Source organism: Cognatiluteimonas telluris, from assembly GCF_011320095.1.
GTDB lineage: Bacteria > Pseudomonadota > Gammaproteobacteria > Xanthomonadales > Xanthomonadaceae > Cognatiluteimonas > Cognatiluteimonas telluris.
The window spans coordinates 1-55,386 of record NZ_JAANOY010000012.1; the positions used below are offsets into that span (position 1 = coordinate 1).

Annotated in this window: 53 protein-coding genes, 9 tRNA genes and 1 other RNA gene (1 of these 63 only partly in view); 44 read left to right on the forward strand and 19 right to left on the reverse strand. The window is 68.0% G+C overall.

Annotated elements, in window-relative coordinates:
• Positions 1 to 209: 209 nt before the first annotated feature.
• Entirely contained in the window at positions 210 to 650 is a 441-nt protein-coding gene (locus G7B67_RS07825) for a hypothetical protein (RefSeq protein ID WP_166210488.1), read from the reverse strand.
• A 258-nt stretch (positions 651 to 908) separates the two neighbouring features.
• Here G7B67_RS07825 and G7B67_RS07830 point away from each other — a divergent pair, with 258 nt between their 5' ends.
• Positions 909 to 1,961, forward strand: coding sequence for an integron integrase (locus G7B67_RS07830; RefSeq protein WP_279303974.1), 1,053 nt, complete (start codon positions 909 to 911; stop codon positions 1,959 to 1,961).
• A gap of 150 nt (positions 1,962 to 2,111) precedes the next feature.
• Here G7B67_RS07830 and G7B67_RS07835 read toward each other — a convergent pair whose 3' ends face one another.
• The 3 genes from G7B67_RS07835 to G7B67_RS07845 form a co-directional block, all read right to left on the reverse strand.
• Positions 2,112 to 2,438: a hypothetical protein gene (locus tag G7B67_RS07835; RefSeq protein WP_166210494.1), complete on the reverse strand. Its 327-nt coding sequence runs from the start codon at positions 2,436 to 2,438 to the stop codon at positions 2,112 to 2,114.
• 122 nt (positions 2,439 to 2,560) lie between these two features.
• A complete protein-coding gene (gene mfd / locus G7B67_RS07840; protein ID WP_166210497.1) occupies positions 2,561 to 6,106 on the reverse strand; it encodes a transcription-repair coupling factor in 3,546 nt (1,181 codons plus the stop codon).
• A gap of 182 nt (positions 6,107 to 6,288) precedes the next feature.
• Positions 6,289 to 6,837: a GNAT family N-acetyltransferase gene (locus tag G7B67_RS07845; protein WP_166210500.1), complete on the reverse strand. Its 549-nt coding sequence runs from the start codon at positions 6,835 to 6,837 to the stop codon at positions 6,289 to 6,291.
• 153 nt (positions 6,838 to 6,990) lie between these two features.
• Between G7B67_RS07845 and G7B67_RS07850 the strand changes: the two genes are divergently transcribed.
• Entirely contained in the window at positions 6,991 to 7,905 is a 915-nt protein-coding gene (locus tag G7B67_RS07850) for a cation diffusion facilitator family transporter (protein ID WP_166210502.1), read from the forward strand.
• A gap of 45 nt (positions 7,906 to 7,950) precedes the next feature.
• Here G7B67_RS07850 and G7B67_RS07855 read toward each other — a convergent pair whose 3' ends face one another.
• Positions 7,951 to 8,808, reverse strand: a complete 858-nt coding sequence (locus G7B67_RS07855; protein ID WP_166210505.1) for a 23S rRNA (adenine(2030)-N(6))-methyltransferase RlmJ — start codon at positions 8,806 to 8,808, stop codon at positions 7,951 to 7,953.
• Positions 8,809 to 8,928: 120 nt separating this feature from the next.
• Between G7B67_RS07855 and creB the strand changes: the two genes are divergently transcribed.
• From creB to creD, 3 genes are all read left to right on the forward strand, one after another.
• Positions 8,929 to 9,633 (forward strand): two-component system response regulator CreB, encoded by a 705-nt coding sequence (gene creB, locus G7B67_RS07860; protein ID WP_166210508.1) that lies wholly within the window; start codon positions 8,929 to 8,931, stop codon positions 9,631 to 9,633.
• A complete protein-coding gene (gene creC / locus G7B67_RS07865; RefSeq protein WP_166210511.1) occupies positions 9,634 to 11,073 on the forward strand; it encodes a two-component system sensor histidine kinase CreC in 1,440 nt (479 codons plus the stop codon).
• 84 nt (positions 11,074 to 11,157) lie between these two features.
• A complete protein-coding gene (gene creD, locus G7B67_RS07870; protein WP_166210514.1) occupies positions 11,158 to 12,528 on the forward strand; it encodes a cell envelope integrity protein CreD in 1,371 nt (456 codons plus the stop codon).
• Positions 12,529 to 12,659: 131 nt separating this feature from the next.
• Here creD and ppx read toward each other — a convergent pair whose 3' ends face one another.
• The 5 genes from ppx to G7B67_RS07895 all read right to left on the reverse strand — a co-directional run bounded on the left by ppx (position 12,660) and on the right by G7B67_RS07895 (position 20,326).
• The gene (gene ppx / locus G7B67_RS07875; RefSeq protein ID WP_166210517.1) at positions 12,660 to 14,204 is read right to left on the reverse strand and encodes an exopolyphosphatase; all 1,545 of its coding nucleotides are present in this window, start codon (positions 14,202 to 14,204) and stop codon (positions 12,660 to 12,662) included.
• Positions 14,201 to 16,330: a polyphosphate kinase 1 gene (gene ppk1, locus G7B67_RS07880; RefSeq protein WP_166210519.1), complete on the reverse strand. Its 2,130-nt coding sequence runs from the start codon at positions 16,328 to 16,330 to the stop codon at positions 14,201 to 14,203. Before ppk1 ends, ppx begins: the two co-directional genes overlap by 4 nt.
• A gap of 242 nt (positions 16,331 to 16,572) precedes the next feature.
• Positions 16,573 to 17,889, reverse strand: a complete 1,317-nt coding sequence (gene phoR, locus G7B67_RS07885; RefSeq protein ID WP_166210522.1) for a phosphate regulon sensor histidine kinase PhoR — start codon at positions 17,887 to 17,889, stop codon at positions 16,573 to 16,575.
• A 3-nt stretch (positions 17,890 to 17,892) separates the two neighbouring features.
• Entirely contained in the window at positions 17,893 to 18,624 is a 732-nt protein-coding gene (gene phoB, locus G7B67_RS07890; protein WP_166210525.1) for a phosphate regulon transcriptional regulator PhoB, read from the reverse strand.
• Positions 18,625 to 18,736: 112 nt separating this feature from the next.
• Positions 18,737 to 20,326, reverse strand: a complete 1,590-nt coding sequence (locus G7B67_RS07895; protein ID WP_166210528.1) for a M48 family metalloprotease — start codon at positions 20,324 to 20,326, stop codon at positions 18,737 to 18,739.
• Between the two features lie 243 nt (positions 20,327 to 20,569).
• Here G7B67_RS07895 and grxC point away from each other — a divergent pair, with 243 nt between their 5' ends.
• The 3 genes from grxC (at position 20,570) to G7B67_RS07910 (ending at position 22,447) form a co-directional block, all read left to right on the forward strand.
• Complete coding sequence (gene grxC / locus G7B67_RS07900) at positions 20,570 to 20,863, forward strand: glutaredoxin 3 (RefSeq protein WP_166210646.1); 294 nt, start codon at positions 20,570 to 20,572, stop codon at positions 20,861 to 20,863.
• Positions 20,860 to 21,258: a carboxymuconolactone decarboxylase family protein gene (locus G7B67_RS07905; RefSeq protein ID WP_166210531.1), complete on the forward strand. Its 399-nt coding sequence runs from the start codon at positions 20,860 to 20,862 to the stop codon at positions 21,256 to 21,258. The genes grxC and G7B67_RS07905 overlap by 4 nt, the downstream gene beginning before the upstream one ends.
• A 181-nt stretch (positions 21,259 to 21,439) precedes the next feature.
• Positions 21,440 to 22,447 (forward strand): isocitrate dehydrogenase, encoded by a 1,008-nt coding sequence (locus G7B67_RS07910; RefSeq protein ID WP_166210534.1) that lies wholly within the window; start codon positions 21,440 to 21,442, stop codon positions 22,445 to 22,447.
• 63 nt (positions 22,448 to 22,510) lie between these two features.
• Here G7B67_RS07910 and G7B67_RS07915 read toward each other — a convergent pair whose 3' ends face one another.
• A complete protein-coding gene (locus tag G7B67_RS07915; protein ID WP_166210537.1) occupies positions 22,511 to 23,266 on the reverse strand; it encodes a Bax inhibitor-1/YccA family protein in 756 nt (251 codons plus the stop codon).
• A 268-nt stretch (positions 23,267 to 23,534) separates the two neighbouring features.
• Here G7B67_RS07915 and G7B67_RS07920 point away from each other — a divergent pair.
• The 13 genes from G7B67_RS07920 to G7B67_RS07980 all read left to right on the forward strand — a co-directional run bounded on the left by G7B67_RS07920 (position 23,535) and on the right by G7B67_RS07980 (position 34,132).
• A tRNA-Pro gene (locus G7B67_RS07920) sits at positions 23,535 to 23,611 on the forward strand.
• Between the two features lie 64 nt (positions 23,612 to 23,675).
• Positions 23,676 to 23,749 (forward strand) — tRNA-Arg (locus G7B67_RS07925).
• 120 nt (positions 23,750 to 23,869) lie between these two features.
• Positions 23,870 to 23,946 (forward strand) — tRNA-His (locus tag G7B67_RS07930).
• 34 nt (positions 23,947 to 23,980) lie between these two features.
• Positions 23,981 to 24,056, forward strand: a tRNA-Lys gene (locus G7B67_RS07935).
• Between the two features lie 186 nt (positions 24,057 to 24,242).
• Positions 24,243 to 24,327, forward strand: a tRNA-Leu gene (locus tag G7B67_RS07940).
• A gap of 230 nt (positions 24,328 to 24,557) precedes the next feature.
• Positions 24,558 to 25,880, forward strand: coding sequence for a trigger factor (tig, locus tag G7B67_RS07945; protein WP_166210540.1), 1,323 nt, complete (start codon positions 24,558 to 24,560; stop codon positions 25,878 to 25,880).
• Between the two features lie 26 nt (positions 25,881 to 25,906).
• A complete protein-coding gene (clpP, locus tag G7B67_RS07950; protein WP_166210543.1) occupies positions 25,907 to 26,533 on the forward strand; it encodes an ATP-dependent Clp endopeptidase proteolytic subunit ClpP in 627 nt (208 codons plus the stop codon).
• Between the two features lie 139 nt (positions 26,534 to 26,672).
• Positions 26,673 to 27,956 (forward strand): ATP-dependent Clp protease ATP-binding subunit ClpX, encoded by a 1,284-nt coding sequence (gene clpX, locus G7B67_RS07955; RefSeq protein ID WP_166210546.1) that lies wholly within the window; start codon positions 26,673 to 26,675, stop codon positions 27,954 to 27,956.
• Between the two features lie 383 nt (positions 27,957 to 28,339).
• Positions 28,340 to 30,772 carry an endopeptidase La gene (lon, locus tag G7B67_RS07960; protein WP_166210549.1) on the forward strand — a complete coding sequence of 811 codons (2,433 nt, stop codon included), beginning with the start codon at positions 28,340 to 28,342 and terminating at the stop codon, positions 30,770 to 30,772.
• Between the two features lie 344 nt (positions 30,773 to 31,116).
• Positions 31,117 to 31,389: an HU family DNA-binding protein gene (locus G7B67_RS07965; RefSeq protein ID WP_166210552.1), complete on the forward strand. Its 273-nt coding sequence runs from the start codon at positions 31,117 to 31,119 to the stop codon at positions 31,387 to 31,389.
• A gap of 285 nt (positions 31,390 to 31,674) precedes the next feature.
• Positions 31,675 to 31,749 (forward strand) — tRNA-Val (locus tag G7B67_RS07970).
• Between the two features lie 202 nt (positions 31,750 to 31,951).
• Positions 31,952 to 32,028, forward strand: a tRNA-Asp gene (locus tag G7B67_RS07975).
• Positions 32,029 to 32,155: 127 nt separating this feature from the next.
• The gene (locus G7B67_RS07980; RefSeq protein ID WP_166210555.1) at positions 32,156 to 34,132 is read left to right on the forward strand and encodes a SurA N-terminal domain-containing protein; all 1,977 of its coding nucleotides are present in this window, start codon (positions 32,156 to 32,158) and stop codon (positions 34,130 to 34,132) included.
• A gap of 85 nt (positions 34,133 to 34,217) precedes the next feature.
• Here the strand turns inward: G7B67_RS07980 and G7B67_RS07985 are convergent, their stop codons facing one another.
• From G7B67_RS07985 to gloB, 3 genes are read right to left on the reverse strand one after another with little or no spacing between them, the layout of a single operon-like run.
• Positions 34,218 to 35,027, reverse strand: coding sequence for an enoyl-ACP reductase FabI (locus G7B67_RS07985; protein WP_166210558.1), 810 nt, complete (start codon positions 35,025 to 35,027; stop codon positions 34,218 to 34,220).
• Between the two features lie 55 nt (positions 35,028 to 35,082).
• A complete protein-coding gene (locus G7B67_RS07990; RefSeq protein ID WP_425482423.1) occupies positions 35,083 to 36,405 on the reverse strand; it encodes a lytic transglycosylase domain-containing protein in 1,323 nt (440 codons plus the stop codon).
• Complete coding sequence (gloB, locus tag G7B67_RS07995; protein WP_166210561.1) at positions 36,381 to 37,145, reverse strand: hydroxyacylglutathione hydrolase; 765 nt, start codon at positions 37,143 to 37,145, stop codon at positions 36,381 to 36,383. Before gloB ends, G7B67_RS07990 begins: the two co-directional genes overlap by 25 nt.
• 45 nt (positions 37,146 to 37,190) lie before the next feature.
• On the opposite strand from gloB, the gene G7B67_RS08000 reads away from it, so the two are divergent.
• Genes G7B67_RS08000 through dnaQ form a run of 3 tightly spaced genes read left to right on the forward strand, consistent with a single transcriptional unit; the run spans position 37,191 to position 39,027 of the window.
• Positions 37,191 to 37,856, forward strand: a complete 666-nt coding sequence (locus G7B67_RS08000; protein ID WP_166210564.1) for a class I SAM-dependent methyltransferase — start codon at positions 37,191 to 37,193, stop codon at positions 37,854 to 37,856.
• Positions 37,857 to 37,861: 5 nt separating this feature from the next.
• Positions 37,862 to 38,323 carry a ribonuclease HI gene (gene rnhA, locus G7B67_RS08005; protein WP_166210652.1) on the forward strand — a complete coding sequence of 154 codons (462 nt, stop codon included), beginning with the start codon at positions 37,862 to 37,864 and terminating at the stop codon, positions 38,321 to 38,323.
• Positions 38,323 to 39,027, forward strand: a complete 705-nt coding sequence (dnaQ, locus tag G7B67_RS08010) for a DNA polymerase III subunit epsilon (RefSeq protein WP_166210567.1) — start codon at positions 38,323 to 38,325, stop codon at positions 39,025 to 39,027. The genes rnhA and dnaQ overlap by 1 nt, the downstream gene beginning before the upstream one ends.
• A 174-nt stretch (positions 39,028 to 39,201) precedes the next feature.
• Here the strand turns inward: dnaQ and G7B67_RS08015 are convergent, their stop codons facing one another.
• Entirely contained in the window at positions 39,202 to 39,906 is a 705-nt protein-coding gene (locus G7B67_RS08015) for a PP2C family protein-serine/threonine phosphatase (RefSeq protein ID WP_166210570.1), read from the reverse strand.
• 240 nt (positions 39,907 to 40,146) lie between these two features.
• On the opposite strand from G7B67_RS08015, the gene G7B67_RS08020 reads away from it, so the two are divergent.
• Both G7B67_RS08020 and G7B67_RS08025 read left to right on the forward strand, forming a co-directional pair.
• Positions 40,147 to 40,236 (forward strand) — tRNA-Ser (locus tag G7B67_RS08020).
• Between the two features lie 175 nt (positions 40,237 to 40,411).
• Positions 40,412 to 40,825, forward strand: a complete 414-nt coding sequence (locus G7B67_RS08025) for a DUF6165 family protein (protein WP_166210573.1) — start codon at positions 40,412 to 40,414, stop codon at positions 40,823 to 40,825.
• Positions 40,826 to 40,901: 76 nt separating this feature from the next.
• On the opposite strand, the gene G7B67_RS08030 is transcribed toward G7B67_RS08025, so the two are convergent.
• Together G7B67_RS08030 and G7B67_RS08035 are read right to left on the reverse strand one after the other, a co-directional pair.
• Positions 40,902 to 41,339: a pyrimidine dimer DNA glycosylase/endonuclease V gene (locus G7B67_RS08030; protein WP_166210576.1), complete on the reverse strand. Its 438-nt coding sequence runs from the start codon at positions 41,337 to 41,339 to the stop codon at positions 40,902 to 40,904.
• 2 nt (positions 41,340 to 41,341) lie between these two features.
• Entirely contained in the window at positions 41,342 to 42,415 is a 1,074-nt protein-coding gene (locus G7B67_RS08035) for a glycosyltransferase family 9 protein (protein WP_166210579.1), read from the reverse strand.
• A 20-nt stretch (positions 42,416 to 42,435) separates the two neighbouring features.
• Between G7B67_RS08035 and G7B67_RS08040 the strand changes: the two genes are divergently transcribed.
• The 11 genes from G7B67_RS08040 (at position 42,436) to G7B67_RS08090 (ending at position 49,857) form a co-directional block, all read left to right on the forward strand.
• Positions 42,436 to 43,200: a 3-deoxy-D-manno-octulosonic acid kinase gene (locus G7B67_RS08040; RefSeq protein WP_166210582.1), complete on the forward strand. Its 765-nt coding sequence runs from the start codon at positions 42,436 to 42,438 to the stop codon at positions 43,198 to 43,200.
• A 1-nt stretch (position 43,201) separates the two neighbouring features.
• A complete protein-coding gene (locus G7B67_RS08045; RefSeq protein WP_166210585.1) occupies positions 43,202 to 43,960 on the forward strand; it encodes an MBL fold metallo-hydrolase in 759 nt (252 codons plus the stop codon).
• A 37-nt stretch (positions 43,961 to 43,997) separates the two neighbouring features.
• Complete coding sequence (gene moaA / locus G7B67_RS08050) at positions 43,998 to 45,041, forward strand: GTP 3',8-cyclase MoaA (RefSeq protein ID WP_166210588.1); 1,044 nt, start codon at positions 43,998 to 44,000, stop codon at positions 45,039 to 45,041.
• A complete protein-coding gene (gene moaC, locus G7B67_RS08055; RefSeq protein ID WP_166210591.1) occupies positions 45,042 to 45,563 on the forward strand; it encodes a cyclic pyranopterin monophosphate synthase MoaC in 522 nt (173 codons plus the stop codon).
• Positions 45,560 to 45,802, forward strand: a complete 243-nt coding sequence (gene moaD, locus G7B67_RS08060) for a molybdopterin converting factor subunit 1 (protein ID WP_166210593.1) — start codon at positions 45,560 to 45,562, stop codon at positions 45,800 to 45,802. Before moaC ends, moaD begins: the two co-directional genes overlap by 4 nt.
• Positions 45,803 to 45,804: 2 nt before the next feature.
• Complete coding sequence (locus G7B67_RS08065; protein WP_166210596.1) at positions 45,805 to 46,221, forward strand: molybdenum cofactor biosynthesis protein MoaE; 417 nt, start codon at positions 45,805 to 45,807, stop codon at positions 46,219 to 46,221.
• A 205-nt stretch (positions 46,222 to 46,426) separates the two neighbouring features.
• A complete protein-coding gene (locus G7B67_RS08070; RefSeq protein ID WP_166210599.1) occupies positions 46,427 to 46,594 on the forward strand; it encodes a hypothetical protein in 168 nt (55 codons plus the stop codon).
• 51 nt (positions 46,595 to 46,645) lie between these two features.
• A complete protein-coding gene (locus G7B67_RS08075) occupies positions 46,646 to 47,791 on the forward strand; it encodes a hypothetical protein (protein WP_166210602.1) in 1,146 nt (381 codons plus the stop codon).
• Entirely contained in the window at positions 47,781 to 48,476 is a 696-nt protein-coding gene (locus G7B67_RS08080) for a hypothetical protein (protein ID WP_166210605.1), read from the forward strand. The genes G7B67_RS08075 and G7B67_RS08080 overlap by 11 nt, the downstream gene beginning before the upstream one ends.
• A gap of 50 nt (positions 48,477 to 48,526) precedes the next feature.
• Positions 48,527 to 49,498: a lysophospholipid acyltransferase family protein gene (locus G7B67_RS08085; RefSeq protein ID WP_166210608.1), complete on the forward strand. Its 972-nt coding sequence runs from the start codon at positions 48,527 to 48,529 to the stop codon at positions 49,496 to 49,498.
• Positions 49,495 to 49,857, forward strand: a complete 363-nt coding sequence (locus G7B67_RS08090) for a PDZ domain-containing protein (protein ID WP_166210611.1) — start codon at positions 49,495 to 49,497, stop codon at positions 49,855 to 49,857. Before G7B67_RS08085 ends, G7B67_RS08090 begins: the two co-directional genes overlap by 4 nt.
• Before the next feature lie 66 nt (positions 49,858 to 49,923).
• On the opposite strand, the gene ffs is transcribed toward G7B67_RS08090, so the two are convergent.
• An RNA gene (gene ffs / locus G7B67_RS08095) (signal recognition particle sRNA small type) lies at positions 49,924 to 50,020 on the reverse strand.
• A 49-nt stretch (positions 50,021 to 50,069) separates the two neighbouring features.
• A tRNA-Ser gene (locus G7B67_RS08100) sits at positions 50,070 to 50,162 on the reverse strand.
• Between the two features lie 198 nt (positions 50,163 to 50,360).
• Here G7B67_RS08100 and dnaX point away from each other — a divergent pair.
• The 7 genes from dnaX to G7B67_RS08135 form a co-directional block, all read left to right on the forward strand.
• The gene (gene dnaX, locus G7B67_RS08105) at positions 50,361 to 52,052 is read left to right on the forward strand and encodes a DNA polymerase III subunit gamma/tau (protein WP_166210614.1); all 1,692 of its coding nucleotides are present in this window, start codon (positions 50,361 to 50,363) and stop codon (positions 52,050 to 52,052) included.
• Positions 52,053 to 52,064: 12 nt separating this feature from the next.
• Positions 52,065 to 52,382 carry a YbaB/EbfC family nucleoid-associated protein gene (locus G7B67_RS08110; RefSeq protein ID WP_166210617.1) on the forward strand — a complete coding sequence of 106 codons (318 nt, stop codon included), beginning with the start codon at positions 52,065 to 52,067 and terminating at the stop codon, positions 52,380 to 52,382.
• A 154-nt stretch (positions 52,383 to 52,536) separates the two neighbouring features.
• Entirely contained in the window at positions 52,537 to 53,133 is a 597-nt protein-coding gene (gene recR, locus G7B67_RS08115) for a recombination mediator RecR (RefSeq protein ID WP_166210620.1), read from the forward strand.
• Between the two features lie 91 nt (positions 53,134 to 53,224).
• Positions 53,225 to 53,575: a histidine triad nucleotide-binding protein gene (locus G7B67_RS08120; protein WP_166210623.1), complete on the forward strand. Its 351-nt coding sequence runs from the start codon at positions 53,225 to 53,227 to the stop codon at positions 53,573 to 53,575.
• Positions 53,576 to 53,735: 160 nt separating this feature from the next.
• The gene (locus G7B67_RS08125) at positions 53,736 to 53,987 is read left to right on the forward strand and encodes a hypothetical protein (RefSeq protein ID WP_166210626.1); all 252 of its coding nucleotides are present in this window, start codon (positions 53,736 to 53,738) and stop codon (positions 53,985 to 53,987) included.
• Positions 53,988 to 54,361: 374 nt separating this feature from the next.
• Complete coding sequence (locus tag G7B67_RS08130; protein ID WP_166210629.1) at positions 54,362 to 55,294, forward strand: hypothetical protein; 933 nt, start codon at positions 54,362 to 54,364, stop codon at positions 55,292 to 55,294.
• Positions 55,291 to 55,386, forward strand: the start of a protein-coding gene (locus G7B67_RS08135) for an ATP-binding cassette domain-containing protein (protein WP_166210632.1). Its footprint extends 627 nt past the window's final position; 96 of the gene's 723 nt are visible here — the first part of the coding sequence; it begins with the start codon at positions 55,291 to 55,293; the stop codon falls past the right edge of the window. Before G7B67_RS08130 ends, G7B67_RS08135 begins: the two co-directional genes overlap by 4 nt.

Here is a 55,386-nt window from a genome sequence, read left to right on the forward strand (position 1 = left end):
CGCCAGCAGCGCTTTTCTAGCAGATTTCGCGCCACAGCGGCAGTCGGACGAATGCAGCGCGGCGCATAAGCTTTTCCTGAAGCGCCTGGATCGTTCTCGCGGGGTATAACACCTGAATTAAGCCGACTTGCGTAGTGGAAGCGAAAGCGTGGCAAGCTTTTTCTGCCACGCTTTTGCTGGAACGAAGCAAGTTCGGCTTGAATGAACTGTTAGGCCGCGGCCCGTGACAAAGAAGGCCATGCCTGCTGCGTGCCGACAAGATACAGCGTGCCGATGCCCAGGCAAATAACTGAACTCCATGACCAAAACGCTACGCCGTGCGTGCCTGGGGCGGCTGCGGCAAAGATCAGGCCGACTAGCCCGCGGGCAATGTAGATGCCCGCAATGAGGCAAAGCGCCAACCGAGTGAAAGGCAGCCGAGGAATGATGCCCGCACCCGAGAGCGCGAACAGCGACCAAAGAAACAAGACGCTGGCGATGCCGGCGGTGATGATGGCTGGCCCAATCTGCCCGGCCTCTGAAAGTCTGACCATGCGCTCGCCGGCGCCGAAAAACCTGTACCACGAAGCGCCAAAAACAATGCAACCGAGGTGAAGGAAGGCAGCGACTGCGCTACACGCAGCACCGAATGCCAAAAGCGGATTAGCCATAACCTTCCTTAGCGGCCTAACACCTAGTAGACCCCAGTACGGGGTAATTGCCGGAGTTTGTTCATTACTTGGTAGCTGGTCAATCCAGAAAAACCCCACGGCTGGACGGCCTGTCCGCCGACGGCCTTGCCTTTGCCAATCCTGCATTGTTGTTCCAATCGCAGGCGGCCGGGGTGTCCTATGCAAACAGATAAGTTGTATCGGGGTGGGGTCCGGAGCCCGCCAAGCGATGGGGCGGCGACAGGTGAGGAACCGCGGTTGTTGGAGCAGGTGCGCGGCAGGATACGGGCCAAGCACTACAGCATTCGTACCGAGCAAGCCTACCTGCAGTGGATACGCCGGTACATCCTCGCCAATGGCAAGCGTCATCCGCGCGAACTGGACGGGGCGGTGGTCGAGGCCTTCCTCAGCCGGCTTGCGACGAAGCAGCACGTGTCCGCCAGCACCCAGAACCAGGCCCTCTCGGCCCTGTTGTTCCTGTACCGGGAGGTGCTTGGGATCAACCTGCCGTGGATGGAGAACGTGGTTCGGGCGAAAGGGTCACGCCGGCTGCCGGTGGTGTTGTCGCGGGGCGAGGTGGCGCTGCTGTTGCGCAACCTGGCGGGGCGCAACTGGCTGATGGCGAGCCTGCTGTACGGAAGCGGCCTGCGGCTGATGGAATGCCTTCGTCTGCGCGTGAAGGACGTGGACATCGCCCGCAACGAGATCACCGTGCGGGAAGGCAAGGGAGCCAAGGACCGCCGTACGGTGTTGCCGGCTTCATTGCGCGAGGCGCTGCTGCGGCAGATGGAGGACGCGCGCGTGCTGCATGCGGCGGACCTGGAGGCGGGGTTTGGTGAGGTATCGCTGCCATTCGCGTTGGCGCGGAAGTACCCCAATGCGCCGAAGGAGCTGGGCTGGCAATTCATGTTTCCGGCCACCCGGCGCGCGGCCGATCCACGCGATGGCAGGCAGAAGCGGCACCACCTAGACGAAAAGGTACTCCAGCGTGCGGTGTCCATCGCCGCAAAGGCGGCGGGCATCAGGAAACCGGTCAGTCCGCACACGTTGAGGCATTCGTTCGCTACCCACTTGTTGGAAGCGGGAGCGGATATCCGCACCATCCAGGAGTTGATGGGGCACAAGGATGTTGCGACCACCCAGATCTATACCCACGTGCTCAATCGCGGTGCCGGCGGAGTCGTCAGTCCGCTGGATCGATGCGGCGAGTCGACGGCGCCTTACAACGCGCTGGTGCTCTCTGTCCCGACTGAAACCGGTCGTTGCGGGTCGCAGCCGGTACTGAAGCCCTCTTTGGCGAACGCGTCCTAGGGCCTGATCGCCAGATCGAATCTCCGGGCGCGCGGCCTCGCCAAAGAATTCGCCCGGGCGCCTTCATCTGCGCGGTCTTCAACCCCACGCTGTCAGGACGGGTGGGCAGACCGCAGGGCGCCTCCGCAAAGACGAAGGCGCCCCGATTGGTCACTGGCCGAATGGACCGGCTTTCAGCGGCTCCCCCTTGCGGCTGCAGACTGGTGGATTGGTCAGCCCCATGGACAGCCAGTTGCCGCCGTTGATCATGCAGGTGAATTCCTTGCCGTCCTTGGCCTTCAGGCTGGCGTAGGTGTTCAGGCCTTCAACGCGTCGGCTGGCGAGGGTCAGATCCTCCGCCGCGTAGCCGAGCGCAGCGGAGCTTTCGGACCGGATACGGTCGTCGGTGAGCATGGTGTGCGAACTGCCGGCGATGGAGGCGCAGCCGGAAAACAGCAGGGAGGCGGCGCCGAGCGCCGCGAACTTCAGTGATGACATTGAACCGTTCCTTGGTTGTGCCCGAAGACCGGGCGGTGGTCCGGCCATCCAGGCCGGCATGCAATGGTCCACGGGATAGGCCTGCATGGCAAGGGAAAATTCCGATGCCGCCGCGGATGCCGCTACACCTGCAACGCCGCCAGCAATCCGCGCGCGGCCTGCAGGCGCGCTGGGGCATCCGGAAGATCGAGCTTGATCCGGAGCTTGTCCGGCCCATCCATCGCGTAATGCTTCGGCTGTTTCTGGATCAGCTGGATCACGGTCATCGGATCGACATTGGGGCGGCTTTCGAATTGCAATCGGCCGCTGGCCGGTCCCAGGTCGAGCTTGCGGATGCCCAGCGCAGTCGCCTTCAGCTTGAGTTCCGCGATCGCGAACAGGTGCTTCGCCGGATCCGGCAGCAGGCCGAAGCGGTCGATCATCTCCACCTGCAACTCGCGCAGTTCGTCGGCGTCGCGCGCGGAACTGATGCGCTTGTAGAGCGTCAGCCGCGTGTGCACGTCGGGCAGGTAGTCGTCGGGAATGAGCGAGGGGATGTTCAGTTCGACTTCGGCGCCGCGCGCTGCGGTTGCATCCAGGTCCGGCAGCTTGCCCTGGCGGATGCTGCGCACGGCACGCTCTAGCAGTTCGGTATAGAGCGTGAAGCCGACTTCGGCCATCTGCCCGCTCTGGTCTTCGCCCAGCAGTTCGCCCGCGCCGCGGATCTCAAGGTCGTGGGTGGCGAGGGTGAAGCCGGCGCCGAGTTCATCCATCGAGGCGATGGCATCCAGGCGCTTGCGCGCATCGCTGGTGATCGTGCGCTGGTCGGGCACGACTAGGTAGGCGTAGGCGCGATGGTGCGAACGCCCGACCCGGCCGCGCAACTGGTGCAATTGCGCCAGGCCGAAGCGATCGGCGCGATTGATGATGATGGTGTTGGCGTTGGGGATGTCGATGCCCGATTCGATGATCGTCGTGCACAGCAGCACGTTGAAGCGCTGCTTGTTGAAGTCGAGCATCACCCGCTCGAGTTCGCGCTCGGGCATCTGGCCGTGGGCGATGCCGATGCGTGCGTCGGGGACGAGGTCCTGCAATTCGCGCTGCATGCGACCAATCGATTCCACGTCGTTGTGCAGGAAGTACACCTGGCCGCCGCGGGCCAGTTCGCGCTGGAAGGCTTCGCGCAGTTGGGCATCGTCCCAGGGGACGACGAAGGTCTGCACCGCCAGCCGGTGCGCGGGCGGGGTGGCGATGATCGCCAGGTCGCGCAGGCCGGCCATCGCCATGTTGAGCGTGCGCGGGATCGGCGTCGCGGTGAGCGTGAGCAGGTGCACGTTGGCGCGCAAGGCCTTCAGCGCTTCCTTCTGGCGCACGCCGAAACGCTGCTCCTCGTCGACGATCACCAGCCCCAGGTCCTTGAAGCGCACGTCCTTCTGCAGCAGGCGGTGGGTGCCGACGATGACGTCGATCGTGCCTTCGGCGATGCGGCCGATCTCGGCCTTGATCTCCTTGGGCGTCTTGAAGCGCGAGAGCACCTCGACCTTCAGCGGCCAGTCGGCGAAGCGGTCGCGGAAATTGCGGTAGTGCTGTTCGGCAAGCAGGGTGGTCGGCACCAGCACGGCGACCTGCTTTCCGGCGGCGGCGGCGACGAAGGCGGCGCGCACGGCGACCTCGGTCTTGCCGAAGCCGACGTCGCCGCAGACCACGCGATCCATCGGTTGCGAGGAGCCCATGTCGCGGATCACCGCTTCGATGGCAGCGAGCTGGTCCAGGGTTTCCTCGAACGGGAACGTCGCGGCGAACGGTTCGTAGAGCGACCGGTCGAGGTCGATCGCCAGTCCAGCGCGGGCATGGCGGCGGGCCTGGATTTCCAGCAGCTCAGCGGCGACATCGCGGACTTTCTCCGCCGCCTTGCGCTTGGCCTTGCTCCATTGCTCGCCGCCGAGCGAATGCAGCGGCGCGGTTTCCGGGGATGCGCCGGAATAGCGGTTGATCAGGTGCAGCTGCGCGACCGGCACGTAGAGCCGATCGCCCTTGGCGTATTCGATCTCGACGTACTCGCCGGGCGACCCGCCCGCTTCGAGCGTGATCAGTCCGCGATAGCGGCCGACGCCGTGATCCTCGTGCACGATCGGTGCGCCTTCGGTCAGCTCGCCGAGGTCGCGGATGATCGCTTCGGGTTCACGCCCGGTGCGCTTGCGACGGCGTGGCTGGCTGGCGCGCTCGGGAAAGAGCTGGCGCTCGGTCAGGACCGCGATCGCCGGGTCGGTCAGCGCGAAGCCATCGTCCAGCGGCGCCACCGCGATCGCGAACGCGGTGGTGCCAGCGGGCGCTTGCCCGGCGATGGTGGCCAATTCCGGTGCATCCACGCGCGGCGGCGGCAGGAACGCCGGCCAGTCGGGCAGCACCTGCGGTTGCAGGCCGGCGGCATGGAGGATTTCCAGCAGCGCCTCGCGCCTTCCGGCGGTTTCCGCCGCCACCAGCACCCGGCCTGGATAGCTGCCGAGGAAGGATTTCAGCGCATCGGCGCCGGCGTGGTCGCGCACCGCCAGCGGCAGCGGCGGCACCGGCTGGTCGCCCAGCGGTTGCGCGCGCTCGCGTTGCGGATGGCCTTCGCCGCAGACATCGATCCTCACGCCCTGGTTCAGCCGTTCGCGCAGCGATTCCGGCGACAGGTACAACTCCGCCGGCGGCAGCAGCGGACGCTCGACATCGTGGCGGCGCTGCTCGTAGCGCTCGCGGGTCTGCTCCCAGAAGCGTTCGGCCGCCTCCATCGCGCCTTCGCCCAGCACCGGCAGCATGTTGGGGCCGAGGTAGTCGAACAGCGTGGAGGTGTCCTTGAAGAACAGCGGCAGGTAGTACTCGATGCCGGCAGGCGCGGTGCCCGCCTTGAGATCCTGGTAGAGCGCGCTGCGGCGGGTGTCGATGTCGAAGCGCTCGCGCAGCGTGGCCAGCGCGTGTGCAACCGAGGCTTCATCCAGCGGCAATTCGCGCCCGGGGAGCAGGTGGATGGCATCGATTTTTTCCAGCGAGCGCTGCGACTCTGGATCGAAGATGCGGATGGTGTCGACTTCATCGTCCAGCAGTTCCAGCCGGAACGGCTGCTCGGCGCCCATCGGATAGACGTCGAGCAACCCGCCGCGCACGGCGAAGTCGCCTGGATCGAGCACCTGCGGCACGTTGCGGTAGCCGGCCGCCTCGAGCCGGCGCTTCTCCGCATCCAGGTCCAGGCGCGCGCGCAGGGTGATGTCGAAGCTGCCGCCGCTGACGTGGCGCACCGGCGCCAGGCGCTGCAGCAGCGTCTGCACCGGCACCACCACGATCCCGCGGGTGAGCGTCGGCATCCGGTGCAGCGCGGCCAGTCGCTGGCTGACGATGTCCGGGTGCGGACTGAAGCTGTCGTACGGTAGCGTTTCCCAATCGGGGAAATGCAGGATTGGCGGCCACGGCCGGCGCTGCAGCATCGGCACGCCGGCGCCGGCCGGCACGTCGCGCGCCAGCAGCGTGCGCAGGTCGCTCTCCAGTTGCTGCGCGGCGTGGTTGTCGCGCGCGATGACCAGCAACGGACCGTCGTGGGCGATCGCTGCGCGTCCGATGTGGAATGCAGTGGCCGACGACGTGACCGGCGCACGCCAGTACACCCGTTGCTGGCCGGGCTTGGGCAGGGGAGGCGCCGGGGAATTCGACATCGCGCGGATAGGGGGCTTGGCTGCGGCAGGAAGACACGTGCAGCGCCGGCAGCGGGGCTGCCAGCGCGGAGGGCGGCAAGTTTACGCGAGGGGCGGGCCCTGGCGACCAGGGCCCGCGCATGGATCGATGTGGCTTGGGCGATCGCGACGAAGCGTCGACGTGGCGCCCGGTGCGCCGGAGCTCAGACCCGCTGCGGTTGCAGTTCGAGCACGACGCGGACCATGCCCGCTTCGCTGGATTCGGCGCGCTCGAACCCCAGTGACTGCGCGAGCGTGAGCATCGGCTCGTTGTCCTCGAGCACGTCGCCGTAGATGCGGTCGACGTTCTTGCCGCGCGCCCAGCGCACCAGCCGGCGCATCAGGTGCCGGCCCACGCCCATGCCTGCGATGAAGCGGCTGACGAGGATGGAGAACTCCGCATCGCGCCCCCCGGGCATGATCGACGCACGCGCGACTGCGCCCACCATGGCTTCACCCGGCGGCAGCGGCTCGGCGACGACGATGGCGAATTCGCTGCGTGGATCGGGCCGCACCATTTTCTCGGCCTGTTCCGACGACAACTCACCGTCGGCGGGCAACATGCGCATGCGCACTTCGCCAGGTTCGAGCAAGGGGAATGCCGCGCGCAGCGGCATCGCATCGTCGGGGCGGATCGGGCGGATCAGCACGTCGCGCCCATTGGGCAGGTGCTGCATCTCGTGCCAGGGGGGAAGACGGTTTCTCGCGGCCATGTCCCGATGCTGGCACGAGGCAGGTGAAGCCGCGCTCACGTCGGGGCCGGCGCGCGCTTTGCTAGACTGGCCCGCGGTTTTCTGAATGGAAATCGGGCCCTGGACGCCCGGCCCGCACCCACCGGCATTCGCACAAACTTAACGGAACCCCCGATGGCCGGAAGCGGCGACTCGACCCGCGCGATCCTGTTCGCGCTGGGAGCCAACCTCGCGATCGCCTGCGCCAAGGGCATGGCAGCCTTCTTCACCGGCTCCAGCGCGATGCTGGCCGAGACCGTGCACTCGCTCGCCGATTGCGGCAACCAGCTGCTGTTGCTGTTCGGCATGCGCCAGGCGCGGCGGCCGGCATCACCGGAGTATCCGCTGGGGTACGGCAAGGCGATCTACTTCTGGTCGTTCCTGGTGGCAGTGATGCTGTTCACGGTGGGCGGCATGTTTTCGCTGTACGAGGGCGTGCACAAGCTGCAGCATCCCGAGCCGGTGACGCGCTGGTGGTGGGCCGCCGGCGTGCTGGTCTTCGGGATCGTCGCCGAGGGCATCTCGATGCGGGCGTGCCTGCAGGAGGTCGAGAAGCTGCGCGACGGTCGCTCGCTGTGGCAGTGGTTCCGGCAGAGCCGGCAGAGCGAACTGGTGGTGATCTTCGGCGAGGACTTCGCCGCCTTGCTCGGCCTGTGCTTCGCGCTGGTCGCGGTGCTGCTGACGGCGGCGACCGGCAATCCGCTGTGGGATGCGATCGGCACGGTGATGATCGGCGTGCTGCTGGTGGTGGTCGCGGTGCTGGTCGCGATCGAGATCAAGGCGATGCTGATCGGCCAGAGCGTGGACCCGGCGGTGCAGGCGCGCATGCGCCGCTTCCTGGACGATCGCCCCGAGATCGGCAACGTCATCAACCTGATCACGCTGCAACTGGGCAGCGACGTGCTGGTGTCGGTGCAGGCCGAGATGCACGAGGAGCAGAGCGCGCGATCGCTCGCATTGCAGATCAACGATGTCGAGCGCGCGCTGAAGCGGGAATTCCCGGACGTGCGCTGGAGCTTCTTCGAGCCGGACGTCAAGGCCGGTCTGTAGAATTCCGCGCGCACGGGGCTGCGCAGCGACCGCGACCACCCAGCGTCAGTCCGGTGCGCGCAACCACTCGATCCGTGGCGGTGGTGCCTGCGACGCCAGCGCATCGGACAGCGCCGCGAGCGTCTTCACCAGCCCCGTATCGAATCCGAAAGGCGGATTGAGCAGCAGCACACCGCTGCCGTTCATGCGCAGGGGCGAGTCGTCGGGGCGGACCAGCAGTTCCACCACCAGCACCGATCGCGCCGGAAGGCCGGCGGCGTCGCGCTGGAATGCGCGCAGGTCGCGCCGCTGCTTGATCGGATACCACAGGGCATAGGTCGCCTGCAGCCAGCGCCCGAGCGCCTCGCGCAGCGCCGCCAGCGCGATGTCGAATTCAGCCCGCTGTGCCTCGTACGGCGGGTCGATCAGCACCAGTCCGCGCGCCAGGCGCTGCCTGTTCACCACCGGCGGCAACAGCGCCTTGAGCGCGGCGTAACCATCGCGCCGGTGGATCGCCACGCGCGGATCGCCGTCGAGGTTGGACTTCAGCGCAGCCGCTTCGTCCGGCTGCAACTCGCAGCAGGCGATCCGGTCCTGCGCGCGCAGGGCATGCGCGAGCAGCCACGGTGACCCCGGGTAGGCGGCCTCGCCGTGGATGGCGCGGCAGGCGCGGACGGCATCGAGATAACGCGCGATCGCGGGATCGCCGGAGGGCCGGGTCAGCAGCCTGGCGATGCCCTCGTCGGCTTCGCCGGTGCGCCGCGCCGCGTCGGCGTCGAGCGCGTAGAGCCCGCGACCGGCGTGGGTGTCCAGCGCGAAAGCAGGCGCGGGCTTCGCCACCAGCCGCTCGCACAGCGCCAGCAGCAGTACGTGCTTGAGCACGTCGGCGGCATTGCCGGCATGGAAGGCGTGGCGGTAGTTCATGGGTCGGAGCAGGCCGGGTCGGGCAGGGAAGACACGCGATGGAGCGGACAATGAACCTGTGCATGGTAAGCCGCCGGTCCTGCCGTCGCGCTAGGATGCGGCGCAACCGCCGCCACGACCATGCCGATGCCCAGGGTCCTCATCGCCGAAGACGAGCAGGCCATCGCCGATGCGGTGCTCTACGCGCTGCGCAGCGAGGGCATGGACGTCGAACACTGCGTGCTGGGCGAGCAGGCCCTGCAACGGGTGCGGGCCGGCGGTATCGATGTGCTGGTGCTCGACGTCGGCCTGCCCGACCGCAATGGCTTCGAAGTCTGCCGCGCGCTGCGCGCCTTCAGCCAGGTGCCGGTGATCTTTCTCACCGCACGCGATGCCGAGTTCGATCGCGTGCTTGGGCTCGAGCTGGGCGCCGACGACTACGTGACCAAGCCGTTCTCGCCGCGCGAACTGGCGGCGCGCGTGCGCGCGCGCCTGCGACGTGCCGGCGACGGCGCGCCGCGCGCCGCCACGGCAAGTGCCGGCGATGGTTGGGTGGCGCGCGGCGATTTCGCCATCGATACCGACGGCCATCGCATCCGTTATCGCAATGCGCTGCTGGATCTCACCCGCTACGAGCATTCGCTGCTCGCCGCGCTGCTGCAGCGCCCGGGCGCGATCCTGACCCGCGCGCAGCTGCTCGATCGTGGCTGGGACCTGGGCAGCGACAGCGGCGATCGCACCGTCGACACCCACGTCAAGACCCTGCGCGCGAAGCTGCGCGCCGCCGGCGCCGATCCCGATCCGATCCGCACCCACCGCGGCCTCGGCTATTCGCTGGAGACCTGAATGCGCCTGGGGCTGCGATTGTTCTTCGGCGTGTTCCTGATCATCGGGCTGGCGGCGTTCTTCGTGATGCGGGTGTTCGTCGCCGAGGTCAAGCCGGGCGTGCGCCAGGCGATGGAAGCCACGCTGGTCGATACCGCGCACGTGCTCGCGGCGCTGGCGTCCGACGACCTCGCCAACGGAACGATCGCCGATGGCGCGTTTGCGCAGGCGGTCGCGCAGGCCCGGCGCACGCCGCCGCAGGCGACGATTTCCGCGCTGCGCAAGCACCAGTTCGACTACCGGATCTACGTGACCGACGCACGCGGCATCGTCCGCTACGACTCCAGCGGCGAAGCGCTCGGCCGCGACTACTCGCGCTGGAACGATGTGTACAGGACGTTGCGCGGGCAGTACGGGGCGCGTTCGAGTGCGTCTTCGCCCCAGGCCAGCGCCGACACCGTGATGTACGTCGCCGCGCCCGTGCTGCAGCACGGGCCACGGGGCGATCGCATCATCGGCGTGCTCACGGTGGCCAAGGCCAACCGCACGATGGCGCCCGTGATCCGCGCCAGCCAGATGGAGATCCTGCGCAAGGGCGGGCTGCTGCTGGTGTTGTCGGCGTTGATCGGGCTGGCGACCACCGCTTGGCTGGCGGCGGGCATCGCGCGGCTGACGCGCTATGCGCGCGCGGTCGCGGCCGGTGAAGTGGTGTCGCCGCCGGCGCCGCGCGGCGACGAGATCGGCACTCTTGGGCAGGCGCTGGAAACCATGCGCCGCAAGCTGGAGGGCAAGGATTACGTCGAACGCTACGTGCAGGCGCTCACCCATGAAATGAAGAGCCCGCTGGCGGCCATCCGCGGCGCCGCCGAACTGCTGCAGGAACCGTTGCCGGACGCCGAGCGACAGCGCTTTGCCGCCAACATCGTCGAGCAGGGCGAGCGATTGACGACGATGATCGACAAGCTGCTGGCGCTGGCGGCGGTGGAGCAGCGCGGCTGGTTGCAGCAGCGCGAACGGGTGGCGGTCGACGCCTGGTTGCAGGCCGTTGCGCGCGACCTGCAGCCGGTGCTGGCGGCAGGGGGCGTCACGTTCGAGCTCGCGGTGCCTGCGCCAGGGATGGCGGTGGAGGGCGACGGATTCCTGTTGCAGCAGGCGCTGCGCAACCTGCTGGACAACGCGATCGCGTTTTCCCCGCCAGGTGGGCTGGTGACGTTGGCGGCGCGACGTGACGGCGACGACCTGCGGGTGGAGGTGGCCGACCGCGGCGCGGGTGTCCCCGACTACGCACGCGAGAGTGTTTTCGAACGGTTCTATTCGTTGCCGCGTGCCGATGGCCGCCGCAGCTCCGGCCTGGGCCTGCCGTTCGTGCGCGAAGTCGCGCGCCTGCATGGAGGGGCGATCGCGCTGCAGCCGCGCGAAGGCGGCGGCTCGCTGGCGGTGCTTCGGCTGCCTGCGGCCTGACTTCATTCCCGCTTCACCCAGGGCACGCCGCGCGCTCACCGGCGGCGCCGACGCTTGCACCCAATTCCAACAGGAGCGGGCGCCATGCGGATCGGGTTGAAGATGTTGATGGTCGCGGTGCTGACGCTGGCGATCCTGCTGCCGCTGGCGATAATCCGCGGCACGATCACCGAGCGCCAGGCGTATCGGCGCGAGGCGGTGGCGGACATCGCCCGCAGCTATGCCGGCGCACAGACCTTTGCCGGGCCGGTGCTGGTCGTGCCCTACAGCGAGCGGGTCGAAGTCGAGGAGCGCGATGCGCAGGGGTTCTCGCGCAAGGCCTGGCGGCGGCAGGCGAAACAGTGGGTTTTTTTCCCGCGCACCCTCGACGTGCGCGGCCACCTGCAGCCGGGCACCCGCAAGCGCGGGTTGCACGAGGTGCGCGTCTATGAACTGCGCGACGCGGTTGCCAGTGCTGACTTCGATGCGCAGCTGCCCGTCGCCGATCCCGCGCGCGAACGCAGCATCGGCGCGGCCTGGATCAGCGTTTCCTTCGCCGATGTGCGCGGCCTGTTGGGCACGCCGCACCTGTCGATCGACGGCGTCGAACGCCCGATCGCGCAGGGCGCACACGATGGCGCCGGCATCCATGCGCTGCTCGCGGAACCCGCCGAAGGCGCGCGCCTGCGGCTGCGCACGCGGCTGGAATTCACCCTCGGCGGCACCGAATCGCTGGCCCTGGTGCCGCTGGGCGACCGCAATACCATGGCCATCGATTCGAGCTGGCCACATCCGCGCTTCGACGGCAGCTTCCTGCCGCGGACCCGGCGCGTGGATGCGAAAGGGTTCTCGGCACGGTGGGAGGTTTCGGCGCTCGCCACGCGAGCGCAGGCGCAGTTCCTGGCCGGGCAACGGTTGCCTGCGTCCGGCGACCTCGCCACCACGGCGTCGGCAGGCGGCGACGCCGGGCCGGAAGGCATCGATTCGGTGGGCGTGTCGCTGGTGGAGCCGGTGAACGTCTATTCCCAGGCCGATCGCGCCAGCAAATATGGCGTGCTGTTCGTGCTGCTGACCTTCGTCGGCTTCTTCATGTATGAACTGCTGCGGCAGCTGCCGATCCACCCGATCCAGTACGGCCTGGTCGGCCTGGCGCTGGCGATCTTCTTCCTGCTGCTGGTGAGCCTGAGCGAGCACATCCAGTTCGGCTGGGCGTATCTGGCGTCGAGCATCGCCTGCATCGGGCTGCTTGGCTTCTACCTGAGCGCGGTGCTGCGCAGCGCGGCGCGCGGGGCAGGTTTCGCGGCGATGCTCGCACTGCTGTATGGCGCGCTGTATGGGCTGCTGGTCTCGGAGGACAACGCCCTGGTGCTGGGCGCTGGCCTGCTGTTCGCGATCCTGGCCGCGATCATGGTGGTGACGCGCAAGGTGGACTGGTATGCGGTGGGGGAGCGCAGGGTCGGGCTGGCGCAGCGCTGATCAATGGTTCCCGGGTTGGTTGCAGGGCCTTGACTGGCCTCCGCTCGTCATCGCCGGGAACGCTGGATCCAGGACCTCTGCTCGGAGGACTGAAATTAGTACCCAAGCGTACCCCGGGGGCGTAACCCCGGTTACGACTCGATTTCCGTCACCTGCAAGCGCATCCCCAACCCGGCCATCTCCTGCATCTCGGTTTCCAGGTCGCTGCGCAGGAGCGGCCTGGCGTCCAGCCAGCGCGCGGGCAACGCGAGTGCAAGGCGATCGCCGTGTGCGACGAGTTGCAGCGACGGCGGCGCATCGGGCTCGTGCGATCGGTGCAGGACCACGGCGAGCCGCAGCAATGCCGCCGTGCGCCTGGCCGACGCGAGCAGGCGGTCGGGTAGCGCATCGAACGCCGACCTGGGCACCCGTCGCCGATGCGTGCGCACCAGCGCGGCGAGCATGCGCTGCTCGGTCTGTGAGAATCCGGCGATGTCCGAGTGTTCCAGCACGTATGCGCCATGCACCTGGTACTGGCTGTGCGCGATGGCCATGCCCAGCTCGTGCAGGCGCGCGGCCCAGGTCAGCAGCAGGCGATCGTCCGGTTGCAGTTGCCAGTCCTGCGCAACGCGGTCGAACAGGCGCAGCGCGGTCGCTTCCACCTGCGACGCCTGCCCGGTGTCGATGCCATAGCGCAGCATCAGCGCCTGCACCGAGGCGTCGCGCGGATCGGCGCCGCTGCCCCTGCCCAGCATGTCGTACAGCACGCCCTCGCGCAGCGCCGCCTTGCTCACCACCATGCGGTGCAGCTCCAGCGCGGCGAAGGCGGCTTCGAGCACCAGCACGCCACCGGCGATGATCGGGCGCCGCTCGTCCGACAGGCCAGGCAGGTTGATGCGATCGATGCGTCCGGCCGACAGCAGGCGTTCGCGCACCTGTGGCAGCGCTTCGGCCGTCACTGCGCCCTTGGTGAGCTTCAGCGTGGCGCAGATTCCGCCGATCGCCTTGTTGGTGCCCGACGAACCGATGGCCTCGTCCCAGCCCAGGTGGCGATAGACGCCGGCGAACTGCTGGAATTCGGCGGTGACTTCGGTGAGTGCTTCGGCCCAGCGCCTGCGGGTGAGCTTGCCGTCGGCAAAGAAGCGGCGCGTGCTCGCCACGCAGCCTGCCTGCAGGCTTTCGCGTTCGAGCGGTTCGAAGCCGCTGCCGATGATGCATTCGGTCGAACCGCCGCCGATGTCGATCACCAGCCGCAACTGCTCCGGACGCGGCGGCTGTGCATGCGCGACACCCAGGTACACCAGGCGCGCTTCCTCGCGACCGGACACCACTTCGATGGCGTGGCCGAGCGCGGCTTCGGCCGGCATCAGGAAGGCATCGGGCTGGGCCAGCTGGCGCACGGTGTTGGTGGCGATCGCACGCACGCGTTGGGGCGGGATGTCGCGCAGGCGTTGCCCGAAGCGGGCCAGGCAATCCAGCGCGCGCTGTCGTACCTCGGCCGTCAGTCCACGCTTCGCGTCCAGGCCTTCGGCCAGTCGCACCATCTCGCGCAGGCGGTCGACGGTGCGCAGTTGGCCGAGCACGTAGCGCGAGACCACCATGTGGAAACTGTTGGAGCCCAGGTCGATCGCCGCCAGCAGGTCTCCGTCCTGCAATGGCAGGGTCGCCGAGCGCGCGAACAGGTGGGTGTCGTTCATGCCGGCTTGCCCGGGGCCAGTTTTGCCAGCAGGCAGGCCTGTGCCGAATGCGGCTGTTCGCCAGGCTGCGGCGACGCGCGCAGGTAGCGGCCATCGCCCTGCAGCAGCCAGGCGTCGCAGTTGTCGGCCAGGTAGTTGTCCAGTGATTCGGCCTTTACCCGCTCGGCGAGCTCGGGCTCGAGGATCGGGAAACACGTTTCCACGCGCCGCATCAGGTTGCGTTCGAGCCAGTCGGCGCTGGCGCAGTACAGGTCCGGGTCGCCGTCGTTGCAGAACCAGTACACGCGGCTGTGTTCGAGGAAGCGGCCGACGATCGAACGCACGCGGATGTTGTCCGACACGCCGGGCACGCCCGGACGCAGGGTGCAGGCGCCACGCACGATCAGGTCGACCTGGACGCCGGCCTGCGAGGCGGCGTAGAGCGCGCGCACCACCTGCGGTTCGTTCAATGCATTCATCTTGGCGACGATGCGCGCCGGCCGTCCGTTGCGCGCGTGCTGCGCCTCGCGTTCGATCCGCGCCAGCACGCCGGTGTGCAGTGTGAATGGCGATTGCAACAGGCGCTTGAGTTCGACCGCGGGCGCCAGGCCGGACAGCTGCTGGAAGATCTGGTGCACGTCGCTGCCGATGTCCGCATCGGCGGTGATCAGGCCGATGTCGGTGTAGGCGCGCGCGGTACCGGCATGGTAGTTGCCCGTCCCCAGGTGCACGTAGCGCCGCAGTGCATGGCCTTCGCGACGCACGATCAGCAGCATCTTGGCGTGGGTCTTGTAGCCGACCACGCCATAGACCACCTGCACGCCGGCCTGCTGCAGGCGGTCGGCGAAGCCCAGGTTGGCTTCCTCGTCGAAGCGCGCGCGCAGCTCGACGACCACGGTCACGTCCTTGCCGTTGCGCGCCGCCTGCACCAGGTGCTCGACAACCTGCGATTCGCGACCCGTGCGGTACAGCGTCTGCTTGATCGCCAGCACGTTGGGGTCCTCGGACGCCTGGCGCACCAGTTCCAGCACCGGGGTGAAGGCGTCGAAGGGATGGTGCAGCAGCAGGTCGTCGTCCTCGATGCGGTCGAAGATGGCGTCGATGCCGCCGGGGTTGCGGGGCTGGAAGGTCGGGTATTTGAGTTCAGGCCGCTGCACCAGGTCATAGACCTGGATCACCCGGTTGAGGTTGACCGGCCCGTCGATCCGGTACACGGCGTTTTCCGGGAGTTCGAAATTTTCCAGCAGCGTGCGCACGATCGGCTTGGGGCAGTTGGCCGCGATCTCCAGCCGCATCGCGCGCAGGTAGCCGCGGCCGATGAGCTCGTCGCGCAATGCCAGCGCGAGGTTCTCCACTTCCTCCTCGTCGACGATCAGCTCGGAATTGCGCGTCACCCGGAACTGGTAGGCGCCCTTGACCTCCATGCCCGGGAACATCTCGTCGACGAAGGCCGACAGCACCGCCGACAGGAACACGAAGTCGTGCGGCCCGCCGGAGACCTTCTGCGGCAGCTGGATGATGCGCGGCAGCGAGCGCGGCGCGCGCACGATCGCCAGGTGGCCGGCGCGGCCGAACGCGTCCTTGCCCTTGAGCACGACGACGATATTGAGCGACTTGTTGAGGATCTTCGGGAACGGATGCGCGGGATCCAGCCCCAGCGGCGACAGCACCGGCATGATCTCGTTGCGGAAATAATTGCGCAGCCAGCGCGACTGGCGCTGGTTCCAGCGGTCGCGCGCGAGCACGCGCACGCCGGCGTCGCCCAGCGCCGGGCGCAGCACCTCGTTCCAGCAACGGTATTGGGCGTCGACAAGTTGCGCGGCGCGGTCGTGGATGCGGTTGAGCACGACCGCAGGCGACATGCCGTCGGCCGCGACCGGCAGGCCGAAATCCTGAGCGTGGCGCACGGTGGCGGCGCGGATCTCGAAGAACTCGTCGAGGTTGGTGCACGAGATGCACAGGTAGCGCAGGCGCTCGAGCAGCGGTACCGCCGGATCCTGCGCCTGCGCCAGCACGCGGAAGTTGAAGTCCAGCTGCGACAGTTCGCGATTGAAATACAGCGACGGCTCGCGCAGCGGATCGCCTTCCGCTGGCTGGGAGGGCGCGGGTCGGGATGTCGGTCGCTTGCGCGGCGGGAGGTTGGCCATCGGCGGCATTGTAGGAGCATGCGACGTGCAGACCGGATGCGGTGGGGTCGCGGCAGTCAATCATTAGCAGATGTGGCGCACGCCGGTGCGGGATGCGCGCGGTAGGTGGACCGCGCGGCCCGGATAAGGCCACAGGCCGCATCCGGGAGCCGATTGATTGCAGCGCCGGGTGTTGCCTCCCCGGGTGCGCTGCGCTTACCCGGGCTACGACATCACGGCCGGAGGCAGGTGCCGTGTCGGGATCAGTTGGATCCAGGCTCGCGATGCTGCACGCGTTCGGGCGGGAAACGGCAGGCGAAGCGACTTCCGCTGCCCGGCTGGCTCTCGATCGCCAGGTCGGCCTGGTGCAACTGCAACACGTGCTTGACGATCGCCAGCCCCAGCCCGGTGCCGCCGCTCTCGCGCGAGCGGCTGGTGGAGACGCGATAAAAGCGTTCCGTCAGGCGCGGCAGGTGTTCGGCGGCAATGCCGCGGCCGCTGTCGCGGACCCAGAGCACCGCGCCGCCGTCGGCACCGGCTTCGAACCCGATCCGGATGCTCCCACCCCCGGGCGTGTAGCGCACCGCATTGCTGACGAGGTTCGAGAAAGCGCTGTGCAGTTGTTGCTGCGAGCCCAGGAGGTCCAGTGGGGCGGCATCCTCGACGATGATGTCGTGGCGGCCCTGGCTCAGCGCATGCGCTTCGTTGCGCAGCGCGGCGAGCATCGGCTGCATCGCGACGCTGTCGTCGGCAATGGTGTCCTGCGACTCCAGTCGGGACAGCGTCAGCAGGTCGTCGACCAGTTGCGTCATGCGTTGCGATTGTCGCTGCATCTCCGCCAACATCGGCGCCCAGGCGGGCAGCTCGGCGGGGTCGAGCATTTCGAGATAACCATGGACGACGGTCAGCGGCGTGCGCAGTTCGTGCGAGACGTTGGCGACGAAATCCCGGCGCATGCCCTCCAGCCGCACCAGCTTGCTCACGTCGCGCGCGACCAGCAGCCACAACTCGTCCGAATACGGCACCAGCCGCAGGCTCAGCCGCAATTGCGGCGACATCGGCGACGCAATGTCGGCGATCGGTTCGGCATGCCGGCCCGAGGCCAGCCAGTGCGCGATCGACAAGCCCGGCAGGCGCTCCCCCAGTGCCGCATCGATGTCCGCGGGCGCGACCAGGCCGAGCAGACGCGTCGCAGCCTGGTTGAACCAGACGATGCGCTGGTGGCTGGGCTCGACCACCACCACCGCGTCGGGCAGCGCATCGGCGGCGGCGCGATAGGCCCGCAGTAGCGCGACCAGCTTGCGGTTACGCACCCGCGCTTCCTGCTGGCCGCGATGCAGCAGGCGCTGCAGGCGCTGCCAGCCGCCACGGCCGTGGCCGACCGGCGCATGGCTGCGCGCTGACAGCCGCTGCAATACGCGCCACAGCGACCATAGCTGCCAGCCGGCCAGGGCCAGCGCGGCCATCGCGACGAACGCCCATGGCCTGCCGGCCAGCCAGCCGGCGATGGCCGCGACCACCAGCAGCAGGCCGCTGCCGGCCAGCGACCGCCACCAGGCGGCGTCGTCGGCGTCGCGCATCCGTCAGGCCGTCGCCGAGAAGCGATAGCCGCTGCCGCGCACGGTCTGCACCATCGCGTCCACGCCCACGGGTTCGAGCGCCTTGCGCAGCCGGCGGATGTGCACGTCGACCGTGCGCTCCTCGACGTAGACGCTGCCGCCCCAGACGTGGTCGAGCAGTTGTCCGCGGGTATAGACGCGATCGGCGTGGGTCATGAAGAAATGCAGCAGGCGGTATTCGGTCGGCCCAAGCCCGAGCGGCATTTCCGCGATCGCGCCCGCAGGTGCCGCGCCCGTGCCGTCCACGGGCTGCCCGAAGACGCGTTGCGCGACGCCATCGATGCGCAGCCGGCCGACGCGGACGCTGCCGTCGGCTTCGTCCTCGCGCGAGCGCCGCAGCACGGCGCGGATGCGCGCCAGCAGTTCGCGCGCGGAGAAGGGCTTGACGACGTAATCATCGACACCAGCCTCCAGGCCGCCGACGCGGTCGTTCTCCTCGCCGCGGGCGGTGAGCATGATGATCGGGATGTCGCGCGTGAGCTCGTCGCGACGCCACCGGCGCGCCAGCTCCAGGCCGCTGGTCCCCGGCAGCATCCAGTCGAGCAGGATCAGGTCGGGCAGTCGTTCGGCGATCGCCGCACGTGCCTGGGCCGCGTCGCCTGCCTGCACGGGCGCGTAGTCTTCCTTGCGCAGCGCGAAGGCGACCATGTCGCGGATCGCGGGTTCGTCGTCGACGATCAGGATTCGTTTCTGCATGGGTTCGCGGCGGCCCGCTGGCGTTGGGCGCGGGCGTCATTGGACGCCACCAGCATGACAGGCGCATGACAGCGCCGCGAGGCGCCGTGCCCGTGCCGGCCGAGGCGGCGCCTTACGGCGGATCGAGGTCCTTGTCGCGGACGCCCTGGCGACGCAGTTCGAGCACCGTCGGGGTGATCGCGGCGATCCTGGCATCGATCCGGCTGCGCGCGTAGTAGTCGACGTCGCTGCGCTTTTTCAGGGTGTTGAGCTGGACCAGCGCCTGCTCCGGCCGGCCGTTGAGGTAGGCGGCCTCCGCCCAAGCCTCACCCGCCCGCACCGGGTCGCCGGCGATCTCGCTGCTGCGCGCGAAGGTCTGCTGGAACACGGGATCGTCGCCGGCAGCGGCCAGCAGCGGCCGCAGCACTTCCTGCGCGCGGCGTCCCGCGGCGGGGGTGTTGCGCTCGTCGAGGATGCCGGCGTAGGTGATCGCGATGGCGCGATTGCCGGGCATGCGCCGCAGCAGTGATTCGAAACGGGCGTCGGCCGCGGCCGCATGGCCGGATCGGGCTTCGGCCTGGGCCAGGGCCAGCGTGACCCAGACGTCGCCGGGGTGCGCGTCGAGCAGTGGCGACAATACGCCGGCGGCGGCGCTGGCGTGGCCATCCAGCAGGTGGGCCAGCGCCAGGCCATAACGTTGCGGGTCGTCCAGCGCCTTGGCGGCGCGCAGGCGCTCGTATTCGCGGACCGCCGCCGATGGCGTGTCGGCGCTGAGCACGCGCAGGCGTTCGCGTGCCCACGGGAACTGGCCGTCGTCGCCCGTGGCGGCGACGGCGCCGAGGGCGAACGTCGCGGGCAACAGCGGATTGTCGATCGCACTCGTCTCCGGCACGAACGGCTTGGCGGCGCCGGCCAGTTGCCGCGCGCGTTCGCGCGCTTCGCTGATCCGGGTCAGCGTCACCGGGTGCGTCTGCAGGTAATCGGGCACGCGCTCGCGCTCGCCGCCCTGGTTGCTGCGCACCACCCGCTGCAGCTTCTCGAAGAAGTCGGCCATCGCTTCCGGGTCGAAGCCGCTGCGCGCCAGGGTGCGGATGCCGATGCGGTCGGCTTCGGCTTCGCTGCCGCGGGTGTAGTCGATCTGTCGCTGCACCATCAGTCCCTGGGCCCCGGCCATCGCCGCCATCATCGCGTTGTCGCCCGAGCTGCTGTGCGAGGACTGCGACACCGCGATGGCACCGAGCATGGCCAGCAGGATGGGCACGCTGTCGTGCTGCGCCCGTTCCACCGCGCGCAGCACGTGCGACTGGGTGACGTGGGCGATTTCATGCGAGAGCACCGCGGCCACCTCCGCCTCGCGGTCGGCGGCGAGGATCAGCCCGGAATTGACCGCCACGTATCCGCCCAGGGTGGCGAAGGCGTTGATCTGGCGGTCCTTGAGCAGGAACAGGGTGAACGCCTGGTCCGGCTTGTCGCTGGCCGCACCGAGCCGGTCGCCCAGCGACTGCAGCCAGCCGGTGAGCAGCGGATCGTCCAGGGTGAAGCCGTAGTTGCGCAGCTGGCTCAGCGTCATCTGGCCGTACTGGGCCTGCTCGGTGGGCGACAGCACGGTGGCGGCGGAGGATCCGATATCGGGCAGCTGGCCGTCCTGCGCCCGCGCGGAACCGCCCGACAGCGCGCTGGCCAGGGCGAATGTGAGCGCGGTGACAGTCAGGGCGTTACGCATCGGAGGCTCGCTGCGGGGGGAGGTGGCGCCCGGCGAGGATGGGCGCGCGGAGCGGGAAGGGGGTGAACAACGTGTTAACCAGCGTGGGTTGCCTTGGATAATCGCCTCCGCGCCCTCTTGGGTGGGCGACCACCCCATGGCCCCGCGGGCTCTGGACAGGTCGATCGGGGTGGGCCGGGTGGAAATCAGCCGGGGACGACCGCATATTCGACCTCTTCGCCGCGCGCGAGTTTCCGGAGTCCACTGTTGAGCCAGCCAGCCCCTGCGGCGCCGAGCGCGCCGATCACCATCTACACGTCGGCCATGTGCGGCTACTGCATGGCCGCCAAGAACTTCCTCAAGAGCAAGGGCCTGGCGTGGGAAGAGATCCGGATCGACCTCCATCCGGAGCAGCGCGAACGCATGCTCGCACGCGCCCGTCGCACCAGCGTGCCGCAGATCTTCGTCGGCGAGACCCATGTCGGCGGCTACGACGACATGATCGCGCTGCATCGCGCGGGCAAGTTCGAGCCGCTGGTCGGCGGGGCGCAGCCATGAGCGGCGCGGACGAGGGCAGCGACGACCGGATCGCGGAGTTCACCCGCTTCCGCCAGCGCATGAACGAACGCATCCTGGCCGAGCCCAACCAGGTCGTGCGCCGCTTCTTCGCGCTCGACACCCAGACCTACCAGGCCGGCGCGCTCGACGCCAAGACCAAGGAGCTGCTTGGCCTGGTCGCCTCGCTGGTGCTGCGCTGCGACGACTGCATCAGCTACCACGTGGCGCAGTGCAAGGAGGCCGGGGCCAGCCGCGACGAGCTGTTCGAGACGTTCTCGGTGGGGCTGGTGGTGGGCGGCAGCATCGTGATCCCGCACCTGCGGCGCGCGGTGGATTTCCTGGATCGGCTGGAGTCCGGCGAAAACGTGGCCAGGCCCGCGCACGACCACGGGTGAGCGGCGTCGGCGCGGAGGGTTGGGGTCCGCTCCCGGCCGCTCCACGGACCGCCGGCGCGCCACCAGCCAGTGCGTAATCCGTGATGCCTGGCCTGCATCGGCTTGGGTCGAGCCACGGCCTTGCGGCATAATGTACGGCTTCGCGACGCCGCATTCGCAGGCGTCCCAGCCGGAAACCTGAATGACCAACACCATCACCGTGATCCGTGGCGACGGCATCGGCCCGGAAATCATGGACGCCACCCTGCACGTGCTCGATGCGATGCAGCTGGGGCTGGCCTATGAATTCGCCGACGCCGGGCTGGTCGCGCTGGAGAAGCATGGCGAACTGCTGCCCGCCGCGACCATGGATTCGATCCGCCGCAACCGGGTCGCGCTCAAGAGCCCGTTGACGACGCCGGTGGGCGAGGGCTTCTCCTCGATCAACGTCGAACTGCGCAAGCGCTTCGACCTGTATGCGAACGTTCGCCCGGCGCGCTCCTACCCGAACACGAAGTCGCGCTTCCCCGACGGTGTCGACCTGATCACCGTGCGCGAGAACACCGAAGGCGCCTATATCGGCGAAGGCCAGTCGCTGTCGGAAGACGGCGAGACCGCGCTGTTGACGCAGAAGGTGACCCGTCGCGGCTCTGAGCGGATCGTGCGCTACGCGTTCGACCTGGCCCGGCGCACCGGCCGCAAGAAAGTCACGGTGGTCCACAAGGCCAACATCTTGAAGTCGACGTCCGGGCTGTTCCTCAAGGTCGCGCGCGAAGTCGCCGCGCAGTACCCGGACATCCAGTGCAACGAGCTGATCGTCGACAACTGCTGCATGCAGCTGGTGATGCGGCCCGAGCAGTTCGACATCATCGTGACGACGAACCTCTTCGGCGACATCATCTCGGACCTGTGCGCCGGCCTCGTCGGCGGCCTGGGCCTGGCGCCGGGGGCCAACATCGGCACCGATGCGGCGATCTTCGAAGCCGTTCACGGCACCGCGCCGGATATCGCCGGCCAAGGCAAGGCCGATCCCTGCGCGCTGCTGCTGGGCGCGGCGCAGATGCTCGACCACCTGGGCCAGCCGGAGCAGGCGACGCGCCTGCGCGCGGCGATCGTCGCCACCCTGGAGGCGAAGGATTCGCTGACGCCCGACCTGGGTGGCAGCGGCAACACGATGTCCTTCGCCAAGGCGATCGCGACGCGACTCTGAATCGGAATCGGTCGCAACGAAAGGGCGCCTTGCGGCGCCCCTTTTTTCTGCCAGGTTCGGGGGTCAGTTGCGTGACTGAAGCTTGGACAGCAGCCTCAGGATTTCCAGGTACAGCCACACCAGGGTCACCAGCAGGCCGAACGCGCCGTACCACTCCATGTACTTCGGCGCGCCCTGGGCGACGCCCTGCTCGATCATGTCGAAGTCGAGCACCAGGTTCAGCGCGGCGATGACCACCACGAAGCCGGAGAACGCGATGCCCACCCAGCTACTGCCCTGGATGAAGGGCATCGAATGGCCGAAGAACCCCATCACGATGTTGACCAGGTAGACGATCGCGATGCCGCCGGTGGCCGCGACCACGCCGAGCTTGAACTTCTCGGTTGCCCGCACCAGTCCGCTGCGATAGGCCAGCAGCATCGCGCCCAGGGTGCCGAAGGTCAGCGCGACGGCCTGCATGACCAGGCCGGGGTAGCGCTGCTCGAAGACCGCGGAGATCGCGCCGATGAACACACCTTCCAGCAGCGCGTACAAGGGCGCGGTGAACGGCGCCCAGGTCTTGCGGAAGATCGTCGCCATCGCGACCACGAAGCCGCCGAGCGCACCGACGAGCACATACGGGCCCAGGTTGGCAGCGCCACCCGACGAGAACGCCAGGTTCCAGGTGTACATCGCGCCGACCAGCGCCAGGATCAGCAGGAAGGCGGTGCGATTGACGGTGCCGTTGACGGTCATCGCGCCATCGCGCGCCCCGGTCAGCGTGCCGGTACCGGTGTCGAGGAATGCCGAAGCCTTCAAGGCGGGGTTGCTGCTGCGCATGGTGTCGTCCGTCTGGGGTCTGGCTTGAGGATAACGTGGGAGTGGCGGCGTTCGGCGCGCGTTCAAGTGAGCCACGCATCGGCGTGCAGCGCGCGGTCAGTCTCGACAGTGCGGTCCGGCCGGTCGAACCAGCGTGCGCCGCGCCAGTGGCAACCATGTCGTGCCGGGACGCGCGCCGTCGCGGGTTTGACAGCCTGCGGGCCGCTCCCGACAATAGCCGGCCCTGCGCGGTCTGCGCGGGGTTTTGCAGTGGAATCGCTTGAGCCGGCGGGGTATAGCGCAGTCTGGTAGCGCGCCTGCTTTGGGAGCAGGATGTCGGGGGTTCGAATCCCTCTACCCCGACCATTCCGGCTGCCGGATGCATGGCATCGGAGCAGCGCCGCGGGAACGATGCGAGAATCCTCGCCTCGCGCCCGTAGCTCAACCGGATAGAGCACCGGCCTTCTAAGCCGGCGGTTGCAGGTTCGAGTCCTGCCGGGCGCGCGAGCCAACGCGCGGTCGGCCGCCGGATCGGATTCGCGGCTGTCGCGCGGCAGGTGGCATCGAATAGCATGGCCGGCGCGACGTGGCGCGGACGCTGGTCGGGGTTTACAGGTTTCAATGGTGGATGTAGCTCAGCTGGTTAGAGCACCGGATTGTGATTCCGGGGGTCGCGGGTTCAAATCCCGTCTTCCACCCCAATGTTTGTATTCGCTATAATTTGCGATCAGTTTCGGGCCGTTAGCTCAGTTGGTAGAGCAGTTGACTCTTAATCAATAGGTCGAAGGTTCGAATCCTTCACGGCCCACCAGTTCCAAAGCCCGGCCTCGCGCCGGGCTTTTTTTTCGGGTGGAGTGGATCCCGTGTTGGATCGACGACCCCCGGCGCCCGATCGGCGACAAGGGCGGCCCGGGCCGTGATCGCACTGCGGCAAATGGCAACAATGCGTGGCCCGCCATGGCTTGGGCCAATGCCGGCGATGGCACAATGCGCCGGCGCGAAAGTGGCGGAATTGGTAGACGCACTGGATTTAGGTTCCAGCGCCGCAAGGCGTGGGGGTTCGAGCCCCCCCTTTCGCACCACCCCGCGGTGACGCCCGGATGGCGATCGCACCCGCCGGGCCGTCAGGCCGTCGCAGGCCGGCTTTCCCGCCGGCGCGATGCCTGTTCCGTCCCCGCGCTGGCACCCGGACCTCCGATCGGCGAAACTAGCGCGTTCCGCCGACTGTTTTCCGGGGCGCACATGCGCCGGCCGGGGTCGGCCCGATCAATCTCAGACACGACCGCGGCCGGGCCGCGGGGCAGGAGTGGGTATGGCAGCTTCAAATACGCAGGTTTCGCTCGAATCCGTCGGCAACCTCGAGCGCCGCATGACCTTGCGGCTTCCGGCGCAAAGCCTGGAAACGCAGGTCGGTGGGCGGTTGCGCGAGATCGCGCGCACCGCGCGGATCAAGGGCTTCCGCCCCGGCAAGGTGCCGACCAAGGTGGTCGAGCAGCGCTATGGCGAGCAGGTGCGCGCCGAGGTGCTCGATGGCCTGTTGCGCGAGGGATTCGACAGCGCCATCCGCGAGAATTCGCTGCGCCTGGCCGGTAGTCCGCGGATCCAGCCGGCGGATCCGGCAACGGAAGGCGACCTGGCCTACGTCGCCACGTTCGAGGTGATGCCCGATTTCGGCGAGATCGATGTCGACAAGCTCGAAGTGGTGCGCCATACGGCCGAGATCACCGATGCCGACATCGACCGCATGATCGAAAACCTGCGCCTGCAGCGCCGCAGCTGGACCGCGGTCACGCGTCCGGCGCAGGAAGGCGACGCGGTCGACGTCGAAACCTGGTCGCAGGCCGGCGACGAACGGCTTCCGGCCGAAGGCAGCGAGAAGGGCGTGGCTGTGATCGGTACCGGCGCCATGCTCGCCGAGATCGAGGCGGCGCTGGTCGGCATGAAGACCGGCGACGAAAAGACGATGGACGTGACCTTCCCATCCGATTGGCGCGTGCCCCAGCTGGCGGGCAGGCAGGTGCAGGTCTACCTGAAGGCCGAGCAGGTGTCGGAGCCGGTGTTGCCGGAAGTCGATGCCGCCTTCATCCGCAGCTTCGGGGTCAAGGCCGGCGAACTGGACGCCTTCCGCGGCGAAATCCGCAGCAACCTCGAGCGTGAGCTCAAGGGCGCGTTGATGGGCCGCCTGCGCCGTGAAGTCGGCGAGCAACTGGTGGCCGCCTACGCCAGTGTCGAGATGCCCCCGCGGCTGGTGGAAAGCGAAGCCCGGCAGATGGCCTACCAAACCTTCGAGCAGGCGCGGCGCCAGGGCGCCCAGGGCGAGCTTCCGGCCGACGCCCACCTGCAGTTCATGGACGCCGCCCGCAGCCGGGTGCTGGTCGGCCTGCTCGTCGGTGAGGTGGCGCGCCGCAACGAGCTCAAGCTCGATCCCAAGCGATTGAACGAAACCCTGCGCCTGATCGCTTCGACCTACGAAGAGCCCAAGCAGGTCATTGAGTTGTACCGCAACGATCCCCAGTTGATGTCGGGACTGCAGTCGCGGGTGATGGAAGAGCAGGTGATCGACTGGATCGCCGAGCGCGCCCGCCATACCGAGCAGCAGATGTCCTTCCAGGAGGCGATCGGCCCCACGGCCTGACCGCTGATCCGCACAACGAGACCCACATGACCAACGAGATCAAAGCCCTGAACCTGGTGCCGATGGTGGTCGAACAGACCAGCCGCGGCGAGCGCGCCTACGACATCTACTCGCGCCTGCTCAAGGAACGCGTGATCTTCCTGGTCGGCGGCATCGACGACCATGTCGCCAACGTGATCGTCGCGCAGATGCTGTTCCTCGAGGCGGAAAACCCCGAGAAGGACATCAGCCTGTACATCAATTCCCCCGGCGGCGTGGTCACTGCCGGCATGGCGATCTACGACACCATGCAGTTCATCAAGCCGGACGTGAGCACGATCTGCGTCGGCCAGGCGGCCAGCATGGGCGCGTTGCTGCTCGCCTCCGGCGCCAAGGGCAAGCGCTACGCGCTGCCCAACTCGCGGGTGATGATCCACCAGCCGTTGGGCGGCTTCCAGGGCCAGGCGACCGACATCGACATCCACGCGCGCGAGATCCTCTCGATGCGCCAGCGACTCAACGAGATCCTGTCCAAGCACACCGGGCAGTCGCTGGACACGATCGCGCGCGACACCGAGCGCGACAACTTCAAGAGCGCAGAGGCCTCGCGCGACTACGGGCTGGTCGATTCGGTGCTCGAACGGCGTCCGGAAGAGTCGATCCAGCCGTCCTGATCTGGTGGCGTAAACCAGCGCGCAAGCGCCTGATTACGCAGCACTTTCATCCCGCCCAGCGGGCCCGCGAGTGATCCGGGCCCCTGTGCTATTCTCGGGCCGGCCACAGTACGTGGGCGGCTGCAACAGGTAACGGGGAATGACCGAAGACCGTCAGGGCCGATCCGGCGACAGCAACAAGATCCTGTATTGCTCGTTCTGCGGGAAGAGCCAGCACGAAGTCCGCAAGCTGATCGCGGGCCCGAGCGTGTTCATCTGCGATGAATGCGTTGAGCTGTGCAACGACATCATCCGCGAGGAACTCGAGGAGAAGGCGCAGTCCGCGCGCAGCTCGCTGCCCAAGCCGCGCGAGATCCTCGAGGTGCTCGACCAGTACGTCATCGGACAGTCGCGCGCCAAGCGCACCCTCGCGGTGGCCGTCTACAACCACTACAAGCGCATCGAAAGCCGGCAGAAGAACGACGACGTCGAGCTGGCGAAGTCGAACATCCTGCTGGTCGGCCCGACCGGATCGGGCAAGACGCTGCTTGCCGAGACGCTGGCGCGCCTGCTCAACGTGCCGTTCACGATGGCCGATGCCACGACGCTCACCGAAGCCGGCTACGTCGGCGAGGACGTCGAGAACATCATCCAGAAGCTGCTGCAGAAGTGCGACTACGACGTCGAGAAGGCGCAGCAGGGCATCGTCTACATCGACGAGATCGACAAGATCTCGCGCAAGTCCGAAAACCCGTCCATCACCCGCGACGTGTCCGGCGAAGGCGTGCAGCAGGCGCTGCTCAAGCTGATCGAAGGCACCGTCGCCAGCGTGCCGCCGCAGGGCGGGCGCAAACATCCGCAGCAGGAATTCCTGCAGGTCGACACCCGCAACATCCTGTTCATCGTCGGCGGCGCGTTCGCAGGGCTCGACAAGATCATCCAGCAGCGCAGCACCGATGCCAGCGGGATTGGTTTTGGCGCCAAGCTCAAGAGCTCCGAGCGCAAGGTGGAAGTCGGCAAGGTGCTGGCGGAAGTCGAGCCCGAGGACCTGATCAAGTTCGGCCTGATCCCCGAGTTCGTCGGCCGCCTGCCGGTTGTCGCCACGCTCGAGGAACTCGACGAAAGCGCGCTGGTGAAGATCCTCACCGAGCCCAGGAACGCGATCAGCAAGCAGTTTAAGAAGCTGTTCGAGATGGAAGGCGTTGAACTGGAATTCCGCCAGGACGCGCTGGCCGCGATCGCGCGCAAGGCACTCAAGCGCAAGACCGGCGCGCGCGGGCTGCGTACCATCGTCGAGTCGGTCCTGCTCGACACGATGTACGACCTGCCTTCGCTGGAAAACGTCAGCAAGGTCGTGGTGGACGAGTCGGTGATCGAGCACAAGTCCGAGCCCTATCTGATCTACCAGACCCCGGTCGTGCCGAAAGCCGCCAGCGGCGAGTGAGGCCGGCGTGCGGGTCCGTCCCGCACCAATCGACTTCGGCAGGCCCGTCCGCGCGCCCGCGATCCGCTGATGGTCGCCCTGATGTGAACGCCACGTGCACGCCGCGCCGGTTCCGGGTGCGGCATGCCGCCGCTCCGGCCCCGGCCCGCCTCGGGGTGGAGGCTGACTTCGCGCGCGGTCACAGATCAGCCAATCCGCGCCGTGCCCGACCAATTCACCTCCGGGCCGCTTGTATGCTCTTCACGACTCCCCCATGTTGCTGTCTGGCGCAAGCTGACTGCGAGGCAATGCACCTGTCTTGATCCGCCCGGGGCTATCGTCTTCCCATGCCCACGCCACGCCGCCGCCGACACAAGATCGCATCGCCCCAAACCGGAGCCCCCATGACCGACCATCCTGACGCCCTCTCCCTGCCGGTGCTGCCCCTGCGCGACGTCGTGGTCTTCCCGCACATGGTGATTCCGCTGTTCGTGGGGCGCGACAAATCGATCCGCGCACTGGAACTGGCGATGGAGTCCGACAAGCGCATCCTACTCGTGGCGCAGAAATCCGCCGAGACCGACGACCCCGCCGCCGGCGACCTGTACGAGATCGGCACCCTGGCCCACGTGCTGCAGCTGCTGAAGCTGCCCGATGGCACGATCAAGGTGCTGGTCGAAGGCGTCGAGCGCGTGCGGGTGGAGCGGGTGACCCAGGGCGAGGGCACGCTGAGCGGCGAGGCCGTGGTGGTCGAGCCTTCCGAACGCCGCGAGCCGCGCGAGATCGAAGCCACGGCGCGCTCGCTGATGACGCTGTTCGAACAGTACGTGAAGACCAACCGCAAGCTGCCGCCGGAACTGCTGCAGACGCTGGCCGGCATCGACGAGCCGAGCCGCCTGGCCGACACGATCGCCGCGCACCTGGGTGTCCGGCTTGCCGACAAGCAACGGCTGCTCGAAGCCACCGACACCGGCGAGCGGCTGGAACTGCTGGTGGGCTTCGTCGACGGCGAGATCGACGTGCAGCAGATGGAAAAGCGCATCCGCGGCCGCGTGAAGTCGCAGATGGAGAAGAGCCAGCGCGAGTACTACCTCAACGAGCAGATGAAGGCGATCCAGAAGGAGCTGGGCGACATCGACGAAACGCCCAACGACCTGGACGAACTTGCGCGCAGGATCGCCGAGGCCGGCATGCCCAAGCCGGTGGAAGCCAAGGCCAAGAACGAACTCAACAAGCTCAAGCAGATGTCGCCGATGTCGGCTGAAGCCGCCGTCGTGCGCAATTACCTCGACTGGCTGCTCGGCGTGCCGTGGAAGAAGCGCACCAAGATCCGCAAGGACCTCAAGGCGGCGCAGGAAGTCCTCGACGCCGACCACTACGGCCTGGAGCGGGTGAAGGAACGCATCCTCGAATACCTCGCCGTGCAGTCGCGGGTGCAGAAGATGAAGGGCGCGATCCTGTGCCTGGTCGGGCCGCCGGGCGTGGGCAAGACCTCGCTCGGGCAGTCGATCGCCAAGGCAACCAACCGCAAGTTCGTGCGCCTGTCGCTGGGCGGCGTGCGCGACGAAGCGGAGATCCGCGGCCATCGCCGCACCTACGTCGGTTCGATGCCCGGCCGCATCGTGCAGAACCTGAACAAGGCGGGCACGAAGAATCCGCTGTTCATGCTCGACGAGATCGACAAGATGTCGATGGACTTCCGCGGCGACCCGTCATCGGCGCTGCTCGAGGTGCTCGACCCCGAGCAGAACAGCACCTTCAACGACCATTACCTGGAAGTCGACCTCGACCTGTCGGAAGTGATGTTCGTGGCGACGTCCAATTCGCTGCACATTCCCGGGCCATTGCTCGACCGCATGGAGGTCATCCGCATCCCCGGTTACACCGAGGACGAGAAGATCAACATCGCCATGCGCTACCTGCTGCCCAAGCAGCTCAAGGCCAACGGCCTGCAGGAAGGCGAGCTGAAGATCGCCGAGTCGGCGGTGCAGGGCATCGTGCGCTATTACACGCGCGAATCCGGCGTGCGCAACCTCGAACGCGAGATCGCCCGCATCTGCCGCAAGGTCGTCAAGGAGATCGCATTGAAGGGGCCTGCCGCGGTATCCAAGGGCAAGGTCGCCAAGGCGGTGGTCGTCACCGCCAAGAACCTGGACAAGTACCTGGGCGTGCAGCGCTTCGACTATGGCCGCGCCGAAGTCGACAACGAGGTGGGATTGGTGACCGGCCTGGCATGGACCGAAGTCGGTGGCGACCTGCTGCAGATCGAATCGACGCTGGTCCCCGGCAAGGGCCAGCTGATCCTCACCGGCCAGCTCGGCGACGTGATGAAGGAATCGGCCTCCGCCGCCTTGTCCGTCGTGCGCGCGCGGACCGAACGCCTGGGCATCGACCTGGATTTCCTCGCGCGGCAGGACGTGCACCTGCACGTCCCGGAAGGCGCGACGCCGAAGGATGGCCCCAGTGCGGGCATCGCGATGGCGACCGCGCTGGTTTCCACCCTGACGCGCATTCCCGTGCGCGCCGACGTGGCGATGACCGGTGAAATCACGCTGCGCGGCAAGGTGCTGGGAATCGGCGGACTGAAGGAAAAGCTGCTGGCGGCGATGCGCGGCGGCATCCGCACGGTGCTGATCCCGGAGGAGAACCGCAAGGACCTGGTCGATATTCCGAAGTCGGTCACCCAGCAGATGAAGATCATCCCGGTGCGCTGGATCGACGAGGTGCTGGACCTCGCGCTGGAGCGCCCGATTTCGCCCCGGCCGGTGGCTCCGGAGGTTGCGGAGGCCGCGCGCGAGACTGACAAGGTGGTGGTGCAGCAGGACGTCAAGCACTGACGCCTGCCCGCCGCCGCGGGCCTGGCGCGCGCGCTGCAACGGCGCGCGAGTGCCCGTTCGCGATCGCGATCGGCGGCAGCCCAACGGAATTCACGGGGCTTGCAGGACAACTGTTGGTCGCACGAGCGACGTTGCAGCCACCGGCTGCAAACCCGCGCCGCGATTGGGTTTCGCGTGTTGCGTGGGGAAAATGCCGCTGGTATAACGGATCGACTGTGGCGCCCGCATGGCGCGTCATGGCAACGCGGTCGGGGACAAATCCGCGCCACTGCCGCACGGCTCCCCCGACATCGAACCCATCGGAATCAAGCAGCGAAGCGTCGCTTCGCTCAGGGAGTCAATCAATGAACAAAGCCGAATTCGTCGATGCCGTCGCCGACGCCGCCGAACTGTCCAAGATGGAAGCCGCCCGTGCCGTCGACGCGATGGTCGGTGCGATCACCAAGGCGCTGAAGAAGGGCGATGCCGTCACGCTGGTCGGTTTCGGCACGTTCCAGGTCCGTGATCGCGGCGCGCGCACCGGCCGCAATCCGCGTACTGGTGACACGATCAACATTGCCGCCTCGAAGAATCCGACCTTCAAGGCAGGCAAGGCGCTGCGCGACGCCGTCAACTGATCCGCGTCCACCGTGATCGGCGCCTGGCGCGCCGGACCGGCCATTCGAAAGCCCGGCAATGCCGGGCTTTTTTTGCATCCGTGGAATCGTCGTCGGCCGTGCGGCACGTGGGCCTGGCGTGCAAGGTTCATGCGCAGCGCAGCTGGGGCACGCTGCTCCCGTCCCCGCGCCCGCCGCTTGGCGAGACACCGGGCGCGGCGTGCCTTGCGCATGCCGACATCCAACCGGATCGGCGCCGGCCTGGACCCGCATCGCCATGCGGGAGCCGGTATCATCGCCACCGATGGGTGCTTAGCTCAGTGGTAGAGCGTCTCCTTTACACGGAGAGGGTCGGGGGTTCGAAACCCTCAGCACCCACCATGCCTTCGCATGGCAGGGTTGCCGTGCTGCGCGCCATGGCCTGTCGTTCTTGATGGAGGCGCGGCGGGCGCCAGTCCCGTGATGGCCATGCAGCGCTTCGCCGCTGGTGGGGACCGGTACGGCAAGGTCGGCCCTTGTTGCGCAACCGATTCCGGCACGCCTTGCGGTCGGCCGAGACGCTCTGTATCATGCCCGGCTCCGCGGAGTGGTAGTTCAGTTGGTTAGAATGCTGGCCTGTCACGCCGGAGGTCGCGGGTTCGAGTCCCGTCCACTCCGCCAGAGTTGTTTTTGAAGGACGCCCCCGTGGCGTCCTTCTTTTTTTGCCTTGCGCGCTCCCCGTCGTCGTCTTCGGCCGGAGGGCGAAGCGCGGTAGACTTCGCGGCTTCGCCACATCGCAACGCCGCCCATGCTGCAGAACCTGCGCGACAAGACCTCCGGCTGGATCGCTGGCGCCATCCTTGGTTTGCTGACGATCCCGTTCGCTTTCTTCGGCATGGACCAGTACCTGTTCCAGCGCAACGACACCTTCGCGGCCAAGATCGAGGCGCCGCCGAACTGGTGGCCGTCGGCGCCGGCGGTGTGGCCGGTGACGATGCTTTGGCAGCGCGACGAGATCAAGGCCGACGAATTCCGCGCCGCGTTCGAACGTGCGCGCCAGGACCAGCGGCAGCAGCAGGGTGAGCAGTTCGATCCGCGCGCGTTCGAGTCCGTCGACAACAAGCGCAAGGTGCTCGACACGATCGTCGACCAGCGCGTGCTGGCGATGGCGGCCGATCGCGACGGCATCGCGGTCGGCGACGACCTCGTCCGCAAGACGATCCAGGGTATTCCGGCCTTCCAGGTCGATGGCAGGTTCGATCCGCAGCGCTACCAGCTGGCGCTGGCATCGCAGAACCCGCCACGCTCGCCGTCGCAGTTCCAGGAAGAAGTCCGCAAGGGCCTGCAGCAGAGCCTGATCCCCAATGCGGTGGTGCAGACCGCGTTCGTGACGCCGGCCGAACTGCAGCGCGTGCTCAAGCTGCTCGGCGAACGCCGCGACGTCAGCTTCGCGATCATCCCGCCGCCGGCCCCGGATGCGGCGCCAATCACCGCCGCCGAAATCCAGAAGTGGTACGACGCCCATCGCGACGACTATCGCGCCCCGGAGACCGTGTCGCTGGATTACATCGACGTCGACCAGTCGGCGCTGCCGGCGCCGGCCGTGGCCGACGATGCGACACTGCGCCAGCGCTACGACGACGAGAAGGCGCGTTTCGTCGAGCCCGAACAGCGGCTGGCTTCGCACATCCTCATCAAGGTCGACGCCAACGCCACGCCTGCCCAGCAGCAGGCGGCGCAGGCCAAGGCCGCCGCGCTCGCGCAGCAGGCGCGGCAGCCCGGTGCGGACTTTGCCGCCCTGGCGCGCGCCAATTCCGACGATGCCGGTTCCAAGGTTTCCGGCGGCGACCTGGGCTGGGTAGCCAAGGGCGTGATGGTGAAACCGTTCGAGGATGCATTGTTCTCGATGCAGGCAGGACAGGTCAGCGATCCGGTCAAGTCCGAATTCGGCTGGCACGTGATCGACCTGCGCGAAGTCAAGCCAGGCACGCAGAAGCCGTTCGAGCAGGTGCGCGACCAGCTTGCGCGCGAGCAGGCAGACAACGATCGCGAGCATGGCTTCAACGACCTGATCGGCCGGATGGTCGACGAGGTCAATCGCAATCCGACCACCCTGGCGCCAGCCGCGCGCCTGGCGAAGGTGGAAGTCCGGCACGCGGGTCCCATCGCGCGCGGCCAGGGGAACGGCCTGCTCGCCAACCCCGCGGTCCAGCGCGTGGCCTTCTCCGAATCGATGATCGAGGACGGCACCGTCAGCGATCCGATCGACGTCGGCAACGGCCACAGCCTGCTGATTCGCGTATCCGGTCATTCCCAGGCGCACCAGTTGCCGCTGGCCGACGTCAGCAGCCGGGTGGTGGCCGCGATCCGCGCCGATCGCGCTGCCAAGGCGGCCGATGCCGAAGCCGACCGGATCCTCGCCGCGGTGAAGGCAGGCACGCCGTTGAAGGATGCGGCGGCCGCGCGGCAGCTGGTCGCCAGCGACGTTCCGGCGCTCCCGCGCGGAGCGCCGATGCCCGATGCCCAGGCGGTGCGCGCGTTCTTCGAAGCGGCCCCGCCCGCGCCGGGCAAGGTGTCGCCGGGCAAGGTCGCGCTGGGGGACGGTCGCGAGGTCGTCTTCGCGGTCAGCCGGATCATCCCGGGCAACCCGGATGAAGCCAGCGCCGAACAGAAGCTGTCGCTCCAGCAGCAGATGGTCCAGGCGATCGGCGAGGACGACGTGCTTGGGCTGGTCGACAGCCTGCGCGCCCGGGTCAAGGTGACCGTCGCCGAGGATCGCCTCTAGTCGGGGCGATGCAGCGACGGCTGCACTGATGGAAAAGCCCGGCACTGCCGGGCTTTTTTTCATCCAGCGGTAGGCGCGCGAAGCGCTATTCGGTTTCGACCCCGGTCATGCCGAGGATGTTGTAGCCCGCGTCCACGTAGGTGATTTCACCAGTGACGCCCGCGGCGAGGTCCGAGGACAGGAACGCGGCGACGTTGCCGACGTCCTCGATCGTGACCGTGCGGCGCAGCGGCGCGTTCTCCTCGACATGGCCGAGGATCTTGCGGAAGCCGGCGATGCCGGCCGCGGCAAGGGTCTTGATCGGCCCGGCGGAAATCGCATTGACGCGGGTGCCTTCCGGGCCGAGGTTGCAGGCCAGGTAGCGCACGCTGGATTCCAGGCTCGCCTTGGCCACGCCCATCAGGTTGTAGCCGGTGAGCGCGCGCTCCGAACCCAGGTAGGTCAGGGTCAGGATGCTGCCGTGGCGCCCCTGCATCAGCGGCCGCGCGGCCTTGGCCATCGCCGAGAGCGAATAGGCCGAGATGTCCAGCGCCAGCGCGAAGTTTTCCCGCGTCAGGCCGTCGAGGAACTGGCCCGCGATCGCTTCGCGCGGTGCGAACGCGATCGCGTGGACGAGGATGTCGAAACCGTCGGGCCAGTGCTGGCCGAGTTGCTCGAAACAGGCCGCGATCTGCGCGTCGTCGGAGACGTCCAGCGGAATGACGATGTCGCCCGACTGGCCCGGCTGGCGATATTCCGCGGCGGCCTTCTCGACCCGCGACTTGAGCTTTTCGTTCTGGTAGGTGAAGGCCAGCTGCGCGCCTTCGCGGTGCATGGCTTCGGCGATGCCGGTGGCGATCGAGCGCTCGCTGGCGATGCCGGTGATCAGGGCGCGCTTGCCTTGCAGGAATCCCATGTCGTGTCCGTAGTCGAAATCGGGGCGCTAGTGTGCCCGCGCGCGCCGGCCTGGGCTACTCGGACAGTTCGCCGTCGAGCTTGAGCACCATGCCTGGGTGCAGGATCGCGCGCGGCGCCAGCGCGTTGCGCGACAGCAGGTCGGCCACCCGCAGCTTGTAGCGCCTGGCAATCGTCCACAGCGATTCGCCGCGGCTGACGGTGTGGGTATGCGGGTGCAGGTCGAGCGTGTCCGCGGTCGCCGCAGGCGACGAAACGGCGCGGCCATGCGTGGTTACCGGATCGACCTGGACGGCCCCGGGGCCCGACAGGGCGGCATTGGCCGCGGCCAGCATCGGCCGCGCGCCGGCAGCGGTGGCTGGAAGGACGGGAGATGGCGCCGACGCCGCTGCCGTGCTGGCGAGGGCAGGCGCCGGATCCCGCCCTGCATCCACGCCGGCCCCCTGCAGGGCGGCCGCCAGCTGCGCCGTGGGCGGCGGCGCCAGCACCAGTGGGGCAGAGGCGCCGGCCCTGGCCACCCGGCCGGCGGAGAAGGCCGGGTTCAGGCGTGCCACCGTCGCGCCGTCGCGGCCGGTCACCGCCGACCAGTCGGCCAGGCTGCGCGTGCCCGCCGGCAGGCTGATCGCCTGCAGCACCGGCACCGGGCGGTCGATCGACTGCAGCCAGCTGTCGCGGTCGTCGGCCTGGTCGAGCAGGCAGGACAGCGCATGCAGCTTGCGCACGTAGGCGCGGGTGATGCCGGACAGGCCGACGAGCTTCTCGGGGTCGGCATGGCGCGCGACCTGGCCGCTGCGGCGCAGTGCGTCGAAGACGCGGTATTCGCCGGCGTTGTAGGCCATCACCGCCAGCCGCCAGTCGCCGGCGAACATGCCGTGCAGGGTCTTCAGATAACGCACCGCGGCGCGGGTCGAGTCCACCGGCGACAGCCGCCCGTCGTACCCGGCGCGGATCGGCACCTGGTGGTTGCGGGCGGTCACCGTGATCAGCTGCCACAGCCCGGCCGGTCCCGAGGCGCTGCGCGCGCCGGGCCTGTAGCCGCTCTCCACGAAGGGGATCAGGGCGTATTCGGTCGGCAGGTCGGCCTCGCGCACGGCGTCGACCACATAGCCGAACAGGGCCAGCACGTCGCTGTCCGGCGTCGCCAGCCGGCTTGGCGCCGCCGAGTAGAGGCCACGCCAGCGTTGGCTGCTGCCGGTCTCGCAGGTCGGATCGGCCAGGCCGGCGCGGAATTCGGCATAGATGTCCTGGCCATTGCGGACCGCCGGCGTCGGCAGCGCCTGCGCCCCGGCCAGCGGGGCCGCCATCGCCGCCAGCAGCCCGGCGACCACCCCGGCCACGCCCCGCGGGCGCGAGCTCACGCGCCGAACCCGTCTTTCCAGTGCCGCAGCGCGGCGAAGGCGTCCACGCGATCGCCCGGGGCCCGGCCGAACCGGGCGGAGAGGGCGGCCTGGACCGGCGCGGTGTCGATGCGCAGGAAGGGATTGGCGGCCAGTTCGTCGGCCAGCGTGCTGGGCAGGGTCGGCAGGTGCTGTTGGCGCATGGCGAAGGCTTCCTCGGTGCGTCGGCGCAGGGCCGCGTTGTCGGGGTCGACCACCCGCGCGAAGGCGGCGTTGGCCAGGGTGTATTCGTGCCCGCAGCAGACATCGGTGTCCGGGGGCAGGGCGGCGAGGCGATCCAGCGACGCCAGCATCTGTGCAGGGGTGCCTTCGAACAGCCGGCCACAGCCCAGGCTGAAGAGGGTGTCGCCGCAGAACAGCCGGCCGTGGCCGACGAAGGCGATATGGCTGGAGGTGTGTCCCGGGATCTCCAGGACGTCGAAACGCCAGTCGCCGACGGTGGCCTGGTCGCCGTCGCGCATGCGCTGGCACGGCAGGTCGACGCGCGGGTCGTCCGGGGCGAATACCGGCAGGCCGGGCCAGCGGGCCAGCAATTCCAGCGCACCGCCGATGTGGTCGGCGTGATGGTGGGTGAGCAGCAGCGCCAGCGGTTGCAGGCCGGCATCGGCGGCGCGCAGCACCGGGCGGGCTTCACCCGGATCGACCACCACCCCGCGCCCGGCGGCGTCGGCGAGCGTCCAGATGTAGTTGTCCGTGAAGGCGGGCAGCGGCTGCAGGACCATCCGACGGTCGCTCCCGGCCCGGGGCGGGCCGCTAGAATGCCGACCATGCCTTCCCCCTCACCAGCCGGTCAACCCGACGGCCTGTCCGAACGCCATCGCATCTGGTTCGGGTCCCCCGCTGGCCAAGCCCTGGTCGAGAGCGAATCGGCCGGCATCCAGGCCGCGCTCGCCGGCCGCCCCGGACAGGCCTGGCTCTGGTTGGGCCCGGTGGCGCAAGCCATTGATCCACAAGGCCACGGCCTGCAATTGCAGGGCGCCGGCGAGACCTGGGACGGGCCGCTGCGCTGCGCCTTGCCACTGCCGCTGGCCAACGAATCGGTCGCCACCGTCGTGCTCCAGCACGCGGCGCGCCGGGGCCGGCGCGGCGCCGGCCTGATCGAGGAGTGCGCCCGGGTTCTGATGCCCGGCGGCCAGCTCTGGCTCTACGTCCTCAACCCGCTATCGCCCTATCGCTGGCGCTGGCAGGCCAGCGCGCTCGGGGCCTCGGAGCCGCTGCGCTGGCGCCGGCGGCTGCAGGCGGCCGGCCTGCACCCGCAGGGGATGTCGCAAGGCGTGGGCCCGGTCTGGAAGATCCGGGTCGACCCCGCGCTGCAACAAGGCCCCGGCCTGCGCGCCGCCTACCTGCTGCGCGCTGAAAAGCGCGTCCTCCCGCTGACCCCGTTGCGGCAACGGCCGGCGTTGCGGCTGACCGAAGGCGTCCCGGCGGCATGAGTGCATTGAAGGCGGTGGAGATCCACACCGATGGCGCCTGCCTGGGCAATCCCGGCCCGGGCGGCTGGGCGGCGCTGCTGCGCTACCGCGGCAAGGAGCGCGAACTCGCCGGCGGCGAACCGCTGACGACCAACAACCGGATGGAGCTGATGGCGGCGATCGTCGGGCTGGAAACCCTGAGCGAGCCTTGTGCGATCACCCTGCACACCGACTCGCAGTACGTCCGCCAGGGCATTACCGAATGGCTGCCCGGCTGGGTGCGACGGGGCTGGAAGACGTCGGGCGGCGATCCGGTCAAGAATCGCGACCTGTGGGAACGCCTGCAGGCCGCCTGCACCCGCCATCGCATCGACTGGCGCTGGGTCAAGGGCCATAGCGGCGACCCGGACAACGAGCGCGTCGACCAGCTGGCGCGCGCGCAGGCGATCGAATACAAAACCAGAATCGAACGGGGGATCGACGCCTGATGCGGCAGATCGTGCTGGATACCGAAACCACGGGCCTGTCGTGGGAACGCGGCAACCGCGTGGTGGAAATCGGCTGCGTGGAACTGGTGGAGCGCCGGCCGACCGGCCGCACCTTCCAGCGCTACCTCAATCCCGAGCGCGACTTCGAGCCTGGCGCGCAGGAGGTCACCGGCCTGACCTGGGACTTCCTCGCCGACAAACCGAAGTTCGCCGAAGTGGCCGACGAGTTCCTCGCCTTCATCGACGGCGCGGAGCTGGTGATCCACAACGCCGCCTTCGACGTCGGCTTCCTGGATTCCGAACTGTCCCGGCTCGGCGAGCATTACGGTCGCCTGCACGCGCGCTGCCGGGTGGAGGACTCGCTGGCGCTGGCGCGGCAACGCTATCCGGGCCAGCGCAATTCGCTGGACGCGCTGTGCCGCCGGCTGGGCGTGGACTGCTCGCACAGGCAGCTGCATGGCGCGCTGCTGGACGCGCAGCTGCTGGCCGAGGCCTACCTGGCGCTGACTTCGGGCCAGAGCGAAATTGGTTTTGCGACCGAGCAGGTCGTGCAGGTGACCGTCGCGATGATCGGCGACAGCGCCGCCGCCGGCCCGCGACCGCGGGTGCTGGTCCAGGCCGACGAAGTGCAGGCCCACGAAACCCGCCTCGCGGCGCTGCGCAAAAAGGCCGCCGTCTGCGTGTGGGACCTGATCGACGCCTGAGCACCAGCGGCGCAGCAGTCATGGAAAGCGCTCTTCGTCGGAGCGGCGCTCTTCCCAGGAGCGGCGCTCACCGCAGGAGCGGCTTCAGCCGCGAGTCCCTCCACGCCGACGAAAACCAAACGCTCGCGGCCGAAGCCGCTCCTACCAAAACAAGCCGTCCTACCCAAACAGCGCTCAGTGCCGGCGGACCAGCACCACGGTCACGTTGTCCGAACCGCCGCCATCGAGCGCGGCGGCGACCAGGCCGTCGACGCACTCCTGCGCGCTGCATTCGGTGTGTCCCAGCACCTGGGCGATGCCGCCGTCGTCCACTTCCTCGGTCAGGCCGTCGCTGCACAGCAGCAGCTGCATGCCGGGCCGCAGCTCGCCGGCCATGGTCTCGACGTTGAGGTTCTGCGGGTCGGTCACGCCCAGTGCCTGGGTGACGACGTTGCGGTGCGGGTGGCTGCGCGCCTGCTCGACGCTGATCGCACCCTGGCTGATCAGCTCCTGCACGTAGCTGTGGTCCTGCGACAACTGGGCCAGCTGGCCGTCGCGCCACAGGTACACGCGGCTGTCGCCCACCCAGGCGACCTCGAAGCGGTTGCCGTTGACCCGCACCGCGACCACGGTGGTGCCCATCGGCAGGGCATCGTTGCGGCGGCGCGAGGCGCGGATGATCTCCTCGTCGGCGACCCGGATCGCCTGCTGCAGCGGCGTGCCCTGGCGGATCTCGCGGACGATGGTCTCGCGCGCCAATGCGCTGGCGACCTCGCCGTATTCGTGGCCGCCCATGCCGTCGGCCACCAGCCACAGCCCCAGTTCGCTGTCGCCGTAATAGGTGTCCTCGTTCAGCTCGCGCCGCAGGCCGACATGGGTCAGGTGTCCGAATTCGATCATGAGGTCGATCAGGCCGGTGGCGAGGGGTGGGGTTCTGGCACGTTCAACGGAATCATCGCGGCCAAGCGGCCGCCGGGCAATGGACGCGTTGCTGCAACACGGGCAATGCCTGCCACGGCGATCCGCGGCGGGCTATCGACCATGCCGCCAGCCGATGGTTCCTTTGTTGCAGCTTGTGCCGCGCCCGGCGCGGCCCGTATCATTTGCGCCCTTCCCGGACCACCGGAAGGCCCGTCATCCGGAGAGGTGGCAGAGTGGTCGAATGTACCTGACTCGAAATCAGGCGTACGTGTAAGCGTACCGTGGGTTCGAATCCCACCCTCTCCGCCACGGATGCAATGCGCACGGCGCCCTCGGGCGCCGTTTGCATTTGTGGGGCGGCATCCAGCCCTGGCGCGGCGGATCGGCACCTGGGAAGGCCCTCGGCGCGCGCTGGTGACCCATGCCATGGCCGTTCGGGGTCCATGCGTAAAATCAGGATCCCCCGCCCAGACCCGGTGCGCGCATGTCCGAAATCCTCGTCCCCGTGTCCTTCGGCGAATTGCTGGACAAGATCGCGATCCTGCAGATCAAGTCCGAGCGGATCGGCGACCCCGCCAAGCTTGCGAACATCCGCAGGGAGCTCAGTGCGCTGGAAAAAACCTGGATGGCGCACCCGGCCGCCGGCGGCGACATCGTCGAGCTGCGCGCGAGGCTCAAGGCCGTCAACGAGCGGCTGTGGGTGATCGAGGACGACATCCGCATCAAGGAGAAGGCGCAGCAGTTCGACGACGCCTTCATCCAGCTCGCGCGCAGCGTCTACTTCGAGAACGATGAGCGCGCGCGGATCAAGAAGGACATCAACCTCGCGTTGGGATCGGCCTACGTCGAGGAGAAGTCGTACCAGGATTACGGCGACGCCAGACCGCCGGCGCGCTGAGCGGGAGGATATGGATCCTCGAAGCGCTCGCGGCTGAAGCCGCCCCTGCAAGAGCCGCAGATGCGCTTTGGCGGTGCTACGGATGGCCTGCGCGCTCCCAGGGTGCGACCGGGCCGGGCACCATGGTGAACATCGGATGGCAATCGGGCGCCTGGATGTCGCGCCATTGCCGGTACAGCGCGGGGCTGCGCGCCTGCAGCTTGGCCAGCAGGTGTTGCCACTCCAGGGCCAGCTGGCCGCTGCTTGCCTGGAGCCTGGCGCTCGCGTCCAGCGGCCCGAGCTTGCTGGCGTCGTAGCGATAGCCCCGCGCCAGCGACTCGGCGTGGACGCCATGCAGGTATCGGTCGATGGCCAGCTGCGGTTGCGCATGCGCCTGGAAGCGCTGCAGTTGCGGATGCTGCCGGTAGCCGCGCGTGAGTCCCTGCAGGACGGCGCGTGCGAGCAGGCTTTCGCGCCACAGTGCGGTCAGGCCCTGCGCATCGAGGAAACGCGGATGCAGTGTCCACAGGCGCATGGCTAGCGTGCCCCGCGATCGCTGACGAAGCGCTCGAACGCCGCGACCGCATCGTCCACGGTAACCAGGTCCATGACCCCGGGCCGTTCGATCCGGGTGCCCCAGCGCAGCGCGGTTTCCGGCTTGCCGAGGAACCTGCGCGCGGCGGCATCGTAACGGTCCACGCAATAGCGCTGGTCCGAATACGGCCCGCTGCGCGCGGGATTGCTCGCCGCATGCAGGCCCAGCACCTTGGTGCCCATCGCATTGGCGATGTGCATCGGGCCGGAGTCGGGCGTCATCACCAGGTCGGCGCGTTCGAGCAGGGCAGGCAACTGCTTGAGCGTGTCCTTGCCGACCAGGTCCAGCGCCGGAGCGGTCATTGCGGCGAGGATCGCATCGGCCGTCTCGCGTTCGAGCGCGCTGCGCCCGCCGCACAGCACCACCCGCCAGCCGCGCGCGATCGCATGGTTGGCGACGGCCGCGTTGCGCTCGGGCCGCCAGTTGCGCAATGGGTGGCTGGAGCAGGGCGAGACCAGCAGCGTCGGCACGCCATCGGCCGGCCATTGCGCCGCCGCCCAGCCCCGCGCGGCCGCGGGCACCGGGAGATCCCATCGGACCTGGGTCTGCTTCAGCCCGAGCGGTTCGGCGAAGCTGCCGATCGCATCGAGCACGTGCATCCCGCGGCGCGCGGCGATGCGCTCGTTGACGAACAGTCCATGCAGGTCCTTGGCCCGCGCGCGGTCGTAACCGATGCGCCGGCGCGCCGGGATGAAGGCCGACAGCAGGTTGGCGCGGGCAGCCACCTGCAACTGCAGCAGCGCGTCGAAGCGCCCGCCGGCGAAATGGCGGGCGATCGCGCGCATCCCCGCCAGCCCGCTGCGCTTGTCGTATTCGACGAAGCCCACGCCTTCGAGTCCTTCCAGCAGCCGGTGCTCGGCCTTGCCGATCACCCAGCCCAGCCGTACCTCGGGCCATGCCGCGCGCAGCGTGCGCACCAGCGGCACCACGTGGGTCGCGTCGCCAAGCGCGGACAGCCGCAACAGGCAGATCGAGCGCGGCGCTTGCGGGACATCCGGCAGGGAAGAAGGGGTCATGTGCTTGCTAGACTCGCGCGATGGCCGCATTCGACGCCAGTGAAAGCCTGGCGCCCTTCCAGTATGGGCGAGACGGGCGCAACGAGGGCTATGGCGCGATCCTGTTCGACGCCGAGCGCGCGCGCGATGTCCTGCCCGAATGGTTCCTGCCCCCGTTCTGGGGCGAGCACGCGCGGCCGGTGGCGGTCGGCGGCCGCGGCGGCGCCTGGTTCGTCGAATCCCCGCTGGGCGCTCTGGTGCTGCGCCAGTACCTGCGCGGCGGCTGGGCGGCGCACGTGAGCCGCGACGCGTTCGTGTGGCACGGTGCCAACCGGGTGCGCAGCTTCGCTGAATTCCGGCTCACCCGCGCCCTGCACGCACGCGGGCTGCCGGTGCCGCGACCACTGGCGGCATGCTACCGGCGTCGCGGGCACAGCTACCGCGCCGCGATCCTGATCGAGCGGCTCGAAGGCGTGCATTCGCTGGCCGAACGCGCCGCCGTCGCCGGCCGCGACGCGCCGTGGGAGGAAACCGGACGACTCGTCGCGCGTTTCCATCGCGCCGGGCTCGACCACGCCGACCTCAACGCGCACAACATCCTGTTCGATGCCGGTGCGCATGGCTGGCTGATCGACTTCGACCGCAGCCGCCTGTGCATCCCGGAAACCGCCTGGCGCGAGCGCAACCTCGCGCGCCTCAGGCGCTCGCTGCTCAAACTGCGCGGCGCGCGCGAGCCGGCGCAGGTCGATGCCGATTTCGCGCGCCTGCGCGGCGCCTACGACGCCACCTGGGCACGAGGCTATTGAGATGACGTGGGCGTTGCGCTTCCAGGGGACCGGCAATTCCAGCGCGGTCGAACTCGGCTCGGCGATGGCGACGATCGAGCGCGACGGCCAGCCGTGGCTGACCATCGACTGCGGCAGTGAAGGGCTGACGGAGTACATCGCGCATTACCACGCGTATCCGCAGGCGCTGTTCATCACCCACGCGCACCTGGACCATGTCAGCGGGTTCGAGCGATTGTTCGGCGCCAACTATTTCGCCAGCCCGCGCCCCGACGGCACGCGGCTGTATGTCCCGGCGGCATTGCTGCCGCTGCTGCAGCAGCGCATTGCCGGCTATCCCAACGTGGTCGCCGAGGGCGGCGCCAACTTCTGGGATGCGTTCCGGCTGGTGCCGGTGGGCGATGCGTTCTGGCACGACGGTGTGCGCCTGGAATGCTTCCCGGTCCGCCATCACTGGCCCGACACCGCCTTCGGCCTGCGCCTGCGCGGCAGCCTGGCGTGGACCGGCGATACCCGGCCGATCCCGGAGCAGCTGGCGAAATTCGCCGATGCCGGCGAGTTGGTGGCGCACGATTGCGCGCTGCGCGGCAACCCTTCGCACAGCGGCATCGACGACCTCGAGCGCGAATATCCGCGTGGGCTGCTCGATCGTTGCCTGCTTTATCACTACGGCGGCGCCGGGGACGCGCAGGCATTGACCGCGCGCGGATATCGGGTCGCGCTGCCGGGTGACTGCGTGCCGCTGCAGCCGCCACGGCCGTTGCCGGTGACGCACGCATGAGCAGCGGCGGATGGGTGCTGTCGTCGGCGGCGCGGGCATGAACGCGCAATTCCTGCCCGAGCCGGTCGCATTGCCGCGCGACCGCCTGTCGCGGCCACTGCGCGACCTGCGCCTGTCGGTGATCGACGCCTGCAATTTCCGATGCCCGTACTGCATGCCGGAAGACCGCGTTGCCGACGGCCATGGACTGGATTCGGCATCGCGGATGGACTTCGACGAGATCGAAGCGCTGGTGCGCGGCTTCGTGCGCCTGGGCGTGCGCAAGCTGCGGCTGACCGGCGGCGAACCGCTGCTGCGCAGGCGGCTGCCGGAACTCATCGCGCGCCTGGCGGCGATCGAAGGCATCGACGACCTCGCGCTGACCACCAACGGATCGCTGCTCGGCACCCATGCCGCCGCCCTGCGCGTGGCCGGCCTGCGGCGGCTCACCGTCAGCATCGACGCACTTTCGCCCGCTGTCTTCCGCCGGCTCAGCGGCGGTCGCGGCGATGTCGGCGACGTGCTGGCCGGCATCGATGCCGCGCAGGCAGCGGGCTTCGGATCGATCAAGCTCAACTGCGTCGTCCAGCGCGGCATCAACGATGGCGAGGTGCTGCCGCTTGTGGAGAAGTTCCGGGGCAGCGGCCACGTGCTGCGCTTCATCGAATACATGGACGTGGGCAGCTGCAACGGCTGGCTGCGCGAACACGTGGTGCCGTCGTCGGAACTGCGCGAACGCATCCATGCGGCCTGGCCGCTGCGTGCGCTGGACGCCAATTACACCGGCGAAGTCGCAGCGCGGCATGCGTTCGTCGATGGCGCCGGCGAGATCGGTTTCGTCAGCTCGATCAGCGCGCCGTTCTGCGGCGATTGCCACCGCGCGCGGGTATCGGCCGACGGCAGGCTCTATACCTGCCTGTTCGCAGGGCAGGGCAGCGACCTGCGTGGCGCGCTTCATGCGGGGCCCGACGCGTTGGAGGGGCGCATCGCCGGGTTGTGGTCCGGTCGCGCCGACCGCTACAGCGAGCTGCGCGGCCGCGCGCCGGCGACGACCGACGGCAGGTCGCGCAGACATGTCGAAATGTTCCTGATCGGAGGTTGAGTGGCCACCCGCAAGCAGACATCCAAGCCATCGCTAACGCACCTGGATCCCGCCGGCCGCCCGGCCATGGTCGATGTCTCGGCCAAGGCGGTGACGGCGCGCGAGGCGATCGCGCACTGCCGGGTGCGCTTCCCCGCCGCCGTGGCCCGGCAGTTGCGCGCGGCGAAGCTGAAAAGCGCCAAGGGCGGCATCGTCGAGACCGCGATCATCGCCGGCACGATGGCGGTCAAGCGCACCCATGAGCTGATTCCGTTCTGCCATCCACTGCCGATCGACGGCTGCCGGATCGCGATCGACTGGATCGACGACAACGCCATCGGCATCACCTGCCGCGTGCGCACCACCCATCGTACCGGCGTCGAGATGGAGGCGCTGACCGGCGCCACGGTCGCCGCGCTCACGGTGTACGACATGTGCAAGGCCTTGTCGCATGCGATCGTGATCGGCCCGGCGAAGCTGCTCGGCAAGCGCGGTGGCAAGCGCGACTTCGGCGAAGGCGCGGCCGGGAAAGCGCGCGCATGACCCGCGCCACCGTGCTGTATTTCGCCAGCCTGCGCGATGCCGCCGGTATCGCCAGCGAGGTCGTCGACAGTGACGCCGTCGACCTGGCCGCGTTGTACACGCAACTTCGCGCGCGCCATGGATTCAAGCTCGAGCGCGATCGCCTGCGGGTCGCGGTCGACGCCACCTTCGCCACCTGGCAGGACAAATTGCGCGAAGGCAGCGAGATCGCCTTCATCCCGCCGGTGAGCGGAGGCTGAGGGTGGACGCCGCGCGCTTCCAGCTGGCGGCCACGCCATTCGACGTCGCGACCCTGCGCGCCGGCCTGCTCGACCCGGGCGTCGGCGCGTACGCCAGCTTCGAAGGCTGGGTGCGCCAGCACAACGACGGGCGCCCCGTCCGTGGCCTGCGCTACGAAGCCTACGCCGCGCTCGCCGCGACCGAAGGCGAACGCATCCTCCAGCAGGCGCTGCAGGAATTCGACATCCTCGACGCCCGCTGCACGCACCGCACCGGCGACCTCGTCGTCGGCGAACTCGCCGTGTGGGTCGGCGTCACCGCCGCCCACCGCGCCCCCGCCTTCGCGGCCTGCCGCTTCGTCATCGACGAGGTCAAGGCTCGCGTCCCAATCTGGAAGCACGAGCGTTATCGGGGCGGCCAGACGACCTGGCTGCCCTGATCTGCCGGTGTTGCCGGGCGTCGCGGCTGCGGCGGCCATACTTGCCTGTACTGGGAAATGCGGAGGACCGCATGCAGGAACGGTGACAGCGGTCACGAAAACAAACATTGACGTTAAATGCCAGATGAACGTCAATGCAGGAGCCCGACATTGACGTTGTGGCACCCAGCCTGAGGGGGAGTCAGGAGTTAGCTAGGGAAAAAGCATGAACAACACTGTGATGGTCGAGCAGCTCGACAACCGTTTCGAAATGGAGATGTTCGTGGTCGGCGCGATGGCGATGGAAGGAACCGTCAGTGCCGAGCAGGCGGAAGCCGCGTCGTGCTGCGAAAACTATACCTGCACGTTCTCACCGTCGATTCCGTCCAATTGATCCACCTGGCGCCCGGGTCCTCCCGGGCGCCATTTGACGCAAGGACGCGTGATGCTGAAACCAGGCATTGAAGTCGCCGAAGTGGTCGATTCGCGTGGCTCCAGGTTCCTCCTCAAGTGCGACGAGGTTTATTACGCCGTCGACCGATCGGTTGCCGGAATCGTCCGCTCGCTGCAGGAGGACGGTGGTGGACCTCGTTCGCGCCAGCGGATTTACGCCGAATACGGCGTGGCCGCCGTCGATCTCGACCAGTACGTCCTCGAGCATTTTCCGGCCTCGTGGCGGGTCGGAACGCCAACCGCAAAAACCCGTAGCCCGTTGCTGTTCCAATTCCGCATCCTGTCGGGAAGGCCGTTGCAGGTCATGGCGCGTGGCTTGGGTTGGCTCTTCCATCCGGCCGTTGCCGCGCTCGCGGGTGTGCTGAGCCTGCTTGCCTGCGGCTGGAGTTTCGCCAGGTTCCGACCCGACCACTGGGGGATCGCCCTGCACCGGCCGCATGAGGCGTGGTACCTGCTGGGCCTGGTCGTACTCGGCATCCTGGTCCATGAGCTTGGCCACGCCAGCGCGCTGGTTCGCTTCGGCGGCACCAGCCGCGGGATCGGGCTCGGGATCTACTGGGGCTTTCCCACCTTCTTTGCCGATGTCACCGGTGCATGGGTGTTGCCGGACAGGCGCAAGGTGGTGGTCGACATCGCGGGCCTGTATTTCCAGTTGCTCTACCTTGGCATCGTCAGCGCGGCCGGGGTTGCCATGGGCGCCACGCTGGCGCTGGGCGTCGTAATGGCCACCGTCCCGCTGATGATGCATACCTTGAACCCTGCCCTGAAGTTCGATGGCTACTGGGTGTTGAACGATTTCTTCGGGCTCAACAACCTTCATCGCGACATTCGCGACCGACTGGTGTTGTTGCTTAGGCGTGCCGCCGGCAAACCCGGGCGAGCGGTCAGCATCGTCGAAGTCGGCGGAGTGGCCGCGTTCGCCGGATTGTGCGTCTACCAGTTCTATTTCATGGCATCGAACGCGTGGAGTGGCCTCGCGCGATTTGCCAATCTTCGCGGGATTGGGTCGATGCAGGCGGGCGAACTGGTGGTCAACGGGGCGATGCTGCTGCTCTTCACGGCCGTAAGCATCATGTTGGCCAAGCGCGCGGCCACCAGCGTTTCGCAGGTCGTCTCGGGAGTGCGGCATGGCTGCTGACATGGCCCGCTCCAGCGCAGGCGCAGGCGCGGTCGCGGCGTCCGGTCGCCGCCTCTACATACTGCCCTTCACCCGTCGTGCCGCGCGGCTGGTCGGGAAACTCGACCGACGTGGCCCCCTGGTGATCATCGGCTCCCGGCAACCGATTGCCAGCCGGTGTCGTGAACTGGGTCGCCACGAGTTCATGTCGCCTTACGAAGTCCATCGCCACGTCCGTGCAGGCGGCGCACGCCGGACCTTCGTATCGTTTCCGGAGATGGTCGGAGCAGGCACCGCCTCCGCGGCCGTAATTCCGTTCGCGGGCGAATTGCTGGCGTTTTCGACGATCGAGCTGTGGCTCGTCCTCGAAGGCTTCCGTCCGTACGCGCCGAGGACCTCGCTTTTCGGTTACCGCTTGCGGCCGATGCCGGCCAGCTTCGACGAGGGTGATGGAGTCGAAGCCCGCATCCAGCAATTGTTCGCCTTGCTCGAGCACGAAGTGGTCAACCACGCACACGACCATCTGTACCCTGCCGCCCTTCATCGCAAGACCGCCGCCGGAACGGCCGCGGCGCTCGTCGATGCCGCGCGCGACATGACCGCGATCGCCCGACTCATGCACATGCGTGGGGTTGATTTCGGAGCGACGCGATCATTCGTGTCACGATTGCAGGAGGCCGCCGAGGCCATAGCGACAACGAGGTGATTGAAAGCATGCACGAACGTGCCCTTCGCAGGCGCTATGCGCTGATCCCGTTGCTGTCGCGGCTGTCGATGCTCGATGGCAGCGCACATCGAAAGGCGGACCTCGCGGCCGGGGTGATCCACGCCTTGGGCATCGGCGGCCGGTCGCGGCCTGCCATCGCGCGCGAGGTTTTCATGTCGCTCTGGCGCTCGCACCTGATCCTCCAATACATCAATGGCGCATCGAAGGAATCCATCTGGTCTTTCCTCGATGCCAACGTGCACGTGACCGGGCCCGACCTTCGCGAGCTGGAGAAGCGGCCGCAAGGTGCCATCATCGCCACGCCGCATTACGGCGCTTTCCTGCCGCTGTGCGTGTACCTGATCCAGCTGTTCGACCAGGGCAGGAAGCTGCACGTGATGTTCAACGATCCGGCCAAGACCCCGTCCAATCGCGGTCACGAAGACCTGTTCAGGCGCGTCGGCCACAATGCCGAATTCCACTATCCCGACCGGCGCGGGATCATCGCAGTGATCAAGGCCCTCAAGCGAGGCGAGATCCTCGCGATCATGCCGGACGTCTATTTCCAGTCCGAAACGCTGCTTTCGGTCCCATTCTTCGACCGCTTGTTGCGGATGATGCCGGGCACGGCCTACTTCGCATGCAAGGCGGGTGTCCCGATCGTCCCGATCTATTCGTGTCCGCGCCGCGACTTCGGATTCGACCTGGAGGTGCAACCCCACCTGCAGCCAGGCGGAGAGGATGAGGATGAGGACCTTGCCGTCTACCGGCTGAGTTGCGATTACGCGGCAAACATGGAGCGCCGCTTCACGCGCGATCCGTTCCACTGGATTTACTGGGACAATCTCATGTCACGATCAACGGCCTTCGTGGACCGGGGCGGCCGTACGGATATTGGCGTGCTCCAGCAGGAACTGCACCGCCTGTTTGCATCGGCCGCTCCGATGGTGCGCGGCCAGCCCGCCTTGTGCCAGTCCTACGAACAACTGCAGGCGGCGATCGCCGCACAGGAGGCTGCATGAACCGTTGGAAGCTGACCCTCATGATCGCCGCGTTGATGTTCGCCACTGCGGCCATTGCAGGGGAGTCGCGCAGCATCGGATTGACCTTCAGCGGCGATCGCGAGGGTTTTTTCCTCGATCCCATCATGAAGCGCGTCTACGTCTCGGCGGTGGTCGACAAATCCCTGGCGGGGATGGCCGGTTTCCTGCCGAAAGACGAGATCCTTGAAATCGAAGGCGCACGCGTTCCGGGCATGCGCGCACGCGCGCTGATGGATTACTGGGCGCAGGTCAGCAGCCGCAGGGTCATTCATTTCGTGATTTCGCGCAGCGGGACCCGGATGTCGATCGACCTGAACACGCAAGCCCAGGTGCCGTGATTCGAGTCGTCCGGCGCCAGCGAAGCAGAAACCAGTTGCCGCGGCCGGGCCTTGCAATAGGCGATGGCCCTGCCGGCTGACCTCGGCGCCCGCGTCGATCGATACCGTTGCTGCCTTCCGGCCCTGGCGGGATTTTCGACCTAGCGTCGCGAGGGGCCGACAGGGCCACCATAGAGACTTGCTTGCGTCCCGCTGACCTGCGCTTGCAAAGCTGGCGGAGAGAGGGGGATTCGAACCCCCGAAGCGCGGTTTAGACGCTTACACACTTTCCAGGCGTGCTCCTTCAACCACTCGGACACCTCTCCGCTGGAACCCGCGTGCATGCAAGGCCTGCATTCAGGGCCGGCAATTCTAGCCGCCGCACCCGATCGCCACAAGGAAGCATTGCCGCGCCCGCCCGTAGCCCGCCTGGATGAATGGCGCCAATGGCGCCAATGGCGCCCGCCCGGCCGGTGCGCCGCGCGGCGCGGGCAAAATTCCCCCCGGCGCGGCAGAATGCAGGGATGTCCTACCTCGTCCTCGCCCGCAAGTGGCGCCCGAAGCGGTTTGCCGAACTGGTCGGGCAGGAGCACGTGGTGCGCGCGCTGACCAATGCGCTGGACAGCGGCCGGGTCCACCACGCCTTCCTGTTCACCGGCACGCGCGGGGTGGGCAAGACCACCATCGCGCGGATCTTCGCCAAGTCGCTCAACTGCGAGCAGGGAAGTTCGGCCGAGCCCTGCGGTGAATGCAATTCCTGCCGCGACATCGACGCCGGCCGCTTCATCGACCTGCTCGAGATCGACGCGGCCTCCAACACCGGCGTCGACGACGTGCGCGAGGTGATCGACAACGCGCAGTACATGCCGTCGCGCGGACGGGTGAAGGTCTACCTGATCGACGAAGTGCACATGCTGTCCAAGCCGGCGTTCAACGCGCTGCTCAAGACGCTGGAAGAGCCCCCGGGGCACGTGAAATTCCTGCTCGCGACCACCGACCCGCAGAAACTGCCGGTGACCGTGTTGTCGCGCTGCCTGCAGTTCAACCTCAAGCGCCTGGACGAGCAGCAGATCAGCGGGCAGATCAGCAGGATCCTGGAAGCCGAAGGCATCCCGGTCGAGCCGGGCGCGGTGCGCCAGCTGGCCAAGGCCGCCGACGGCAGCCTGCGCGACGGACTGTCGCTGCTCGACCAGGCCATCGCCTACACCGGCGCCGGTGCCGGCGTGATGCTCGCCGATGACGCGGTGGCGGGCATGCTGGGCAGCGTCGACCGCAGCCGCGTCAATGCGCTGCTGGACGCACTGGGCGTGGGCGACGGCGAAGTGCTGCTGGCGCAGGTCGCGGAGCTGGCGGAATTTTCGCCAGACTGGCATGGCGTGCTCGATGCCATCGCCGAGGCCTTGCACCGCGTGCAGGTCAAGCAACTGGTGCCGGCGGTGGAAGGCGAAAGCGACGCCATCGACATCGAGGCACTTGCCGCGCAACTGCGGCCGGAGCTGGTCCAGCTGTGGTATCAGATGGCGTTGAACGCGCGCCGCGACCTGAACCTGGCGCCGAGTCCGCGCGCTGGATTCGAGATGGCCGTGTTGCGCATGCTGGCCTTCCGCCCCGGTGCGACGGGCGCGCAGGCTGTGGCTTCCGGGGCGCCACGGGTGGCCAGTGCCGCCGCGGCGCGCGCTGCGCTGGCCGAACCCAGGGCAGGGGCCGCGCACCCCCCGAGCCAGGCGCGAACGGCGCAACCGACGGCGCGCGGTCCGCAAGCCGCGGCGCCCCCTGCCATTGCCATCCCGGCGCAGCGATCCGATCCGCCCGCGTCGGCCATCGCCGCAATCGACGGCGAGCGTTGGCTCGAACTCGTCGCCGCCAGTGGATTGAGCGGGCCGGCGCGGCAGCTCGCCAACCACGCAGGCTTCGCCGGTCACGAAGGCGGCATCCTGCGCCTGACGCTGGCGCCGGCCGACGAACACCTGCAGATGCCGAGCCTGGTCAAGGCGCTGGCCGAAGCGCTCGCTCCCGCGCTGGGGGGCGTCCCGCAGATCCGCTTCGAAACCGCGCAGGCACCGACCGAAACCCTGCACCAGCGCAGCGTGCGCGATCGCGATGCGCGCCAGGTCGCCGCCGAAGCGGCGTTCCTGTCCGATGCCGGCATCCAGCACCTGATCGACAAGCACGGCGCCACCCTGGTGCCCGATTCCATCCGCCCCTTCGACGAATAGCAGGCCAGGACCATGCGTGGAAACATCGCCCAGCTCATGCAGCAGGCACAGAAGATGCAGGAAAACGTCCAGCGCGCGCAGGAGAAGCTGGCCGGCGTGGAAGTCGTCGGCAGCGCCGGCGGCATGGTCGACATCACCCTGAGCGGACGCATGGAATGCCGCAAGGTGCGGCTGGATCCGGCAGCACTGTCGGACCCTGAAATGGCCGAGGACCTGGTGCTGGCGGCCTTCAACGACGCCGTCTCCAAGGTCAATGCGTTGTCGCAGGAAACCCTCGGCGCCGCCACCGCGGGCATGCCGCTGCCGCCGGGCATGAAGCTTCCTTTCTGAGCTGGCGTTGCGGCGGCGCACTCGTTGGCGACGCCAGTCTGACCATCGAACCGCCGGCATCACCGTGCCGGAATCGCGCTTGGACCGGAAACGGATAGAGCGGAAAGACACACGCCGTCATCGCACGTCGCGCAATCGCGGAATACATCGACCCATGAGCTCTCCGCTCCTCGAACAACTCATCGACGCCTTCCGCGTGCTGCCGGGAGTCGGGCCGAAGTCGGCGCAGCGCATGGCGTACCACGTGCTCGAGCGTGAGCGCGACGGCGGCCGCCGGCTTGCCGAAACACTGGCTGCGGCGGTCGAGCGGATTGGCCACTGCACGCGTTGCCGCGACTTCAGCGAAACCGAACTGTGCGCGACCTGCGCCAGCGCCAGCCGCGACGCGCAACTGCTTTGCGCGGTGGAATCGCCGGCCGACCGGCTCGCGATCGAGCAGGCCACCGGCTATCGCGGAATGTACTTCGTGCTGCAGGGCCGGCTCAGCCCGCTCGATGGCATCGGCCCGCGCGAACTGGGCCTGGACAAACTCGCCGCGCGCCTGGCCGAAGGCGAAGTGCAGGAACTGATCATCGCCACCAACCCGACGGTGGAAGGCGAAGCCACCGCGCACTACCTCGCGCAGCTCGCCCGCCAGCATGGCGCACGTCCCAGTCGGCTGGCCCACGGCGTCCCCCTGGGTGGCGAACTCGAATACGTCGATCGCGGCACGCTGTCGCATGCGTTCGGCAGCCGCAGCGAGATGCCGTAGGGCCGGCGGTGCGAGCGATGCGAGTGGCGAGCGTGATGCACGACTGCGTGATGAACTTCAATACCCGATCGCCGCCTTGAGGGAGCAATGCATGTCAACCATCTTCGACCGGATCATCCGCCGCGAGGTCCCTGCCGACATCGTCTACGAAGACGAGCAGCTGATCGCATTCCGCGACATCGCGCCGCAGGCGCCGATCCATGTCCTGTTCGTCCCCAAGACGCCGATCGCAACCCTCAACGACCTGACCCCGGAGCAGGCGCCGATCATCGGCCAACTGGCGCTGGCTGCGGCGGACTACGCCAAGCGCGAAGGCTTCGCGCAAGCCGGATATCGCACAGTCATCAACTGCAATGGCGACGCCGGCCAGACCGTGTTCCAGGTCCACCTGCACCTGCTGGCAGGCGCGCCGCTGGGCCACTTCGGCACCCCGATCCGCTAGGGGGCATGTGAATGGGGATGCCCTGCGCGAGTTCGGGATGGTCGTGGCGCGCGGATCGCACGCATGCTCGCAGCGGATTACGCCGGCAACCCCGCTGCCCTTGGCCTTCTGTTCATTTCGTGTACACGGCGCAAAACGAATGGCGACGTATCCTCGCGCCATGCAACTTGAACCCGGCCAGCTGTGGAAGGACGAAAACGGCCACGCCCGTATCTGCGGCCTGGTGCCCGTCGAGGGCGTGGACTATGCCGTGCTGCTCCGCACGCGTGGATCAGGCGGCCGGAAACGCCGCCCTTTCCTGTTCCCGGTAGCTTCCTTGCTTGCCGGCGATGACGGCTGGCGTAATGCCGAGGAACAGAAGCCGCGCCCGACCAACCACGACGCCGACTTTCTGCCGGACGGGCCAGCCTAGCCTTCCCAATCGCGTTCGCAGGCGTTGCCCGGGATCCACCGCCGACGGTGTCCGATTCGACCGGGTGCGCTGGGTCCTGCTCAGGCTGCAATCCGGGATCGGTGCGCGCGCTTGCACAATCAAGCGACAAGCCGCCGCAAATGCCTGACGCCGAACGGACGCCGGAGCTGGAGAGGGAGGTTATGGTGGACGTTGGGGTGAGTGGCTGGCACCATTCCCGGCTGGCACCGGTGGCGACAAGGATGGGCTGAACTCATGGAATTGAGCGCAACACGCGGGAGAACTGCGTGACGAGGAGGACATCGGCGTCGAGTGACGCCGTCCCTGCGCCTCCGCTACTGCATCCTTGGTGGACGCAGGCACGGCTTCATGGTTTGCGTTCTTTCGACCGCTCGCTCCTGGTGGCGAGCTTCGCGCTGTTCTGTGCAAGCCTTGCAGGCATCGTAACGCTGGCACTGGATGCGAAGGCCGCGAAGTTGTTGTTCGATCAGCGGGCTGTTTTTGCGATCGCAACGGCGATCATCTTGTTTTTCGCAGTACGCGTTCCAGCGGCAAACGCGGCACGGGCATTGCGTTACGGCTGGCTGGCCGCGCTGCCGATACCGGCGCGGAGCACCCGCAGTACGTTGCTGCTGGCCACCACCGTGTTTGGCGCGATGGTGCTCGCCTGCCTTGCGATCGGACTGGCGGGGCTGGGAGTGGGCCTGGGCCGTTCGGCGTACTTCGCCGTACTCCTCCCGTCCTGCGTCGGTGTGACGATCGCCTGTCTTGGCCTGGGCGGTATCGCCCTGCGTGCCTGGCATCGTCCGATGGCGATGCCGGCAACTCGCGGAGTCCGTGTCCCGCTGTTGTCGCTGGCATGGCTCGAGCATCGGGAACTGCCGTATCTGGTGGCCTGGCAAAATCGAGAGTGCGCACAGCAGTGGCGCATGGGCGGGGGAGCCAAGCCGATAGGCGCCGTGCTGCTGCTGTTTCCAGGTGCCCCGTCACAGTGGCAGTTGTTCGGCCTCATCGTCATGGCATTGGTGGTCGCCTGGCACCGATGCATGATGCAATCGTCGCTGTGGGTCGCCGAACGGGCTGCCGCCCTCGGCCATCAATGGACCTTGCCCAAGGCGTTCGTCCGAAACGCCCTGCTGCGATTGCCGCTCGCAGGAAGCGTCGCCGCCGCGGCCGTGCTTTTTGCATTGCTGCAGGCGGTGCAGCCGCCCCTGTTGGCCGTGGCCTCCGTCGCCCTGATCCTGGTGCTGGCCAGCCCCATCACGTTTGTGCGCCTGGCGGCGTGCCTCAGGAAAAATGCCTTTTGAACGTCGTCCTCGAGATCGCCAATCTTGGTTTTGCCCACGGCAAGCATCGGGTCCTCAGCGACATCTCCTTGCGCTTCCTCGCGGGCGATTAC

Bases quoted from the DNA above. Each gene is read 5' to 3' on its own strand.
- G7B67_RS07825 (WP_166210488.1), bottom strand. From the start codon at position 650: ATGGCTAATCCGCTTTTGGCATTCGGTGCTGCGTGTAGCGCAGTCGCT.
- G7B67_RS07835 (WP_166210494.1), bottom strand. From the start codon at position 2,438: ATGTCATCACTGAAGTTCGCGGCGCTCGGCGCCGCCTCCCTGCTGTTT.
- mfd (WP_166210497.1), bottom strand. From the start codon at position 6,106: ATGTCGAATTCCCCGGCGCCTCCCCTGCCCAAGCCCGGCCAGCAACGG.
- G7B67_RS07845 (WP_166210500.1), bottom strand. From the start codon at position 6,837: ATGGCCGCGAGAAACCGTCTTCCCCCCTGGCACGAGATGCAGCACCTG.
- G7B67_RS07850 (WP_166210502.1), top strand. From the start codon at position 6,991: ATGGCCGGAAGCGGCGACTCGACCCGCGCGATCCTGTTCGCGCTGGGA.
- G7B67_RS07855 (WP_166210505.1), bottom strand. From the start codon at position 8,808: ATGAACTACCGCCACGCCTTCCATGCCGGCAATGCCGCCGACGTGCTC.
- creB (WP_166210508.1), top strand. From the start codon at position 8,929: ATGCCGATGCCCAGGGTCCTCATCGCCGAAGACGAGCAGGCCATCGCC.
- creC (WP_166210511.1), top strand. From the start codon at position 9,634: ATGCGCCTGGGGCTGCGATTGTTCTTCGGCGTGTTCCTGATCATCGGG.
- creD (WP_166210514.1), top strand. From the start codon at position 11,158: ATGCGGATCGGGTTGAAGATGTTGATGGTCGCGGTGCTGACGCTGGCG.
- ppx (WP_166210517.1), bottom strand. From the start codon at position 14,204: ATGAACGACACCCACCTGTTCGCGCGCTCGGCGACCCTGCCATTGCAG.
- ppk1 (WP_166210519.1), bottom strand. From the start codon at position 16,330: ATGGCCAACCTCCCGCCGCGCAAGCGACCGACATCCCGACCCGCGCCC.
- phoR (WP_166210522.1), bottom strand. From the start codon at position 17,889: ATGCGCGACGCCGACGACGCCGCCTGGTGGCGGTCGCTGGCCGGCAGC.
- phoB (WP_166210525.1), bottom strand. From the start codon at position 18,624: ATGCAGAAACGAATCCTGATCGTCGACGACGAACCCGCGATCCGCGAC.
- G7B67_RS07895 (WP_166210528.1), bottom strand. From the start codon at position 20,326: ATGCGTAACGCCCTGACTGTCACCGCGCTCACATTCGCCCTGGCCAGC.
- G7B67_RS07905 (WP_166210531.1), top strand. From the start codon at position 20,860: ATGAGCGGCGCGGACGAGGGCAGCGACGACCGGATCGCGGAGTTCACC.
- G7B67_RS07910 (WP_166210534.1), top strand. From the start codon at position 21,440: ATGACCAACACCATCACCGTGATCCGTGGCGACGGCATCGGCCCGGAA.
- G7B67_RS07915 (WP_166210537.1), bottom strand. From the start codon at position 23,266: ATGCGCAGCAGCAACCCCGCCTTGAAGGCTTCGGCATTCCTCGACACC.
- tig (WP_166210540.1), top strand. From the start codon at position 24,558: ATGGCAGCTTCAAATACGCAGGTTTCGCTCGAATCCGTCGGCAACCTC.
- clpP (WP_166210543.1), top strand. From the start codon at position 25,907: ATGACCAACGAGATCAAAGCCCTGAACCTGGTGCCGATGGTGGTCGAA.
- clpX (WP_166210546.1), top strand. From the start codon at position 26,673: ATGACCGAAGACCGTCAGGGCCGATCCGGCGACAGCAACAAGATCCTG.
- lon (WP_166210549.1), top strand. From the start codon at position 28,340: ATGACCGACCATCCTGACGCCCTCTCCCTGCCGGTGCTGCCCCTGCGC.
- G7B67_RS07965 (WP_166210552.1), top strand. From the start codon at position 31,117: ATGAACAAAGCCGAATTCGTCGATGCCGTCGCCGACGCCGCCGAACTG.
- G7B67_RS07980 (WP_166210555.1), top strand. From the start codon at position 32,156: ATGCTGCAGAACCTGCGCGACAAGACCTCCGGCTGGATCGCTGGCGCC.
- G7B67_RS07985 (WP_166210558.1), bottom strand. From the start codon at position 35,027: ATGGGATTCCTGCAAGGCAAGCGCGCCCTGATCACCGGCATCGCCAGC.
- gloB (WP_166210561.1), bottom strand. From the start codon at position 37,145: ATGGTCCTGCAGCCGCTGCCCGCCTTCACGGACAACTACATCTGGACG.
- G7B67_RS08000 (WP_166210564.1), top strand. From the start codon at position 37,191: ATGCCTTCCCCCTCACCAGCCGGTCAACCCGACGGCCTGTCCGAACGC.
- dnaQ (WP_166210567.1), top strand. From the start codon at position 38,323: ATGCGGCAGATCGTGCTGGATACCGAAACCACGGGCCTGTCGTGGGAA.
- G7B67_RS08015 (WP_166210570.1), bottom strand. From the start codon at position 39,906: ATGATCGAATTCGGACACCTGACCCATGTCGGCCTGCGGCGCGAGCTG.
- G7B67_RS08025 (WP_166210573.1), top strand. From the start codon at position 40,412: ATGTCCGAAATCCTCGTCCCCGTGTCCTTCGGCGAATTGCTGGACAAG.
- G7B67_RS08030 (WP_166210576.1), bottom strand. From the start codon at position 41,339: ATGCGCCTGTGGACACTGCATCCGCGTTTCCTCGATGCGCAGGGCCTG.
- G7B67_RS08035 (WP_166210579.1), bottom strand. From the start codon at position 42,415: ATGACCCCTTCTTCCCTGCCGGATGTCCCGCAAGCGCCGCGCTCGATC.
- G7B67_RS08040 (WP_166210582.1), top strand. From the start codon at position 42,436: ATGGCCGCATTCGACGCCAGTGAAAGCCTGGCGCCCTTCCAGTATGGG.
- G7B67_RS08045 (WP_166210585.1), top strand. From the start codon at position 43,202: ATGACGTGGGCGTTGCGCTTCCAGGGGACCGGCAATTCCAGCGCGGTC.
- moaA (WP_166210588.1), top strand. From the start codon at position 43,998: ATGAACGCGCAATTCCTGCCCGAGCCGGTCGCATTGCCGCGCGACCGC.
- moaD (WP_166210593.1), top strand. From the start codon at position 45,560: ATGACCCGCGCCACCGTGCTGTATTTCGCCAGCCTGCGCGATGCCGCC.
- G7B67_RS08070 (WP_166210599.1), top strand. From the start codon at position 46,427: ATGAACAACACTGTGATGGTCGAGCAGCTCGACAACCGTTTCGAAATG.
- G7B67_RS08075 (WP_166210602.1), top strand. From the start codon at position 46,646: ATGCTGAAACCAGGCATTGAAGTCGCCGAAGTGGTCGATTCGCGTGGC.
- G7B67_RS08080 (WP_166210605.1), top strand. From the start codon at position 47,781: ATGGCTGCTGACATGGCCCGCTCCAGCGCAGGCGCAGGCGCGGTCGCG.
- G7B67_RS08090 (WP_166210611.1), top strand. From the start codon at position 49,495: ATGAACCGTTGGAAGCTGACCCTCATGATCGCCGCGTTGATGTTCGCC.
- dnaX (WP_166210614.1), top strand. From the start codon at position 50,361: ATGTCCTACCTCGTCCTCGCCCGCAAGTGGCGCCCGAAGCGGTTTGCC.
- G7B67_RS08110 (WP_166210617.1), top strand. From the start codon at position 52,065: ATGCGTGGAAACATCGCCCAGCTCATGCAGCAGGCACAGAAGATGCAG.
- recR (WP_166210620.1), top strand. From the start codon at position 52,537: ATGAGCTCTCCGCTCCTCGAACAACTCATCGACGCCTTCCGCGTGCTG.
- G7B67_RS08120 (WP_166210623.1), top strand. From the start codon at position 53,225: ATGTCAACCATCTTCGACCGGATCATCCGCCGCGAGGTCCCTGCCGAC.
- G7B67_RS08125 (WP_166210626.1), top strand. From the start codon at position 53,736: ATGCAACTTGAACCCGGCCAGCTGTGGAAGGACGAAAACGGCCACGCC.